Here is a 56725-nt window from a genome sequence, read left to right on the forward strand (position 1 = left end):
TTTCATGTCGGGATCATCGGACAATGCTTTGAAGATACGCTCAAATACTCCCGCGGCACCCCAATCCCGGAAACGGCGGTAGACCGAGTTCCATTTCCCGAACTCCTCCGGAAGATCGCGCCATTGCGCCCCAGTCCGAGCGATCCAGAAAACCGCCTCGAGAAAAAGGCGTGCATCACCGCCCGTTCGGCCGGGATCGGTCTTCTTGCCCAAGCAATGCGGCTCAATCTTCGCCCACTGGCAATCCGTGACGATGTAGCGTTCAACTGGCATCCAAACCTCCCGTTTGGAAAGCTTGAATCAGAAATCAGCTGACAGGGGAATCCTGATACTCAACAGACCCTAGACCGGCTTGATGACAGCCCGGTGTCATGCGGCGTCCCATCTGGGGAACGCGACGGCAGAACGCGACGACGGGTCGCAATGGCCGCCCCGTGATGTATTTGAACTTTTCGAATCACGCCCTATAATACTGCGCACCGAAATCGGGGCCGCTGGCCCCATTCCCTGCAACAGGGTCGCAACCGACCCGCGGAGGTGATCGGCGTTCGGCGCCGATTGGTTTCGCCCCCCGCGCCGCGTCCCCGTGGTGCGATGAAATTCCGGAGAGAACGATTTATGGGCAGATTTCTTGCTTCGACCACGCTTGCCTTTTTCGCGGCGGGCGTCCCCGCATTCGCGGCCGAGGACACATGCGGCACGATCACCATAGCCGAGATGAACTGGGCCTCGGCGGGGCTGGCGGCTTGGGTCGACAAGATCATCCTGGAAGAAGGTTACGGCTGCGAGGTCGGGCTGGTCGCGGGCGACACCATGCCCACTTTCACCTCGATGAACGAAAAGGGAGAGCCGGACCTGGCGCCCGAGCTTTGGGTGAACGCGGTCAAGGAGCCGCTGGACCAGGCGGTGGCCGAGGGGCGGATCGTCATCGCCTCGCAGATCCTGTCCGATGGCGGGGTCGAGGGCATCTGGGTCCCGACCTGGCTGGCAGAGGAACATGATATCCGCACGCTCAAGGACGCGCTTGCGCATCCCGAGCTGTTCCCCGGCGCCGAGGACGAAAGCAAGGGCGCCTGGTTCAGTTGCCCGTCCGGCTGGGCCTGCCAGGCGATCAACCGCAACCAGTTCCTGGGTTCGGGCGCTGATGAAAAGGGGTTCGAACTGGTCGATTCGGGCTCGGCCGCGGCGCTGGACGGCTCGATCGCGCGGGCGGCGAACCGCAACGAAGGCTGGCTGGGCTATTACTGGGCGCCCACCGCCATCCTGGGCCAGCATGACATGACCCGCCTGGACCTGGAGGCCGAGTTCGACCGCGAGCGCTGGGATACCTGCATCGTCCAGCCCGACTGCGCCGATCCGCAGGTGACGGAATGGCCGGCCTCGGACGTCTATACCGCCGTGACCAGCGAGTTCGCGCAAAAGGCCGGCGTGGCGATGGACTATGTCAAGACCCGGTCCTGGAGCAATGACACCGTGAACGGCATGCTGGCCTGGATGGTCGAGAACCAGGCCAATAACGAAGATGCCGCCTATGAATTCCTGGAGCGGCACGAGGAAATCTGGGCCGACTGGGTTCCTGCGGATGTGGCCGAAAAGGTCAAGGCGGCGCTCTGACCTGCGCCTTCGCGCCTGACGGGCAAGATCGCGGGCCGCGGTCTTGCCCATTTCCATTTCCAAAGGACAAAACACATGGACATGTTCCGTTTCCCGGAAATGAGCCGAGGGAACCTGCGCGCCATGCGCCAGACGATCGACGGCGCCTTCCGGGATTTCACCCGCGCCTGGGGAGACACGCTGGAAGCGATATTCGAGCCGCTGCAAGACCTGCTAACGCTGATCGAGAACCTGCTGCTCCGCTCGCCCTGGGCGCTGGTGCTGGTGGTGCTGGCCGCCGGGATCTGGCTACTTAGCCGAAGCTGGAGGATCGCGCTGGGATCGGTGCTGGCGCTTCTGCTGGTCGGTTATTTCGGCATGTGGGAGGACACGATGCGCACCATCGCCATGGTCTTGGTCTGCACCCTGATCGCCGTGGTGATGGGCATCCCCGTGGGCATCGTCATGGCGCAGTCGAACCGCGCAAGCGGGCTGGTGACGCCGATCCTGGACATGATGCAGACCATGCCGAGCTTTGTCTATCTGATCCCGGTGGTGATGATCTTTGGCCTGGGCAAGGTGCCGGGGCTGATCGCCGTGGTGATCTATGCCATTCCGCCGGTGATCCGGCTGACCAATCTGGGCATCCGGCAGGTGGCGCCCGACGTGCTGGAGGCGGCCGAGGCCTTTGGCTCGTCCGGCTGGCAAAAGCTGCGCGACGTGCAACTGCCGCTGGCATTGCCGACGATCATGGCCGGGATCAACCAGACCATCATGATGAGCCTTGCCATGGTCGTCGTCGCCTCGATGATCGGGGTGCGGGGCCTGGGCCAGCCGGTGCTTCAGGCGATCAACCAGCAATATTTCACCATGGGGGTGATGAACGGCCTGGCCATCGTCGCGATCGCCATCATCATGGACCGCACCACGCAGGCCTATGGCAAGCGGCTGCAAAAGCACACGGAGGCCGGCAGATGAACAAGGCGGGCACGCATGACATCGAAATCCGCGATCTCTACAAGATCTTCGGCCCCGACGCCCATCGCCATATAGATGCGGTCAAGGGCGGGCTGACCAAGGCCGAACTGAACGACCGCCACAACCATGTGCTGGGCTTGCAGGACATCAACCTGACCATCCCGCATGGCCGCATCACCGTCATCATGGGGCTGTCGGGGTCGGGCAAGTCGACGCTGATCCGCCATATCAACGGGCTGATCCGGCCCACGGCGGGGCAGGTGCTTTACGACGGGCTGGACGTGGTGACAATGACCCCGGCGCAGCTACGCGGCTTTCGCCGGCAAAAGACTGCGATGGTGTTCCAGAAATTCGCGCTGCTGCCGCATCGCACGGTGCTGCGCAACGTAGCCTACGGGCTGGACATCCGCGGCATCGCCGCGGCCGAAGAGCGCGCCCGCCACTGGATCGGCCGCGTCGGGCTGGAGGGCTACGAGGACTATTATCCCCGCCAGCTTTCCGGCGGCATGCAGCAGCGCGTGGGCCTGGCGCGGGCGCTGGCCAATGATGCCGAGATCCTGCTGATGGACGAGGCGTTTTCGGCGCTGGACCCTCTGATCCGCATGGACATGCAGTCGATCCTGCTGGAATTGCAGCAGGAATTGCGCAAGACCATCGTCTTCATCACCCATGACCTGGACGAGGCGCTGCGGCTGGGCGACAAGATCGCCGTCTTGCGCGACGGCGCGATGGAGCAGGTGGGCAACGGCCAGGATATCGTCCTGCGGCCCGCCAACGCCTATATCGCCGAATTCGTGCGCGAGGTGAACCGCGGCCGCATCATCGAGGCGCGCACCATCGCCGCGCCCGCCACCGGCGAGCGGTTGCCCGAGTTTACCGTTAAGGCGCGCTCCAAGCTTGACCTTGTGGCGCGCCGCATGACCAAGGCCGGGGTGTCCCACGCGCAGGTGCGCGACGGCGAAGTGCTGGTCGGCATCATCGACCTGCCGTCGATCCTGGAGGCGATGGTCAACCCCGCCGACGCCGCAAGCGACGACTGAACCGCGCAAGGGGGCTTTCGGCAAGGTCCGAAGGCCCCTTTCGTCCCTGGCAGGCGGCGGGGCGGCGGCGGTCCTTCATGCGTCCTAGCGGGGCGCGGCATAGACCGCGGCCCAGAACCGGGTGCGGCCGTCCGCGCCGGTGGCATAGCCGATGCCGAACTGCCGGACCTGGGGGATCAGGATATTGGCCAGATGGCCACCGGAACTGTTCCATTCCCGCAGCACCTGCCCGGCGTCATAGGGACCGGCGGCGATGTTTTCGGCAGTGATGCGCGGCGCATATCCCAGCGCCTTGATCCTTTGCGCCGGGCCGCTGCTGCGGCTGCCGGCATGGGTCATGCGCCCGCGCTGCGCCATGTCGCAGGCATGCGCGGCCGCCGCGCGCGACAGCAGCGCATTGGCGCTGACCGGGGAAAGCCCGGCCTGCGCCCGCGCCCGGTTCGTCGCGGCCACGCCCAGGGCGATGACCTGGGCGCTTGGCGCCTCGCAATCGACGCGGCCGGGCGGCGCGGCCTGCACGTCGTCGGGCCCGCCCTGCGGCGTCGGTGCCGCGCAGGCGGCCAGCATCATGCAGGCGGCCAGGGCGGCCCGCGGCCCGTTCCAAACTTCATGCGACATCGTCCATCTCCTGATCTGGTGGATTGCGCCGACGGCGGAACTGAAAACGCGGAACTGAAAACCCCAGGGCGTCGCGTCCCGGAACCGGGTGCGTCGGCCGCGCGGCGCGTCTGGTTGCGGCCGATGCGGGGCTGCGATTTCCCTGCACGTCATGCGTGCGCAACCCCTGCCGGCGCGCATTGTTCCGAAACGCCGCCCGCCGCGCCCAGGAACAAAGCCGCGGCCTGGCGGTTCACCGCTGCCCCTGCAAGGCCATGAAACCATGAAGGACGCGCCGATGACCACGCAGATCAAGCTTGATGATGCCTGCCTTGCCCCGGTCGAGGATGGCGGGGACGGCACCAACGGCCTGGCCGAAGATCTGGCCTGCCTGCGCCTGTCCATCGTGAACTGCCTGTTCTACGGCAGGCCCGGCAGCGATGGCTGGGTGCTGATCGACACCGGCCTGGCCAGTTCGGCCGGGACCATACGCGACCGGGCCAGCCGCCGCTATGGCGACGCGCGGCCGGCGGCGATCATCCTGACGCATGGGCATTTCGACCATGTCGGCTCGGCCGCGGCGCTGGCCGAGGAATGGGACGTGCCGATCTATGCCCATATGCTGGAGCGGCCCTATCTGGACGGCACCGCCGCCTATCCGCCGGCCGACCCCTGGGTCGGCGGCGGTCTGATGACGATATTGTCGCCGCTTTATCCCACCGGGCCGGTCGATCTGGGCGCCCGGCTTAGGCCGCTGCCCCAGGATGGCTCGGTTCCCGCGATGCCAGAATGGCGCTGGCTGCACACGCCGGGCCATGCGCCGGGCCATGTCTCGCTGTGGCGCGAGCGCGACGGCGTGCTGGCGGCCGGCGACGCGGTCATCGCGACCGGCCAGGAATCCGCCTATGAGGTGATGGTCCAGCAGCCCGAGATGCACGGCCCGCCGCGCTATTTCACCCCCGACTGGGCGGCGGCGCACCGCTCGGTGCAGCTTTTGGCCGCGCTGGGGCCGCAGCTTCTTGTCACCGGCCACGGCCCGGCGCTGGCGGGGCAGGGGATGGGCCGGGCGCTGTTCCGGCTGGCGCGCGATTTCGAAGACATCGCCGTGCCGCGGGGCGGCCGCTATGTCCGCGACCCGGCCACGGCCGAAAACGGCAGCGCCTATCGGCAGCCATAGCAAGGGAAGGATCCGCGATGAAGCGCGCAGCGACGGGGGGTTGGCGATGACGACCGTCATGGTCACCGGGGCGACGGGGCTGATCGGGCAAAGCGTCTGCGCCCGGCTGGCGGCCCAGGGGCATCGCGTGATCGGCGTCAGCCGCAGCGCCCGCCGCACCGGCTTTGGCGCGGTATCGGACTGGCTGCGCGTCGATTTCGCCCAGGCCACCGACCCCCAGGTCTGGCTGCCGCATCTGCGCGGGATCGACGCGGTGGTCAATTGCGTCGGCGTCTTGCAGGACAACCCGCGCGAAGATACCGGCACCGCGCACGCGACCGGGGCCGAGGCGCTGTTTCGCGCCTGCGCCATGGCCGGGGTCGGCCGGGTCGTGCATTTCTCGGCCATCGGGGTCGAACGGCATCAGGCATCGGCCTTTTCGGCCAGCAAGCTTGCCGGCGACCGGGCGCTGGCGGGGCTGGACCTGGATTGGGTCATCCTGCGCCCCTCGGTGGTGCTGGGCGGTCCGGCCTATGGCGCCAGCGCGCTGATCCGCGGCCTTGCCGCGCTGCCGGTGGTGCCGATCATGCCCGGCACCGGCCCCTTGCAGGTCGTGGCGTTGGAGGATGTGGCCGACACCGTCGCCTTTTTCCTGCGCCCCGACGCGCCTGCCAGGATGGCGCTGGACCTGGCGGGGCCGGAACGGCTGTCTTTCGACAAGGTGGTCGCGCTTCACCGCGCCTGGCTTGGCTGGAAACCGGCGCGCCGCCTGGCCTTGCCGGGCTGGGTCGCGGCGCTGCTTTATCGGCTGGGCGACATGGTTGCCCGGCTGGGCTGGCGGCCGCCGCTGCGCAGCACCGCCCGGCGCGAGATCGCCCATGGCGCCATCGGCGATCCGGCACCCTGGCGCCAGGCGACCGGGATCGCGCCGCGCAGCCTGGCCCAGGCGCTTGCCCAAAGGCCCGCCTCGGTCCAGGAACGCTGGTTTGCGCGGCTGTATTTCCTCAAGCCCGTGCTGTTCGTGGTGCTGGTGCTGTTCTGGACGCTGACCGCCATCATCTCGCTGACCACCGGGTTCCAGAACGGGCTGGACCTGATGCACCGCGCCGAGACGGGGGCGCTGGCCGGGCCGGGCGTCGTGGCCGGGGCGCTTGCCGATCTGGCCATCGGGCTTGCCATCGCCTGGCGCGGGACGACGCGGCGTGGCCTGTGGGCGGCCATCGGGCTTTCATGCTTCTACATCGTCGCCGGCACGCTGCTGCTGCCGGAATTGTGGAACGAGCCGCTTGGCCCCTTGCTGAAGATCTGGCCGATCCTGGTCGCGCATTTCATGGCGCTTGCCATCCTGGACGAACGCTGATGCTGTATTATGCGCTGAAATACCTGCATATCATCGGCGCCTCGGTGCTGCTGGGGACGGGGGCGGGCATCGCCTTCTTCATGCTCTTGGCGCATTTGTCGGGCCGGGTGGCGCTGATTGCGGGCGTGGCGCGGATCGTGGTGATCGCCGATTTCCTGTTCACCGCCACGGCGGTCGTGGCGCAGCCGCTGACCGGGCTGGCGCTGGTCTGGCATCTTGGCTACGCGCTGTCGGACCATTGGATCGTGCTGTCGCTGCTGCTTTACCTGCTGACCGGCGTCTTCTGGCTGCCGGTGGTCTGGATGCAGATGCAGATGCGCGACCTTGCCCTTGCCGCGCTGGAAAGCGGGCAGGGCCTGCCGCCGCGCTATTTCCGGCTGTTCTGGACCTGGTTCGTCTTTGGCTTTCCCGCCTTTGCGGCGGTTCTGGGCATCTTCTGGCTGATGATCGCCCGCCCGGCCCAGATCTGGTAGGACGGCGCGCTTTTTTGGCGGATGCGGGAACATTCGGGCCGGGCCTTGGTTGTCCGCACCCAGCCGTCGCCGGCGGCTGTGATCTATCCGTGACACAGGAGGACAGCATGGCAGATCGTTGGAGGGATGAAGACCGCAATCGCTGGAATCGGGACGATGCCGGTCGCGATTACGGGCGCGGCAGCTATGGCCAGGCGCGCTATGGCCGCGACGACGACCGCAGCAGCTATGGCAGCGGCGATTATGGCCGGACGGACCGCTATGGCGATTACGGGCGCGGTGCCTATGGCACCCCCTATGGGGATTATTCCGGCAGGTCGCGCGGCTATGACGACGATTACGCCGCGCGCGATTTCCGGCGCGACCAGGGCTATGGCCGGGGCGATTACGACCGCTCGGACCGGCGCGGCTGGCAAGGCGATCGCGACCGCGGCGAGCGCGACTGGATGGACCGCGCCGGGGACGAGGTGTCCTCGTGGTTCGGCGACGAGGATGCCGAGCGCCGCCGCCGCATGGACCAGGCCCGCGATGATGCCGACCGCAGCCGCCGCGACTATGACCGCCTGGATGACCGCATGGGCGGAACCTGGCGCAATCGGTCGCGCGGCGACTACTGGTAAGGCGTCCGAAACGCTGTCGGCCCTGCGCCGGACCCGCCCCCGCGGCGGGTCCGGCTTTTTAGTGGCGGCGGGATCGGGGGCGACAGGATCGGGGGCGGCCAGATTGGCCCTTTCCAGCGGCGCGGATTTCTGACAGGTCTTGGCCCATGCGGGTTCGGAACGGATATCGGGCAAAGGGGCCTGAACGCGGCGCGCTGTCGCGGTCCTGGTGGCGCTGGCTGGCGGTGCTGCCCTTCCTGCTGTTCTCGGCGATCCTGCCGGGCACCATGGTCGCCCGCGACGCCCAGGGCACCATCAGCGTGGTGCTGTGTTCGGGCGACGGGCCGGTCCAGATGGCGGTGGCCGCCGATGGCAGCCTGGTCCCGGCGGACGAGACGCCCCATGACGGCCCGCATGCCTGCGACTGGAGCCTGCACGGCCAGCCGCTGATGCCGGGCGCCGCGGCAGGCGGGCCGCTGCCCGCGCCCCAGGCGGCCGGGCTAGCGCTATGGCCCGAACCGGCGGCCGCGCCGCCCGGACTTGCGGCCCCCGCGCCCCTGGCCCGCGGCCCGCCCCGTTTCATCTGACGGAAAACTACCCCGAACAACGGCGGCCCGCCTTCGGCGCCGCGCTTTCCATTGGATGAGGATGACCATGCAAACCCGTGTTTTCGCAGCAATCTGCGCTTCGATCCTTGGCCTTGCGGCCGCCCCGGCACTGGCCGATTCCGGCACGAAACAGCCCCAGGCCCATAACCATGCCCATGGCGCGGCCATGTCGGTCCCCGCCACGGCCCAGGGCGCGGTGACGCTGGGGGACCTGACGCTTCGCGGCGCCTTCAGCCGCGCCACGCCGCCCGGCGCGCCGGTGGCCGGCGGCTTTCTGACCATCGATAATGCCGGGGCCGCCGACCGGCTGGTCACGGCCCGAACCGATGTCGCCGGCCGCACCGAGATCCACGAAATGGCGATGGAGGGCGAGGTGATGCGGATGCGCGCCTTGCCCGAGGGCCTGCCCATTCCCGCCGACGGCACGGTTGAACTCAAGCCCGGCGGCTATCACCTGATGTTCATGGAATTGAAACAGCCGCTGGTCGAGGGCGAGACGGTCGATGTCACGCTGACCTTCGAAAAGGCGGGCGAGGTCAGCTTGCCCTTGGCCATCGGGCCGCGCAATGCCGCGGCGGTGATGCATGAAGGAGGCGGCCATGAAGGGCACTGAGCGGAAATCCGGGCTGAAACCCCTGCGCTATGCGCTTTGGGCGCTGGTGGCGCTGGCGCTGGTCGGGCTGGGCTGGTTCCAGTTCATCGCACCCCGCGCCGGCACCGGCTCGATCGTGGATGCGGGCACGGCGGCGCTGGGGCGGGGCGATTACCGGCTGGCGGCCACCGATGGCACGGAATTCACCCAGGCGACGCTGAAGGGCCAGCCTTCGGCGGTGTTCTTCGGCTTCACCCATTGCCCCGATGTCTGCCCGACCACGCTGGGCGACATCGCCGGCTGGCAGCAGGAACTGGGCGAGGAAGGCCGTGACCTGCGGGTGTTCTTCGTCACCGTCGACCCCGAGCGCGACACGGTCGAGGGGCTGCGCGAATATGTCTCGTGGGTGCCGGGCGTGGTGGGCGTTTCGGGCACGCCCGAAGAAATCGCCAAGGCGGTCAAGGCATTCCGCATCTATGCGCGCAAATCGCCGCTGGAGGGCGGGGACTACACCATGGACCATTCCTCGACCATGCTGCTGTTCGACGGCAACGGCGAATATGCCGGCCTGATCGGCTATCAGGAGGAAAGCGAGCGCGCGCTGGCCAGCCTGCGCCGCCTGCTGAACAGCTAAGCTGCGGCCAGGTTACGGCCAGGCTGCGGCCAGGCCCTTGCGGCGCCGGCCAAAGGGCGGCGTCGTCCATTCGGCGGCAGGCGGCCATTGTTCCCGCCCGCCTGCCCATGCTACCCCGCGCGCCAAGAATGGAGGCGTGCGTGATCCTTTGCGAATTCGGCCCCGCAGGCGGGCCGGTCCTGTTCCAGGACCCGCAGGAAGTGCTGGTCGTCAACCGGCCCGACCAGGTCGCCGCCGCCCTGGCCCGGCTAGAGGCGCGGCGCCGCCAGGGGGCCTGGATCGCGGGCTGGTTGTCCTATGAGCTGGGCTATGCGCTGGAGCCGGCGCTGGCCGGGGCCATGCCGGACGCAAGGCGCGCGCCGCTTTTGGCCTTTGGGGTCTATGACGCGCCCCGGCCCGCGCCGCCGCTGCCGGCGGGCGATGCGGCCCGGCTTGGCCCGGTTGCGCCGCTGATTTCCCGTTCCGACTATGCAGCCGCCTTTGCCCGGACGCGCCACTATATCGCCGCGGGCGACTGCTATCAGGTCAACCTGACCTTTCCCCTTGGCTCGCGCCTGGTCTCTGGCTCGGCGCTGGAGCTTTATGCCGCATTGGCCGCGCGCCAGCCGGTGGGCTTTGGCGCCTATGCCGATCTGGGGGCGGGGCCGGTCGTCGTCTCGCGCTCGCCCGAACTGTTCTTTCGCCTGGACGCGCAGGGCGGGATCGAGGCGCGGCCGATGAAGGGCACCGCGCCGCGCGACCCCGATCCCGCGCGTGACGCGGCCTTGGCGGCGGGGCTTGCGGCGTCGGAAAAGAACCGCGCCGAGAACCTGATGATCGTGGACCTGCTGCGCAACGACATCTCGCGCATCTCGCGCCTGGGTTCGGTGCGGGTGCCCGAACTTTTCGCCGTGGACAGCTTTGCTACCGTCCACCAGATGAGTTCGCGCGTCGTGGGCCAACTGGACCGCCCGGCGGAACTGGGCGCGCTGCTGCGGGCGCTGTTTCCCTGTGGCTCGATCACCGGCGCGCCCAAGATCCGCGCCATGCAGATCATCCGCGAGGTCGAGCCGTTCCCGCGCGGCGTCTATTGCGGCAGCATCGGCTGGATGGGGCCGGACGGCGCGGCCTGTTTCTCGGTCGCGATCCGCACCCTGTCGATCTGGCCGGATGGCGAAGTGACGTTGAATGTCGGCGGCGGCGTGGTGCAGGATTCCACCGCCGAGGGCGAATGGGAGGAGGCGCTGTGGAAAGCGCGCTACGTGCAGGATCTGACGACCCCGGATTGCGGCTGATCGAAACGGTGCTGTGGGACGGCGCCGGCTGCCCGCGGATCGAGGGGCATCTGGCGCGGCTTGCGGCCAGCGCGCGGGCGCTTGGCTGGCCCTGCGACGGGGCGGCGGCGCGGGCGGCGCTGACCGCACCCCAGGGCGTGCCGGCAAGGCTGCGGCTGACGCTGGACCGCGCCGGGCGGATCGCGGTGACGCGCGCCCCCCTGCCGCCCGCGCGCGGCGAATGGCGGCTGGCCCTGGCGGGCGCAAGCCTGGCTTCGGACGATCCCTGGCTGCGGCTGAAGACCACGCGGCGGCAACAATACGACGACGCCCGCGCCGCCATGCCCCAAGGGGTCGACGAGCTGCTTTTCCTTAACGAGCGCGGCCAGGTCTGCGAAGGCACCATCACCACGCTGTTCTTCGATCTGGGCCGGGGGATGCGGACCCCGCCCCTGTCCTGCGGCCTTTTGCCGGGGGTGCTGCGCGCCGCGATGCTGGCCCAGGGGCTTTGCCGCGAAGAAACCCTGCCGGCCGCGGAACTGCCGCGCGCGCGACTGTGGGTGGGCAATGCCCTTAGGGGGCTGATCCCGGCCGTCTGGACCGGCTAAGCCGCGGGGCGCCGGGGCATCGCGGACCGGGACACCATGCCGCCGGCGATTTGTAGCATTTGCGTTGCCCGAACGTCATCCATGGGTTAGGAAGCCCGACTTACAGGCTACGGCGGCCGCTGGCATCGGGGGCGGGGCGCATTATATCGGGGCCATGGCGACGCGGGCAGAGTGGGGGGACCGAATGCTCGATCTGACGACCATCCGCAGCGAGCTTGGCTCGCATTACGATCTGGAACCGTCGCTCGACCTGGCCGAGCGCATGGCCGACATCCATGCCCGCATGGGCCGCGTGATGCCCTGGCCCGACTGGGCGATCCATGCCCCCTATGTTGCCGCGATCAACCAGCTGAAAAAGGAACGCGGCGCCGTGGTGCTGGCGCATAACTACATGACGCCGCAGATCTATCACGGCATTTCGGACGTGGTGGGCGACAGCCTGGCGCTGGCCATTGCCGCGACCCAGGTCGAGGCGCAGGTGATCGTGCAATGCGGCGTGCATTTCATGGCCGAGACGTCAAAGATCCTGAACCCGCAGAAAACCGTGCTGATGCCCGACATGGCGGCCGGCTGCTCGCTGGCCGAAAGCATCACCGCCGAAGGGATCGCGGAAATGCGCGCGCGCTACCCCGGCGCGCCGGTGGTCAGCTATGTCAACACCACCGCCGAGGTAAAGGCCGCGTCCGACATCTGCTGCACCTCGGCCAATGCGGCGCAGATCGTCGCGGCGATGCCGGGCGACACGGTGATCATGACCCCCGACAAGTGGCTGGCGCAGAACGTGGCCAAGCAGGTGCCGCAAAAGCGCGTGGTCTGGTGGGACGGGGCCTGCATCGTGCATGAACAGTTCACGCCCCAGGACCTGCGCGATTTCCGCGCCTGGAATCCGGGGCTGAAGATCATCGCCCATCCCGAATGCCCGCCCGACGTGGTGGCCGAGGCCGATTACGCCGGCTCGACCGCCAATATCCAGGGCTGGGTCGAGACTGAGCGGCCGAAGCAGGTGATGCTGGTCACCGAATGCTCGATGGCCTCGAACATCTCGGACGCGAACCCGGATGTCGAGTTCCTGGGTCCCTGCAACATGTGCCCCTATATGCAGAAGATCACCCTGGAAAAGGTGCTGTGGTCGCTGCACAGCATGACCGGCGTGGTCGAGGTCGATCCCAAGGTCGCGGACCGTGCCCGCCTGGCGGTGCAGCGCATGATCGACCTGTCGCAGCGCCTGGCGGCCTGACGGATGCGCGAGCTTTCGACCGACCGCGTCGTCATCGTCGGCGCGGGGCTGGGCGGGCTTTACGCGGCGTTGAAACTGGCGCCGCGCCCGGTGCTGATGATCTCGCCCGAGGTTCTGGGCCGTGGGGCCAGTTCCGCCTGGGCGCAGGGCGGCGTGGCGGCGGCCATGGACCCCGCCGACAGCGCCCAGGCCCATGCCCGCGACACGCTTCGCGCCGGGGCGGGCACCGTCGATCCCGCCATCGCGGCGCTGGTCACGCAAGAGGCGCGAGCGCATATCCTGGACCTGACCCGGCTGGGCACCCCCTTCGACCGCAAGCCGGACGGCGGCTATGTGCTGTCGCGCGAGGCGGCGCACGGCTTTGCCCGCGTCGTGCGGGTGCGCGGCGACCAGGCCGGGGCCGAGATCATGCGCGCGCTGGTCGCCTGCCTGCGCGAGGCGCCTTCGGTGCAGGTGCTGGAGGGGGTGGTCGCCACCGGCCTGCGCGCCCAGGACGGCGCGGTTGCGGGGGTCGAGGTGGCGCTTGCCGGTCCGCAGGGTTCGGCCCCGGTCCTGATCCGCGCGCCTGCGGTGCTGCTGGCGGGCGGCGGCTCGGGCGGGCTTTATGCGCTGACCACCAACCCGCCGCGCATCCGCGGCCAGGCCATCGGCATGGCGGCGCGGGCGGGGGCCCAGATCGCGGATGCGGAATTCGTGCAGTTCCACCCCACCGCCATAGATTGCGGCCAAGACCCCGCGCCGCTGGCGACCGAGGCGCTGCGCGGCGAAGGGGCGCATCTGCTGAACCGGCTGGGCGAACGCTTCATGGCGGCCCTGCATCCCGATGCCGAACTGGCGCCGCGCGACGTGGTGGCGCGCGCGATCTATGCCCAGACGCAGGCGGGCTTGCGGCCGGTGCTGGACACCCGCGCCTGCCTGGGCGACCGTATCCTGGCCGAGTTTCCGGCCGTCGCCGGTGCCTGTGCGCGGGCGGGGATCGACCCGACGCGCCAGCCGATCCCGGTCGCCGCCGCCGCGCATTACCACATGGGCGGGGTGGCGGTGGATGACGACGGGCGCGCCAGCCTCGACCGGCTTTGGGTCTGCGGCGAGGCAAGCTCGACCGGGCTGCACGGCGCGAACCGGCTGGCCTCGAACGGGCTTTTGGAGGCGCTGGTCTTTGCCCGCCGCTGCGCGCTGTCAATCGAGGCGCGGCTTGGTCCTGTGCAGGACGCGGCCCTGGTGACGCTACCCGACCTGCCGCCCGGCCCCACGCCCGACCCGGCGCTGGTCGCCCGCCTGCGCCGCGCCATGACCGAGGGCGCGGGCGTCCTGCGCGATGCCCAGGGCCTGACCCGCTGCCTGCGCGAGATCGCCGCCATCGAGGCGGCGCAGCCCGATTGCCCGGCGCTTTTGAACATGACCGCCACCGCCACGTTGATCGCCGCCGCGGCGCTGATGCGGCAGGAAAGCCGCGGCGCGCATTGCCGCACCGATTTCCCGCAGACCCTGCCCGAAGGGCGCCGCTCGCGCCTGCGGCTTTCGCAGGCGCTGGCCCTGCGCGCCTCGCTTGAACCGGAGACGACATGACCCAGATGCCCCCTCTGCCCGAGATGATCCTGGAACCGCTGGTCCGGGCCGCGCTGACCGAGGATCTGGGCACCTATGGCGACATCACCACCCGCACGGTGATCCCGGCCGGCACCCGCTACCGGGCGCGGATCGTGGCGCGCGAGGCGGGCGTGGCCTCGGGGATGCAACTGGCGGCCATCGCCTTTCGCCTGATCGACCCAAGCCTGGACTGGCGGCAGCGCCATGCCGATGGCAGCCGCTTCCAGCCCGGCGACACGCTGGCCGAGATCGAGGGCGAGGCGGCCTCGATCCTTTCGGCCGAGCGGGTGGCGCTGAACTTTGCCGGCCGGCTGGCGGGCATCGCCACCCAGACCGCGGATTTCGTGGCCCAGGCGGCGGGCACGCGCGCCCGCATCACCTGCACCCGCAAGACCACGCCCGGCCTGCGCCTGGTCGAGAAACAGGCGGTGCTGCATGGCGGCGGCTTCAACCACCGCTTCAGCCTGTCGGATGCGATCCTGATCAAGGACAACCACATCGCCGCGGCGGGCGGCATCCGTCCGGTGCTGCAAGCCGTCAAGGCGCGGGCCTCGCACATGATGCGGGTCGAGATCGAGGTGGACCGGCTGGACCAGTTCGCCCAGGTGCTGGACGAAGGCGGCGCCGACGTCGTGCTGCTGGACAATATGGAGACGGCCGCGCTGCACGAGGCGGTGGCCATGGCAAGCGGCCGGGTGGTGCTGGAGGCGTCGGGCAACATGCGCCTGGCGCGCGTGGCCGAGGTGGCGGCGACGGGGGTCGATTACATCTCGGTCGGGGCGCTGACCCATTCGGCGCGCACGCTGGACCTGGGCCTGGATTTCTGACCCGACCGGGGCCGGGCGCCCGGCCCGCCGCCGCGCTTGCTTTCGATGATGGATGGCGTAAGCCAGTAGACAGGCCCGCAGCGGGCCTGGCTGCGAGCGAAGGTGATCCATGGCCAGGGACGATCCGCCCAAGTCCGGCATCCGCGACGCGATCCTGTGGCACCTGACCTATACGCTGGGCAAGGATCCCGACCATGCGCAGCTTTTCGACTGGCGGCTGGCGCTGAGCCATGCGGTGCGCGACCGCATCGTGGACCGCTGGATGGAATCGGCCCGCGCCACCCGGCGCGCCGGCGCCAAGCGGGTCTATTACCTGTCGATGGAATTCCTGATCGGCCGGCTGCTTCAGGACAATATCGTCAACCTGCAACTGGCGGACGAGACGCAGGCGGCGGTGGAGGGCTTTGGCCTGGATTACCGCGCCCTGCTGCTGGACGAACCGGACGCGGCGCTGGGCAATGGCGGGCTGGGGCGGCTTGCGGCCTGTTTCATGGAATCGCTGGCCACGATCGGCTGCCCGGCCCATGGCTACGGCATCCGCTATGAACATGGGCTGTTTCGGCAAAGCTTTGCCGCGGGCCGGCAGGTCGAGGCGCCCGAAGACTGGCTGGTCCAGCCCTTCGTCTGGCAGTTCGAGCGGCCCGAGGCGCGTTTCACCCTGGGATTCGGCGGCCATGTCGCCACGCATCAGGGCAAGCCGGTCTGGGAGCCGGAAAGCTTCGTGCAATCCGAAGCCTTCGACGTCCCGGTCATCGGCTGGCCGGGGAACTGGGCCAATACGCTGCGGCTATGGGCGGGGCGCGCGGTCGATCCCTTCGACCTGAGCCGCTTCAACGCCGGCGATTTCACCGCCGCTGCCGAGGCCGAGGCGCTGGCGCGCACCATCTCGCGCGTGCTTTATCCGCAGGATTCGACGGAAAAGGGCAAGCGGCTGCGGCTGACGCAGGAATATTTTTTCTCGGCCGCCTCGATCCGCGACATCCTGCGCCGGTTCGAGGTCGAGCATGGCGATCTTCGGCTCTTGCCGCGCAAGGTGGCGATCCAGCTCAACGACACCCATCCCGCCATCGCCGGGCCGGAACTGCTGCGCATCCTGCATGACGAACGCGGCCTGCCCTTTGACGAGGCGCTGGACATCACCAGGGCCTGCGTGAACTATACCAACCACACGCTGCTGCCCGAGGCGCTGGAAAGCTGGGGCGAGGGGCTGTTTTCGGACCTGCTGCCGCGGCATTTGCAGATTATCGAACGTATCGACGCGGCCGACGCCGGCGCGCATCCCGACCGCCGGGGCGGGGCCAGGGACCAGGGCCGGGTCCGCATGGGCGAGTTGGCCTTCATGCTGTCGAACCGGGTGAACGGCGTCTCGGCGCTGCATACCGGGCTGATGAAGACCACGGTTTTCGCCGACCGGCACCGGCTGCATCCCGACCGCATCGTGAACCAGACCAATGGCGTCACGCCGCGGCGCTGGCTTTTGGGATGCAACCCGCGCCTGTCGCGGCTGATCTGCGAAACCATCGGCCGGGGCTGGATTGCCGATCTGGAACAATTGCAGCGGCTAGAGCCCCATGTCGCCGATGACGGCTGGCTGGGGCGTTTCGCCGCCGCCAAGGCCGCGAACAAGGCCGATCTGTGCGACTGGACCCTGCGCGAACATGGCGTGGCGCTGGCCCCGGATGCGCTTTTCGATGTGCAGATCAAGCGCATCCACGAATACAAGCGCCAGCACCTGAACATCCTGGAAGCCATCGCGCTGTGGCAGGCGATGCGCGACGATCCGGGCGGCGGCTGGCCGGCGCGGGTCAAGATCTTTGCCGGCAAGGCCGCGCCGGGCTATGTCCTGGCCAAGCAGATCATCCGGCTGATCAACGACGTGGCCGCTGTCGTCAACGCCGACCCGGCGACGAATGAAGGGCTGCAAATCCTTTATCTGCCGAATTACAACGTCACCCTGGCCGAACGGCTGATCCCGGCCGCCGACCTGTCGGAACAGATCTCGACCGCCGGGAAAGAGGCGTCGGGCACCGGCAACATGAAATTCGCCCTGAACGGCGCGCCGACCATCGGCACGCTGGACGGCGCCAATGTGGAAATCCGCGAACGGGTGGGGGCCGAGAACTTCTTCCTGTTCGGCCTGACCGCCGAAGAGGCCGAGGCGCGGCGCCTGGTTCCCGACCATGCCGGCCGGGCCATCGCCGCCGATCCGCGCCTGGCCCGCGCGATCGAGGCGATCCGTTCGGGCACCTTCTGCCCCGACGAGCCGGACCGTTACGGCGATATCGTCGCGAACCTGACCGGGGCGGATTATTTCCTGGTCTGTTCGGATTTCGCCGATTACTGGCGCGCGCAGCGCCAGGTCGACCGGGCCTATGCCGACCGGGACGGCTGGGCGCGGATGGCGGCGCGGAACCTGGCGCGCTCGGGCTGGTTTTCTTCGGATCGGGCCATTCGCGGCTACATGCAGGACATCTGGGGCGCGCAAAGCCTGCTGGGGCGGGAATAGGGCCATCGCAAAGGGGGCACCATGGCGCAGATCGACCCAAAGGACCTTGGCGATCCCGCGATGCTGACCGGCATCACCGGCGGGCGTTTCGACGATCCCTTTGCGGTGCTGGGCCCGCATCGGCGGGGCGGCCTCCGCCATGTCACCGCCTTTGATCCCGGCGCGGCCGAGATGGCGGCGATGCTGGGAAGCCAGGCGCATCCGCTGGACCCGGTTGCCGGCCATCCTGGCCTGTTTCACGGCAAGGTGCCGGGCGCGGAACCCTATCTTTTGCGCGGTCGCGCCCAGGGTCGGGAATGGCTGGTCGAAGATGCCTATCGCTTTGGCCCGGTCCTGGGCGAGATGGACGAATATCTTTTGGGCGAAGGCACCCATCGCCGGCTGTGGCAGGCCCTGGGAGCGCATGTGATGACGCATCAAGGCATGGCGGGCACGCATTTCGCGGTCTGGGCGCCCAATGCGCGCCGCGTCTCGCTGATCGGGGATTTCAATGCCTGGGACGGGCGGCGCCATGTCATGCGCAGGCGCGGCGCAACCGGGGTCTGGGAAATCTTCATGCCCGGCTTGGCCGAAGGCGCGGCCTATAAATACGAGATCCTGGGCGCCTATGGCGGGCTGGCGCAAAAGGCCGACCCGGTCGGTTTCGGCGCCCAGCACCCGCCGGCCACCGCCTCGGTGGTGCGCGACATCGCGGGCTATGGCTGGTCTGATGGCGACTGGATGGCCGCGCGCGCCCAGGCGCAGCGCCGGGATCGGCCGATCTCGATCTACGAGGTGCATCTGGGCAGTTGGCGGCGCAAAGAGGGCGGGCGGCCCATCTCTTACCGCGAGGCGGCGGGCGAACTGGTCGATTACGCCAGGGACATGGGCTTTACCCATATCGAATTGCTGCCGATCAGCGAATATCCCTTTGACGGGTCCTGGGGCTATCAGCCGGTGGGGCTGTTTGCGCCCACCATCCGCTTTGGCCCTCCGCACGAGTTCCGCGACCTGGTGAACGCCGCGCACAGGGCCGGGCTGGGGGTGATCCTGGACTGGGTGCCCGGCCATTTCCCCACCGACCCGCATGGGCTGATGCGGTTCGACGGCACCGCGCTTTATGAACATGCCGACCCGCGCGAGGGGTTTCACCAGGACTGGAACACCCTGATCTACAATTACGGCCGCGCCGAGGTCAGGAATTACCTGATCGCCAATGCCCTGTATTGGCTAGAGGAATACCACGTCGACGGGTTGCGGGTTGATGCGGTGGCCTCGATGCTTTATCGCGACTATTCCCGCGCCCAAGGCGAATGGATCCCCAACAAGGATGGCGGGCGCGAGAATTACGAAGCCATCATCATGCTGCAAGAGATGAACCGCCTGGCCTATGGCCAAGAGCCGGGGATCATGACCGTGGCCGAGGAATCGACCAGCTATCCCGGCGTCTCGCATCCGGTGGATCAGGGCGGCCTGGGCTTCGGCTTCAAGTGGAACATGGGCTGGATGAACGACACGCTGGACTATATCCGCCGCGATCCCATCCACCGCCGGCACCACCATCACCAGATGACCTTCGGCCTGCACTACGCCTTCAGCGAGAATTTCATCCTGCCAATCAGCCATGACGAGGTGGTGCATGGCAAGGGGTCGATGCTGGCCAAGATGCCGGGCGACGAGGCCGAGAAATTCGCCAACCTGCGCGCCTATTACGGCTTCATGTGGGGCCATCCTGGCAAGAAGCTGCTGTTCATGGGCCAGGAATTCGCCCAAGCCGCCGAATGGGACCATGACGGCGAAATCGACTGGGCCGCGATCGGCAACCCGCTGCATCATGGGGTGCAGCTTCTGGTGCGCGACCTGAACGCCCTTTATCGCGCGACGCCCGCGCTTTACGCCAGGGATTGCGAGCCCGCGGGCTTTCAGTGGATCGAGGCCGACGACGCCGCCCATTCCATCCTGGCCTGGCTGCGGCGCGGGGGGGCAGGCGATCCCGAGGCGGTGGTGGTGTGCAATTTCACCCCGGTCGAGCGCCGCGGCTGGCGGCTGGGCTTTCCGCAGCCGGGCCCCTGGCGCGAGGTGCTCAACACCGATGCCGGGGTCTATGGCGGGGGCGGTCGGGGCAATCTGGGCCGCATCACCGCCCGGCCGGGCGGCAGCCACGGACAGCCCGCCCATGCCGATCTGCTGCTGCCGCCGCTTTCCACGCTGATCTTTGTAAGGGACGACCCGACGACCGCATAGAAACAGCCCGGGCGCCGGGCAAGGAAAAAGGGGAGGGCTGACAGATGGCACCGCACGAGGAAAGGCTTTCCAGAAGGTCCATGGCCTTCATCCTGGCCGGCGGGCGCGGATCGCGCCTGCACGAACTGACCGACCGGCGGGTCAAGCCCGCGGTCTATTTCGGCGGCAAGTCCCGCATCATCGACTTTGCCCTGTCCAATGCGCTGAATTCGGGCATCCGCAAGATGGCCTTGGCCACGCAATACAAGGCGCATTCGCTGATCCGCCATGTCCAGCGCGGCTGGAACTTCTTTCGCGCCGAGCGCAACGAGTTCCTGGACATCCTGCCCGCATCCCAGCGCTATGACGAAGCGATGTGGTATCGCGGCACCGCCGATGCCGTGGCGCAAAACATCGACATCATCGACAGCTACGGCGTCGATTACGTGCTGATCCTGGCGGGGGACCATATCTACAAGATGGATTACGAACTGATGATCCGCCACCATGTCGCGGCGGGCGCGGATGTGACGATCGGCTGCCTGACCGTGCCGCGGTCCGAAGCCTCGGCCTTTGGGGTGATGGCGGTCGATGAAGGCGACGTCGTCACCGGCTTTCTGGAAAAGCCCGCCGATCCGCCCGGCACCCCGGACGATCCCGAACTGACGCTGGCCTCGATGGGGATCTATGTCTTTCGCTGGGACCTGCTGCGCGACCTGCTGATCCGCGACATGCAGGACGACAATTCCAGCCATGATTTCGGCAAGGACCTGATCCCGGACATCGTCAAGCACGGCAAAGCGCAGGCGCATCGCTTTCCCGATAGCTGCGTGCGCTCGGGTCCCGATGCGCCGGCCTATTGGCGCGACGTGGGCACGCTGGACGCGTTCTGGCGGGCCAATATCGACCTGACCAACTTTACCCCCGACCTGAACCTTTGGGACCGCGACTGGCCGATCTGGACCTATTCCGAACTGGTGCCGCCGGCCAAGTTCATCCATGACGAGCCGGACCGCCGCGGCAGCGCCGTCAGTTCGCTGATCTCGGGCGGCTGCATCATCTCGGGCAGCGAGATCCGCGAATCGCTGCTGTTCACCCAGGTCCACACCAATTCCTATTCCAGCCTCGACCGTGCGGTGGTGCTGCCCTATGTCACGGTGGCCCGGCACGCGCGGCTGACCAATGTGATCATTGACCGCGGCGTGCGAATCCCCGAAGGGCTGGTCGTGGGCGAAGACCCCGGCGAGGATGCGCGGTGGTTTCGCGTCTCGGGCGGGGGCATCACGTTGATCACGCAGGACATGCTGGACCGAAGGGAAGCGTCTTCATGAGGGTTCTGTCCGTCGCCTCGGAATGTGTGCCGCTGGTCAAGACCGGCGGGCTTGCCGACGTGGCGGGGGCGCTGCCGGCGGCGCTGGCCGGGCAGGGGGTAGAGATGCGGGTGCTGCTGCCCGGCTACCCGGCGGTGATGGCCGCGCAGGCCCAGGCCAGGGTGCTGCGCGAAATTCCCGACCTTTTCGGCGGCCCGGCCCGTATCCTGCGCGGCGCCCTGGGCCGGGGGGTGCTGCATGTCCTGGATGCGCCGCATCTGTTCGACCGGCCGGGCGGCATCTATCTGGGCCCCGACGGCCGGGACTGGCCCGACAATCCGCAGCGCTTCGCCGCGCTTTGCCGGGCGGCGGCGCTGATCGCGGCCGAGGGGGCCGGGGGCTGGCGGCCGCAGGTGCTGCATCTGCATGACTGGCAGGCGGGGCTGACCCCGGTCTATCTGCGCGAGGCGGGGGTGGCGGATGTGCGCACGCTGCTGACCATCCACAACATCGCCTTTCAGGGCCTGGCCCCCGCCCATATGCTGTCCACGCTGCGCCTGCCCGCCGGGCTTTTCAATCCGCAAGGCATTGAATACTGGGGCCGGATCTCGGCGCTCAAGGCCGGGATCGTGCTGGCCGACAAGGTCTCGACCGTCAGCCCGACCTATGCCGAGGAACTGATGACCCCCGAATACGGCATGGGGCTGGAAGGGGTGCTGGCCGACCGCGCCGCCGATTTCACCGGCATCCTGAACGGCATCGACCTGGATGCCTGGCGCCCGCCTTACGATGCGCCCGCGGGCAAGGCGCCGCACCGCGCGGCGCTGCGCGCCGAACTGGGCCTGCCCGAGGCCGAGGGGCCGCTTTGCGTCGTGGTCTCGCGCCTGACCGGGCAGAAGGGGCTGGATCTCTTGATCGAGGCGCTGCCGGCGCTGCTGCGATGCGGCGGCCAGCTTGCGGTGCTGGGCACCGGCGACCCGGATCTGGAGGCCGCCCTGTCCCGGGCCGCGGCCGGCCATCCCGGCGTCGCGCTGCGGTTGGGCTATGACGAGGCGCTGTCGCGGCGCATGATCGCGGGCGGCGACGCGATCCTTGTCCCCTCGCGCTTCGAGCCTTGCGGGCTGACCCAGCTTTACGGGCTGCGCTTTGGCACCTTGCCGCTGGTGGCGCTGACCGGGGGGCTGGCCGATACGGTCATCAACGCCTCGGCCGCCGGGCTGGCGGCGGGGGTGGCGACGGGGCTGCAATTCCACCCCGTCGATGCCGCCGCGCTGGCCCATGCGCTGACCCGGCTTTGCGCGCTGTGGCGCCAGCCGGCGGCCTGGCAGCGCATGATGGCCAACGCCATGGCCTATCCGGTGGGCTGGGACGCCTCGGCCCGCGCCTATGCGCAACTGTTCCGGCAGATGGCCGGCTGATGACCGGGCGCGCCATCTTCGAAGGGCGACCCGAGCCGCTGGGCGCCACATTCGACGGCGAAGGGGTGAATTTCGCGGTCTTTTCGGAACATGCGCGCCGGGTGACCTTGTGCCTGTTCTCGCCCGACGGGCGGACCGAGATGCAGCGCCTGGACCTGCCCGAACGCGACGGCGATGTCTGGCACGGCTACATCCCCGGCCTGCGCCCCGGCCAGCTTTACGGGCTGCGCGCCGACGGCCCCTATGCGCCGGCCGAGGGGCATCGCTTCAATTATCACAAGCTGCTGCTTGACCCCTATGCCAAGCGGCTGACCCGGCACCCGGTCTGGCACGACGCGCTGATGGGCTATGCCGTAGGCTCGCCCGATGCCGATCTAAGCTTCGACCGCCGCGACAGCGCCCGCTTCATGTCGCGCTGCGTGGTCGAGGACCCGTCATTCGCCTGGGGTCCCGACCAGCCGCCGCGCCGCCCCATCGCCGAGACGGTGATCTACGAGGCCCATGTCAAGGGCCTGACCCGGCTGCACCCCGACGTGGCCCATCGGGGCAGCTTTCTGGGCCTGGCCTCGGACCCGGTGCTGGATCATCTGCAATCGCTGGGCATCACGGCGCTGGAACTGCTGCCGGTGCAGGCGTTCCTGAACGACCGCTTCCTGCTGGAAAAGGGGCTGGTGAATTATTGGGGCTACCAGACGCTGGGCTTTTTCGCCCCCGACCCGCGCTATCTGGCCAAGGGCCAGATCGCCGAGTTCCAGCACATGGTCGCCCGCATGCATGCCGCCGGGATCGAGGTGATCCTGGACGTGGTCTATAACCACACCGGCGAAGGCAACGAGATGGGCCCGACGCTGTCCTTTCGCGGCCTGGACAATCGCAGCTATTACCGCTTGCAGGAAAACCCGCGCCATTATGTGAACGACACCGGCACCGGCAATACGCTGAACGTCAATCACCCGATGGTGCTGCGCATGGTCATGGATTCCCTGCGCTATTGGGTCGAGGTGATGCATGTCGACGGCTTTCGCTTCGATCTTGGCGCCAGCCTGGGCCGGCGGGCGCGCGGCGGCTTCGACCGCAGCGCCTCGTTCTTCGACGCCATCCGCCAGGATCCGGTGCTGACGCGGGTCAAGCTGATCGCCGAGCCTTGGGACATCGGCCCCGGCGGTTATCAGCTTGGCGCCTTTCCGCCGCCGTTCCTGGAATGGAACGACCAGTATCGCGACGGCATCCGCCGCTTCTGGCGCGGCGACGACCACCAGGTGCCCGAGCTTGCCGGCCGCATGGCCGGTTCCGCCCGGCAGTTCGACCATTCCGGTCGCCCCGCCACGGCTTCGGTCAATTTCCTGACCGCGCATGACGGTTTCACGCTGATGGACCTGGTCAGCCATGCCGAAAAGCACAACGATGCCAATGGCGAGGAAAACCGCGACGGCCATTCGCAGAATTTCTCGGACAATATGGGCGTCGAGGGGGCCAGCGACGACCCCGCCATCCTGGATGCCCGCGCGCGCCGGCGCCGCAACCTTCTGGCGACGCTGCTGTTGTCGCAGGGCACGCCGATGCTGCTGGGGGGCGACGAGCTGGGCAATTCGCAGGGCGGCAACAACAATGCCTATTGCCAGGACAACGAAATCGGCTGGGTGCAATGGCAGGGCGCCGATCCGGCCTTCCTGGATTTCACCCGCCGGCTTATCGCCTTTCGCCGCGCCCATCCTGTCTTGCGGCAGAAACGCTTCCTGCATTCGCGCCCGCGCCTGACCGACGGGCTGCCCGACCTGTTCTGGCTGCGCCCGGATGGCGGGCAGATGACCTCGGCCGACTGGGGCGATCCGGCTCTGCGGGTGATCTGCGCCGAGCTGCGCATGGCCGCCGGCACCCCCGGCTATGCGCAGCGCGAAGAGGCGATGTTTCTGGTCTTCAACAATGGCGACGCGCAGGACGTGGTGCTGCCCGACCCGCCGCAGGGCTGGCGGTGGCGGCTGCATCTGGACACCAGCCGCCCCGACCTGGCCCCTCAGGCAGTCGGGGCCAAGCGGCTGGCGGTGGACGGGCAATCCGTCCTGGCCTTTGACCTGGAACAGGGGGACCAGGATGACTGATGCCCGCCTGATCCTGGCCGAACGGCTGGGCGTGTCGCGCGGCTTTCGCGATCATGCCGGGCAATGGCGCGAAACCCCGGTCGAGACCGCGGTGGCGCTGCTGGCCGCCCTGGGCCGGCCCGCGCCCACGGCCGCGCAGGCGCAGGCGGCGCTTTTGGACGAAGACGCCGGGCGGCTGCCGCAAGACGTGATCTGCGCCCCCGGCAGCCGGCCCGATCCGGGCTTTGACGCCTGGCGGCTGACGCTTGAGGACGGCGCCCAGTCCGAAGGGCGCGGCCTGCTGCCGCCGCTGCCGCTGGGCATCCACCGGCTAGAGGCGGCGGGGCGGAATTACACGCTGCTTTGCGCCCCCCCGGACCTGCCCCCGCCGGCGCGGTGCTGGGGGCTGATCGCGCCGCTTTACGGCATTTCGGCCGCGGGCATCGGCAGCTATGACGACCTGGCCCTGCTGGCGCAGGGCATGGCCCGCCACGGCGCGGCGTTCCTGGGCATCAATCCGATCCATGCCGGTTTCCCGACCCTGCCGCAGCTTTTCAGCCCCTATACCCCCTCGCATCGCCGGCGGCTGAACGTGATCCACCTGCCCGGCGGCGCCGGCAGTACCGGCCCCCGCGTCGATTATGCGCGCGACATTCCCGCCCGCATGGCGGCGCTGCGGGCCGAATACGATGGCAGGCCCGGCGATCCGGCCTTTGACGCCTGGCAGGCGGATCAGGGGGAAAGCCTGGACCGCTTTGCCCTGCACCAGGCGCTGTCGGCGCGCCTGGGCGCGTTCTGGGGCGACTGGCCGGCCGGCTTTGGCGCGCCCGACACGCCCGCCGCCCTGGCCGCGCGGGCGGAACTGGCCGAAGAGATGCGCTTTCACGCCTGGCTGCAATGGCGCGCCGAGCGCGCCCTGGCGGCGGCAGGGCAGGCGGCGCGGGACGGCGGCATGAAGCACGGGCTTTACCTGGACCTGGCCGTCGGCACCCACCCCCACGGCGCCGAGACATGGGAGGACCGGGCCAGCTTTGCCATGGGTGCCTCGCTTGGCGCGCCGCCCGACGGCTTCGCGCCCCAAGGGCAGAACTGGGGGCTGGCGCCCTTTAACCCGCTGGCGCTGCGCGCTGCGGCTTACGCGCCGCTGGCCCAGACGCTGCGCCGCCAATTGCAATTCGCCGGCTGCCTGCGCATCGATCATATCCCCGGATTCGAGCGCGCCTTCTGGGTGCCCGATGGCGCGCCGGGGGCCTATGTGGCCATGCCGCGCGACGCCATGCTGGCGGTGATCCGCATCGAGGCCGCCCGCGCCGGGCGGGCCGTCATCATCGGCGAAGACCTGGGCCATATCTCCGATGGCCTGCGAGAGGCCCTGGCGGCATCGGGCATCCTGGGTTGCCGCGTGGCGATGTTCGAGCGTGAGAGCCACCACCCCCCGGTCTTTCGCCCCGCGGCCGCCTATGACCGGGCGGCCGTCGCTAGCTTTTCGACCCATGACCTGCCGACCTGGCGCGGCTGGCGGCAGGGGGCCGACATCGCCGCCCGCGCCCGCCTTGCCGGGCAGGACGCCGCCGCCGCGCGCCAGGAACGCGCGCAAGAGGTCGCGGCCCTTGACCGGCTTTTACCCGATAACAGCCTGGATGCCCTGCACGGCTTTCTGGCCCGCACGCCGTCGCTGCTGGTGGCGGTGCAGGCGGAACTGCTGCTTGACATGGCCGACCAGCCGAACCTGCCCGGCACGGTCGGCGAATATCCCAACTGGCAAGCGCGCCTGCCGATGGCGGCCGGGGATTTCCCGGCATTGCCCTTGGTCGCGGGGACTGCCAGCATCATGCGCGACAACGATCGCTAAGGAGAGGTCCATGACCGCACATACCGTGCCCACCAGTCCCATCGCCGGGCAAAAGCCCGGCACCTCGGGCCTGCGCAAGAAGACATCGGTCTTCATGCAGCCACATTATCTGGAAAACTTCGTCCAGGCGATCTGGAACGGCACCGGGGGTGCGGCGGGCAAGACCTATGTGCTGGGCGGCGACGGGCGCCATTTCGGCGACCGGGCGGCGCAGGTCATCTTGCGCATGGCGGCGGCCAGCGGCGCAAAAAAGGTGATCGTCGGCCAGAACGCGCTGCTTTCGACCCCCGCCGCCTCGCACCTGATCCGGCTGCGCGGGGCGGATGGCGGCATCATCATGTCCGCCAGCCACAATCCCGGCGGCCCGACCGAGGATTTCGGCGTCAAATACAACACCGCCAATGGCGGCCCCGCGCCCGAGCCCGTGACCGAGGCGATCTTTGCCGCGACCCAGGACCTGGCGGAATACCGCATCCTTGACGCGCAGGACGTGGACCTGTCCCGGCCGGGCACCACGACCCTGGGCGGCATGCAGGTCGAGGTGGTCGATCCCGTCGCCGACTACCAGGCGCTGATGGCGCGGATCTTCGATTTCGCCAAGATCCGCGCGCTGTTCGCGGACGGCTTTCGCATCCGCTTCGACGCCATGCATGCCGTGACCGGCCCCTATGCCCGCGCGATCCTGGAAGAGGCGTTGGGCGCGCCGGCGGGATCGGTGATGAATGCCGAACCCAAGCCCGATTTCGGCGGCGGCCATCCCGACCCGAACCCGATCTGGGCGCACGCGCTGATGGCGGCGATGTTCGGTCCCGATGCGCCCGATTTCGGCGCCGCCTCGGACGGGGACGGGGACCGCAACATGATCCTGGGGCGCGATTGCTATGTCACGCCTTCGGACAGCCTGGCGGTTCTGGCGGCCAATGCCGGGCTGGTCCCGGCCTATGCCGGCGGGCTGAAGGGCGTGGCGCGGTCCATGCCGACGTCGCGCGCGCTGGACCGGGTGGCGGAACGCCTGGGCATTGCCTGCTACGAGACGCCGACCGGCTGGAAGTTCTTCGGCAACCTGCTTGATGCCGGGCGCGCCACGCTGTGCGGCGAGGAAAGCGCCGGCACCGGCTCGGACCATGTGCGGGAAAAGGACGGGCTTTGGGCGGTGCTGTTCTGGCTGAACCTGCTGGCCGAGCGCCGGCAATCGGTGGCCCAGATCATGGCCGGCCATTGGGCGGAATACGGCCGCAATTATTATTCCCGCCACGATTACGAGGCGGTGGATGCCGCGGCCGCGGCCGGGCTGATGGCGGCGCTGCGCGGCCGGCTGGCCGAATTGCCGGGCCAAAGCGCCGCCGGGCTGCGGATCGAGGCGGCGGACGAATTCGCCTATGACGACCCGGTCGACGGCTCGCGCAGCGAAGGCCAGGGCCTGCGCATCCTGACCGAGGGCGGCGGGCGCATCGTGCTGCGCCTGTCGGGGACGGGGACCGAGGGGGCGACGCTGCGCGTCTATCTGGAGCGGGTCGAGACCGACCCGGCCCGGATGCAGGACGATCCGCAAGCGGCCTTGGCCCCGGTCATCGCCGCGGCCGAGGAAATCGCCGGCATCCGCGCCCGCATCGGCCGCGCCGTCCCGGACGTGATCACCTGATCGGGCCGCCCGGTCCTGCGCCCGCGGGGCCGGGCCTTAGCCCGCCGCCAACTCGTCCCAGCAGGCCATCGCCCGGCCGGCATACATCAGGCCGGGGCCACCGCTCATCTGGATCGCCATGGACAGCACGTCGCCCAGTTCCTCGCGCGTGGCGCCGGCCTTCATCAGCGCCTCGACATGGAACAGGATGCAGGGCTCGCAGCGCTGGACGATGGCCATGCCAAGCGCGATGAATTCCTTGGTCTTGCCGTCCAGGACGCCGCCGTCATGCACGGCCTTGGACAGCGCCCCAAAGCCCTTGGTGGCGTCTGGAATGGCGCGGTTCATCACCCGCAATTCGCCGCGCATCTCGTCGATCTTTGCCTTGTAGCTCATGTTCGCACTCCTTTGCTGCGGCATGGCTAGCCCGGCGGGCCGGGCCGTGGCTTGATCCAGATCAACGGGACCGCGAATTGCCTGGGCCTAGACGCGGCGGCCGCGCACCCAGGTTTCGCGCAGCACCGGCAGGTCATCGCATAGCGAAAAGCGCATCAGGTCGGCGCGCAGCCCCGGCGCGATCCGGCCGCGATCCGCAAGCCCGGCCGCTTGCGCGGGATTCGCGCCGACCGTCGCCATGGCGCGCGGCAGGTCGTCCCAGATCCGCGCCAGGATCAGCGCCCCGGCCAGAAGCGCCGCGGGCACGTAATCCGAGGACAGGATGTCCAGATGCCCGGCCCGCGCCAGCTCCGCGGCCGAGACATTGCCCGAATGGCTGCCGCCGCGGATCAGGTTCGGCGCGCCCATCATCACCATGATGCCGTGGTCGCGGCAGGCGGCCGCCGCCTCGGGCGTGGTCGGGAACTCGGCCAGCCGCACGCCATGGCCGGCCGAAAGCGCGACATGTTCGGCGGTGGTGTCGTCATGGCTGGCCAGCACCGCGCCCAGACGGTGCGCGATCTCGACCGCCGCCGCCTCGTGGCGGTCGCCGAAGCGGTCGCGCAATGCCCTGAGCCGGGCGACGTGGTCGGCGAATTCCGCGTCCGAAAGCTTGTATTTCCCCTGCACGTATTGGGCAAGCTTGCCGATGTCGCGGAACTGGCGCTGGCCGGGCGTGTGGTCCATCAGGCTGATGATGCCGACCCGGTCCTGGGGGCCGAACTCGTCCAGTTCGGCCAGCAGGGTCTGCGAGCAGATCTCGGCGCGCAGGTGCAGGAAATGGCTGATGCGCAGCACGTCGCGGGCGCGCAGGGCTGCCAGTTCATGCGCCAGTTCGCGGGCGTATTTGTCGTAATCGCCATCCGTCCCCTCGTTCGGGATCGAGCCCACGCGCATCGCGTCGAAGACCGTGGTGATGCCGCAGCCCGCCAGTTCGGCGTCATGGGCCAGGATGGCCCCGGCATGGGGCCAGTTCACGCCGGGACGGGGGCGCAGGTGGCGTTCCAGGTTGTCGGTATGCAATTCGACCATGCCGGGGGCCAGGTAATCGCCGCCCATGTCCAGTGCGCCGTCGGGCAGGCCGTCGCCCGGCTGGATCGCGGCGATCAGCCCGTCCTTTAGCACCAGCGCGCCCTGGGTCACGGTTTCGGGCAGGATCAGCCGGGCATTGGCAAGGATGGTGCGGGTCATGGCGGGCCTTGGGTTCGGGGCAAGCCCAAGGGGTGGCGGATCGCCGCCCGATGGTCAAGGCCGGTCGCGGCGGCGCGGTGGCCGGGGGGCTTTGCCCCCACGCCGGCCGGGCCGGCGCTCCCCCAGGATATTTGGCCACGAAAGAAGCCGGAACGCGATCCCTAGGGGCAAAGCCCCTGGACCCATTGCGGCACCACCTGGGTGGCGGGGCCGATGCGGTGCTGGCTGAAATCGCGGGCCGCGGCCGAGGCGGCCAGGTTCAGCTCGATGGTTTCGGCGCCGTTTCGCCGGGCATGCTGGGCGAGGCCCGCTGCCGGATAGACCTGGCCCGAAGTGCCGATGGCGGCAAAGAGTTCGGCGCTTTCCACCGCCTGCCAGATCCGTTCCATGTGATAAGGAATTTCGCCGAACCAGACGATGTCGGGCCGGGCCAGGGGCTGGCCGCAGGCCGGGCAGGGATCGGGCGGGCGCATCACCAGCGCCGCTGGCCAGCGATGCCCGCAGCCCGAGCAGAGCGCACCCAGCAGGCTGCCATGCATGTGGATCACCTCGGCCGAGCCGCCGCGTTCGTGCAGGTCGTCCACGTTCTGCGTGATCAGGGTCAGGTCGTGATGCCGGGCCAGCCGCGCCAGCGCCCGATGCGCGGCATTGGGCTGGGCGCGGGCGGCATCGGCGCGGCGCTGGTTGTAGAAGCGGTGCACCAGCGCCGGGTCGCGGTGGAACCCCTCGGGCGTGGCGACATCCTCGATGCGGTGCTCTTCCCACAGCCCATCGCTGGCGCGAAAGGTGCGGATGCCGCTTTCGGCCGAGATGCCGGCCCCGGTCAGCACGGTGATGCGCATGTCCCGGCCTAGCGCGCGCAATAAGCCTCGGCTGCGGCGGCGAAGCTTTTGTAGCGCGCCCAGAAGGCGTTGTCGGCGTCGCTTTTCGACATGCGCACCTCTTGCGCGGCATCGGCGTCGCGGAAGAAGCGCGCGGCCCGGCGCTGGTCGGCGCGTGACAGCGTCTGGTCGGCGACCTGCTGGATGCAGCGGCATGCCTGGCCGTTGCGGGCGCCGCGTTCCGAACGGACGCAGGCGGAATCGATGGGGCCGGCCATGGCAAGCGGCGTCGTCAGCACCACCGCGGCGGCGGCGATCATCAGTCGGTTGAACATTCCTGTCTCCTCGGATCCTGCCGCGGCTACGGGGCTGGGCGCCCTCTTTCGGCCGCGTTTCTTGCGCCTTGCAGGTTAACAGAACCGGGTTTGCGTCACAATTGCGCGGGTCGGCGGCCGGGCCGGGCAGGAATGGCGGCCGCGGCGAGCGCGACCGCAAGATGTGGTTCAGCCCGGCTGGGGCGTGTAGCCGGCTTCGCGAATCACCTCGGCCGCGCGGGCCGGGTCCAGCCCCTGGACCGTGACGCTGCGGCTGGCAAGATCGGTGCTGGCCCGGCCGCCGGCCTGGGCCACCGCCTTTTCGATGGCGGCGGTGCAATGGCCGCAGCTCATATCCTCGACGTGAAACTTCATCGCTGCATCCTTTCGCGGGTTCCGGCCGCGGCTTGCCCGGCCTTTTAGCCATGCCGATCTTTCGTCCGGCGTGAAACCCGCCTATGATCGCGCCAGGGCGCCGCGGGCGCAATTCCCCGACATGAGGCCGCGACGAATGGTCACCGAAAACTTCCGCGGCGCGATCCTCATGGTGCTGTCCATGGCGCTTTTTGCGCTGGAGGACATGTTCATCAAGCTGATGACCCTGGGCCTGCCCTATGGGCAGGTGCTTTCCATGGTCGGAGCGGCGGGCTTTCTGGCCTTCTGGGCCTCGATCCTGCTGCGCCGGCAGCGCTTCTGGACCCGCGCGCTGCTGCATCCGCTGGTGCTGCTTCGCAACCTGTGCGAGATCGTCGGCGCCATCGGCTTTACCGCGGCGCTGGCGCTGAGCGACCTGTCCTCGACCTCGGCGATCCTGCAAGCACTGCCGTTGTTCATCGTGCTGGGGGCGGCGCTATTTCTGGGCGAGCCGGTGGGCTGGAGGCGTTGCAGCGCCATCGCGGTGGGCTTTGCCGGGGTGCTGCTGATCGTGCGGCCGGGGCTGGCGGCGTTCCAGCCGGTTTCGCTGATGGCGCTGGCCGCGGTGGTGGCGCTGGCGGTGCGCGACCTGGCCACGCGCCGCATTCCGCCCGGCATCCGTTCGGACCAGATCGCCGGCTCGGCCTTTCTGGCGATCCTTCTGGGCGGGCTGGCCACCTGGGTTGCGACGGGCCAGCCTGCCGTCAGGCCGGGGGCGGTGCAGCTTGGCCAACTGGCCGGGGGCATGGTGGTGGGCGTCGGCGGCTATGTGCTGCTGGTCGCGGCGACCCGCGTCGGCGATGCCGTCGCCGTGGCGCCCTATCGCTATGCGCGCCTGGTCTTTGCGCTGATCGTGGCTTTCCTGGTCTTTGACGAGCGGCCGGACCTGCCCACGCTGGCGGGCGCGGCGCTGATCGTCGCCTCGGGCTGCTATGCCATGTGGCGCGAGGCGGTGCTGCGCCGTCGCCGGCTGCGCGAGGCCGGTTTCGCCACCGCCTCATGAACCCTCTTCCCGCGCGGCCCGCGCCCTTGTATAGCGCGGCTATGACCGACCTTGAGCTCATCCGCAATTTCTCGATCGTGGCCCATATCGACCACGGCAAATCAACCCTGGCCGACCGGCTGATCCAGATGACGGGCACGGTCGCCGAACGCGACATGAAGGCCCAGCTGCTGGACAGCATGGATATCGAGCGCGAGCGGGGCATCACCATCAAGGCCAATACCGTGCGCATCGACTATCCGGCGCGCGACGGGCGGACCTATGTGCTGAACCTGATCGACACGCCCGGCCACGTGGACTTCGCCTATGAGGTCAGCCGCTCGATGCGCGCGGTCGAAGGCTCGCTTCTGGTCGTGGACGCGACGCAGGGGGTCGAGGCGCAGACCCTGGCCAATGTCTATCAGGCCATCGACGCCGGGCACGAGATCGTGCCGGTGCTGAACAAGATCGACCTGCCCGCGGCGGAACCCGACCGCGTCAAGGAACAGATCGAGGACGTGATCGGCATCGACGCCCAGGACGCCATCCAGATCTCGGCCAAGACCGGGCTTGGCATCCCCGACGTGCTGGAGGCCATCGTCGCCCGCCTGCCGGCGCCCAAGGGCGACCGGGACGCGCCGTTAAAGGCGATGCTGGTCGACAGCTGGTATGACGCCTATCTGGGCGTCGTGGTGATGATCCGCGTCATGGACGGGATGATCCGCAAGGGCGACCGCATCCGCATGATGCAGACCAATGCCGTCTACGGCATCGACAAGCTCGCCGTGCTGCGTCCGCAGATGCAGGACATCGCCGAACTGGGGCCGGGTGAGATCGGGGTCTTCACCGCCTCGATCAAGCAGGTGCGCGACACCCGCGTCGGCGACACCATCACCCATGAGCGCAAGGGCTGCGCCGCGCCGCTGCCGGGCTTCAAGCCGGCGCAGCCGGTGGTGTTCTGCGGCCTGTTCCCGGTCGATGCCAATGATTTCGACACGCTGCGCGACGCCATCGAAAAGCTGGCGCTGAACGATGCGTCCTTCAGCTATGAGATGGAGACCTCGGCCGCGCTTGGCTTTGGCTTCCGCTGCGGGTTCCTGGGGCTTTTGCACCTGGAGGTGATCCGCGACCGGCTGGAACGCGAATACGACCTGGACCTGATCACCACCGCGCCCTCGGTGGTGTTCCGGCTTTTCATGCGCGACGGCGAGATGCGCGAATTGCACAACCCCGCCGACATGCCCGACCTGACCCATGTGGACCATATCGAGGAGCCGCGGATCAAGGCCACGATCATGGTCCCGGACGAATATCTGGGCGACGTGCTGAAACTGTGCCAGGACCGGCGCGGCATCCAGATGGACCTGACCTATGCCGGCAGCCGCGCCATGGTGGTCTATGACCTGCCGCTGGCCGAGGTGGTGTTCGATTTCTACGACCGGCTGAAATCCGTGACCAAGGGCTATGCCAGCTTCGACTACCAGATCAGCGAATACCGCGAGGACTTCCTGGTCAAGATGTCGATCCTGGTCAATGACGAGCCGGTGGACGCGCTGTCGATCATGGTCCATCGCGACCGCGCCGAAAGCCGCGGCCGGGCGATGGTCGAAAAGCTCAAGGACCTGATCCCGCGCCACATGTTCAAGATCCCGATCCAGGCGGCCATCGGCGGGCGCGTCATCGCGCGCGAGACCTTGGCGGCGCTGCGCAAGGACGTGACCGCGAAATGCTATGGCGGGGATGCCACGCGCAAGAAGAAGCTTTTGGAAAAGCAAAAGGCCGGCAAGAAGAAGATGCGCCAGTTCGGCAAGGTCGAGATCCCGCAGACCGCCTTTATCCAGGCGTTGAAGATGGATAGCTGAGGGCGCCCCGGTCGGTTCCCGGCAATTGCAGCCCGGCGCTGGTTGCCTGGGCGGGGCTTGGGGCGATGAAGGCTGGTCCCGGCCTGAAAGCGGGGCCCCGGCCGCGCCTATCCCAGCCCGTCCCGCGCCATGCGGGCGGCGATCCAGTCGCGAAAGGCCGAAAGCGGCTTCAGCCCGGCCTTGCGCGCCGGCCAGGCCAGCCAATAGGCGCCGCTGCCCGGCACGCCCTGCCGCAGCACCGGCGCCAGCCGGCCCTTGGCGATCTCGACGCGGGCCAGGTAGTCGGGCAGCAGCGCGATCCCCAGTCCCGAGATTGCCGCCTGGATCATCATCGAGAACTGGTCCATCATCATGCCCTCCAGCGGCGCTGGCGGCTCGGCTCCCTGTCCCCGGAACCAGGCCTGCCAGGCGTCGGGGCGGGTCGGCAATTGCAGCAGCAGCATTCCCGCCAGGTCGGCGGGCGCCGCCACCGGCCGCCGCGCCAGCAGATCGGGGGCGGCGCAGGCGGTCAGGCGTTCATCGAACAGTTTCAGGTGGTCGGCCCCCGGCCAGTCGTCGCGGCCGTAGAAGATCATCGCGTCGAACGGTTCCTCGTCAAAGCTGAAGCGGCGAAAGCGCGTGGTCAGGTTGATCGAGACGCCGGGATGCGCCGACAGGAAATCCGGCAGTCGCGGCGCCAGCCAGCGCGTGGCAAAGGTCGGCAGCACCGCCAGGTCCAGGCTGCCGCCGTCGGGATTGGCGATCAGCGACATGCCGGCGCGCTGGATCTGGTCCAGCGCCGCGGAAATGTCGCGAAAATACCGCTCGGCGGCTTCGGTCGGGGTCAGGCGCTTCTTGTGGCGGATGAACAGGTCCTGCGCCAAATGCGCCTCCAGGCTTTGCAGCAGCCGGCTGACCGTGCTTTGCGTCAGCCCCAGATCCTGCGCCGCGCCGGTGACCGAACCCGTGCGCATCACCGCGTCAAAGGCCAGCAGCAGGCTGAGGTTCGGAAGAAAGCGCCTTTGCCGCAAGAACATTCATCCCATGCATGAAGTAATGAGGATTATCCATTTTCCGCCCCGGTTTGAAAGCGGTAATGAATGATCCGACAGCATCAGCGCATGAGGCATGACGTGACGACCCAATCGCACAAGGGCGGCCCCTTTTCCTGGTCCGACCCGTTCCTGCTTGAGGATCAACTGACCGAGGAAGAGCGGATGATCCAGGGCAGCGCCGCGGCCTTCGCCGCCGACCGGCTGGCGCCGCGCGTCGAGGCCGCCTATCTGAACGAGGAAACCGATCCCGAGATATTCCGCGAGATGGGCGCAGCCGGCCTGCTGGGCGTCACGGTGGACGAAGCCTATGGCGGCGTCGGCGCCTCTTACGTCGCCTATGGGCTGGTCGCGCGCGAGATCGAGCGCATCGATTCGGGCTATCGTTCCATGGCTTCGGTGCAAAGCTCGCTGGTGATGTTCCCGATCGAGGCCTATGGCAGCGAGGCGCAGAAGCAGAAATACCTGCCGAAACTGGCCTCGGGCGCGTTCATCGGCTGCTTCGGCCTGACCGAGCCGGATGCGGGATCCGACCCCGGCGGCATGCGCACCATGGCCCGCAAGACCCAGGGCGGCTATGTGCTGAACGGCTCCAAGATGTGGATCTCGAACGCGCCTATCGCCGATGTCTTCGTGGTCTGGGCCAAGTCCGAGGCCCACGGCGGCAAGGTGCGCGGCTTCGTGCTGGACAAGGGCATGAAGGGTCTTTCGGCGCCCAAGATCGAGGGCAAGCTGTCCTTACGCGCCTCGATCACCGGCGAGATCGTCATGGAGAATGTCGAGGTCGGCGAGGATGCGCTGTTGCCCGGTACCGAGGGCATGGGCGGCCCCTTCGGCTGCCTGAACCGCGCGCGCTACGGCATTTCCTGGGGCGCCATGGGCGCGGCCGAGGATTGCTGGTTCCGTGCCCGCCAATACGGCCTCGACCGCCAGCAGTTCAACCGCCCGCTGGCCGCGACGCAGCTTTACCAGAAAAAGCTGGCCGACATGCAGACCGAGATCGCGCTGGGGCTGCAAGCCAGCCTGCGGGTCGGGCGGCTGTTCGACCAGGGCAAGTTCGCGCCCGAGATGATTTCGATCGTCAAGCGCAACAATTGCGGCAAGGCGCTGGAGATCGCGCGCCAGGCCCGCGACATGCATGGCGGCAACGGCATCCAGATCGGCTATCACGTCATGCGGCACGCCCAGAACCTGGAGACGGTGAACACCTATGAGGGCACGCATGACGTCCATGCGCTGATCCTGGGCCGGGCGCAGACCGGCATCCAGGCGTTCGGGTGATGGATCAGCCGGCGCTGAAGGGGCTGCGCGTCGTCGAACTGGCGCGCATCCTGGCCGGGCCGTGGATCGGCCAGACCCTGGCCGACCTGGGCGCCGAGGTCATCAAGGTCGAGGCGCCCGAGGGCGACGACACCCGCCGCTGGGGCCCGCCCTTCATCGACCGGCCCCGGCCCGACGGCACGACCGAACGGGTCGCGGCCTATTTCCACGCCGCCAATCGCGGCAAGCGCTCGGTGACTTGCGACTTCAACGACCCCGCCGACCTGGCGCGGCTGCGGGCGCTGATCGACCAGGCCGACGTGGTGGTCGAGAATTTCAAGCTGGGGGGCCTGCGCAAGTTCGGGCTGGACTACGCGACGCTTTCGGCGCGCAATCCGCGACTGGTCTATGCCTCGATCACCGGCTTCGGGCAGGACGGGCCGCGCGCGGCGCAGCCGGGCTATGATTTCCTGATCCAGGGCATGTCGGGCATCATGGACCTGACCGGCGATCCGCAGGGCGAGCCGCAGAAGGTCGGCGTCGCCTGGATCGACATCTTCACCGGGCTTTACGGGGTGATCGCCGTGCAGGCCGCGCTGGCCGAGCGGGCGCGGTCGGGCCTGGGCCAGCATCTGGACCTGTCGCTTCTGGATTGCGGGGTGGCGGTGCTGGCCAACCAGGCGACGAATTACCTGCTGGGCGGGCAGGTGCCGCACCGGCTGGGCAATGCGCATCCCAATATCGTGCCCTATCAGCTTTTCCCGGCCTTGGACGGGCATCTGATCGTCGCCTGCGGCAATGACCGGCAATTCGCGGCGCTGTGCCGGGTGCTGGACCTGCCCGGCCTGGCGGAAGACCCGGATTATGCCACCAACCCCGCCCGCGTGGCGAACCGCGCGCGGCTGGTGCCGCTTTTGGCCGATGCCACGCGCCGCTTTGCCCGCTCTGCGCTGATCGCCGCGCTGGAGGGGGCGGGCGTCCCCGCCGGCCCGGTCAACGACGTGGCCGAGGCTTTGGCCGAGCCGCAGGTCCAGGCCCGCGGCCTGCGCATCGCGCCCCAGGGCATCGCCGGGCTGCGCAGCCCGCTGCGCTTTTCGCGCAGCCCGCTGGTGACGGATCGCGCCGCCCCGGCGCTTGGCGACGGCGAATGGCGCTTTCCGGGTTGAATCCCGGCCCTGCCGCCATGGCCGGTTGCGCGCAGCCGGCCTTGCTGTCAGATTCCGCCGCAGGAAGAGGGTGAAGCGGGAAGGAAGTCGTGCCTTGGATGCGCCGGTTCGGATGCGCATAGACCTGCGGCCGCGCCGCTGGCTGCTGGTCTTGGCCTGCATGGCCGGCGTGGCGGCGGTCCTGTGGCTGGGCGCGCAGTTGGCGCATCAGCATTCCTTTCGCCAGGGGCAGGCCCGCGCCACGACCGCGCTGCGGCTGACGGCGAATGCGCTGACCGCCGACCTGGCGCGCTATGAGGTGGTGCCGCAGCTTGTCGCCGACCTGGACCTGATCCGAAAGCTGGCCGCCGATCCCGGCAATGCCGCGCTGCGCCGGCAGACCAATCTCTGGCTGGCCGAGCAGAACCAGGCCGTGCAGGCCTCGGACATCTACCTGATCCTGCCCGATGGCGAAACCATCGCCCATTCCGGCCATCTTGGTCCCGCCAGCTTCGTCGGGCAGAATTTCAGCTACCGGCCCTATGTCATCGACGCCATGGCGGGCGGGCAGGGGCGGTTTTACGGCATCGGCACCACCTCGGGGGTGCGGGGCTATTTCTTCTCGGCCCCGGTCGAGGACGAGGCCGGCCGCATCAGCGCCGTCGTGGCGGTCAAGATCGGCGTGGACCGGATCGAGGCCTCCTGGCGCGGCAACCAGTATCGCGTGCTGGTGACGGACCCCGAGGGCACCGCGTTTCTGTCATCCGAGCCAAGCTGGCTTTACCACGGCATCCGGCCGCTGACCCCCGAGCGGCTGGCGCGCACCGAATCCTCGCGCCGCTATGCCGGCACGCCGCTGGCCGAATTGCCGATCGAGCGGCTGGACCTGCACGGCGTGCCGGTGTTCCGCCTGCCGGCTGCGCTTGGCGCCGAGGACGCGCGCCGCCACGACTATATCGCCGTCTCCGAGGACATGCCCGGCGCGGGCTGGACCGTGCATGTGCTGCTGGACAGCGCCGAATTGCGCGCCGAGGCGCGGCTGGCGGTGCTAAGCCTGATGCTGCTGATCGCGGTCGCGGGCATCGGGCTGATGATGTGGCGCCAGCGCCGGGCGCGGATCGCCGACCGCCTGGCCGCCACCGCCGAACTGGAGCGCCGCGTGACCCGGCGCACCGCCGACCTGGCGCGGGTGAACGCCCAGCTTGAACAAGAGGTGGCCGAACGCCGCGCCACCGAGGCGGAATTGCGCGCAGCCCAGGCCAGCCTGGTCCAGGTCGGCAAGCTGGCGGCGCTGGGGCAGATGTCGGCCTCGCTCTCGCACGAGATCAACCAGCCGCTGGCGGCGGCGCGCAACTATGCCGACAGCGCCGCCATCCTGATCGAGCGCGGCGACCTGGTCCGCGCGCGCGAAAACATCGCCCAGATCCTGGCGCTGGTGGACCGCATCGCCGCCATCGGCAAGCACCTGCGCCATGCCGCGCGCAAGCCCGACGACCGGCTGGGCGCGGTGGCGCTGGCCGGGCTTCTGGACGAAACCCGCACCATCGTCGCCGCCCGGCTGGCCAGCAGCGGCGCGGTGCTGGACCTGGACGTGCCCGCCGACCTGCCGCCGCTGCGGGCCGGGCCGACGCGCCTGCAACAGGTGCTGGTGAACCTGATCACCAATGCCGCCGACGCGGCGGAGGGGGCGGCGGACCGCCGCATCACCCTGGCCGCGCGGGCCGAGGCGGGCCGCATCGCCATCCGGGTGCGCGACCGCGGCCCCGGCGTGCCCGCGGCCATCGCCGCGCGCATCTTCGACCCGTTCTATACCACCAAGGGCCTGGGGGCCGGCTTGGGTCTGGGCCTGTCGATCACCGCCAATATCGTGCGCGATTTCGGCGGCGAGATCGGCTGCCGCAACATGGACCCCGGCGCCGAATTCTGCGTGACCCTGCCCCAGGCCGGGGCGGCCGAGGTGGCGGCATGACCCCGCGCGTGCTTCTGGTCGAGGATGACGGGCAGATGCGCCGCTCGACCGCGCAGGCGCTGGAACTGGCGGGATTCGCGGTCGAGCCGCTGGCCGCCGGCGAAGAGGCGCTGGCGCTGGCCGGGCCGGGTTTCGCCGGCGTCGTGGTCAGCGACATCCGCATGCCGGGCATGGACGGCATGACGCTGATGGGCCGGCTGCACGAGGTCGATCCCGAAATCCCGGTGATCCTGGTGACGGGCCATGCCGAAGTGCCGCTGGCGGTCGAGGCGATCCGCGGCGGCGCCTATGACTTCATCGAAAAGCCCTTCGTCGTGCAGGAACTGGCCACCGTGATCCGCCGCGCCATCGACCATCGCGGCCTGGTGCTGGAAAACCGCCGCCTTCGTGCCGTCGCCGGCAAGCGCGACGATGTCGAGGCCCGGCTGCCCGGCCGCACCCAGGCCATGGTCGACCTGCGCTATCGGCTGCGCGCCATCGGCGCCTCGGACGCCGATGCGCTGGTGATCGGCCCGACCGGGGCGGGCAAAGAGGTGGTGGCGCGCACGCTGCACGACATCTCGGCCCGCGCCGGCCGGCCCTTTATCGCCATCAACTGCGCCGCCCTGCCCGAGGCGTTGATCGAATCCGAGCTGTTCGGCCACGAGGCCGGGGCCTTTCCCGGCGCGCTGCGCCCGCGCTACGGCAAGTTCGAACATGCGCGCGGCGGCACGGTGCTGCTGGATGAAATCGGCTCGATGCCGCTGGAATTGCAGGCCAAGCTGTTGCGGGTGTTGCAGGAACGCACGATCACCCGGCTGGGTTCGAACGACCCGGTGGCCCTTGACGTGCGCTTCATCGCCATCAGCAAGGTCGATCTGGAGGACATGGTCGCGCGGGGCCGCTTTCGCGAGGATCTGTTCTGGCGGCTGAACGTGGCCGTGCTGCATGTGCCGCCGCTTTCCGCCCGGCGCGAGGATATCCCGCTGCTGTTCTTGCAGCTTCTGCGCGAAGCCGCCGCGCGTCACAACCTGCCCGAGCGCGAACCGCCCGCCGCGTTCCTGTCCGGCCTGGCGGCCAGGGAATGGCCGGGCAATGTGCGCGAATTGCGCAATCTTGCCGAGCGTTTCGTCCTGGGGCTGGACGGGGCGGAGCTTGGCCCCGAACAGGGCGCCCGCCTGGCCGACCGCGTCGCCGCGTTCGAGCGCGGCCTGATCGCCGGGGCCATCGCCGCACATGGCGGCAGGCTGCGCCCGGTCTACGAGTCGCTGGGGATTTCGCGCAAGACGCTTTACGAGAAGATGCAGAAATACGGGCTCGACCGCCGCCTGATCCTGGAGGGGGCCGAGGAAGAACCCGGCTGATCGCCCGAAATGGGTGGATATCCACCCAGCCCTGGGCGGGCCATGTCACCTTTTCCACCCCTCTTGGGGTTATTGCGGCAATTTGCGCATGGGGGCCTGCGTTTTTGATTTGTATGCGCGCCGCCCGCCGCCGCAGGCTGATGGGCAGGCTGCGCCGCACAAGGCGGCGGCCACGCCGTTCTTTGGGGGAGGAAACATGGCTTATCAAAAGCTTCTGGGCGCGCTTTGCGCCACGACATTGCTGGTCGCGCCGGCATTCGCGCAGGATTTTCCGCAGCGCCAGATCACCATGGTGGTGCCGTTCTCGGCCGGGGGGCCGACCGATACGGTGGCGCGGCTGGTGGCCGAGCGGATGTCGGCTGACCTGGGCCAGCAGATCATCGTCGAGAATATCGGCGGCGCCGGCGGCACGCTGGGCGCGGGCAATGTCGCCAAGGCCGAACCCGACGGCTATACCGTGCTGTTGCACCATATCGGCATGGCGACCTCGGCCACGCTTTACCGCAACCTGGCCTATGACACGCTGAACGCCTTTGAATATGTCGGGCTGGTGACGGAAGTGCCGATGGTGGTGACGGCGCGCAAGGATTTCGAGCCGGCGGATTTCACCGCCTTCAAGGATTACGTCAAGGCCAATGCCGACACGCTGACCCTGGCCAATGCCGGCATCGGCGCGGCCAGCCACCTGTGCGGCATGCTGCTGATGCAGGCGCTGGAGGCGCCCCTGGTGACGGTTCCCTACAAGGGCACGGGCCCGGCGATGACCGACCTGCTGGGCGGGCAGACCGATATCATGTGCGACCAGACCACCAACACCACCCAGCAGATCAAGGGCGGCACCATCAAGGCCTATGCCGTGACCTCGCCCGAGCGGCTGGAGCTGTTCCCCGACCTGCCCACCGCCAAGGAAGGCGGCGTCGAGACGATGGAGTTCGGCATCTGGCACGGCATCTATGCACCCAAGGGCACGCCCGCCGACGCGACCGAGCGCCTGTCGCAGGCCCTTCAGGTCGCGCTGGCCGACGAGGGTGTGGCCAAGGCGATGGCCGATCTGGGCACGGCGCCCGAGCCTGCGGAAAACGCCACGCCCGCCGCGCTGCAAGCCAAGCTGGAATCCGAGATCGCGCGCTGGAAGCCGGTGATCGAGGCCGCGGGCATCTACGCCGACTGAACCGGCCGCCCCCCGCCGCGTCCAGGCGCGGCGGGGCCTGACCGATGCGGGAAGGGGAAAACGCATGTCCACCAAACCCAAGGACAAGACCGATATCGCCGCCGGCCTGCTTTTGATGGCGGCGGCGGGGTTTTTCGGCTGGCAGACCGTCGGGCTTGAAATCGGCACCTCGCTGCGCATGGGGCCGGGCTATTTCCCCATGGTGCTGTCGGGGGTGCTGTTCGTGCTGGGGCTGATCGTGTTCCTGCGCGCCTTTGGCCGCGAGGATGACGAGCCCTTCGGCAAGGTTGCCTGGCGGGGCATCCTGTTCATCCTGCCGGCGCCGATCTTCTTTGGCCTGACCGTGCGCGGCCTGGGCTTCGTGCCGGCGCTGTTCGTGACCACGCTGATCGCGTCGCAGGCGTCGATGCGGATGCGGCCGCTGCCGGCGCTGATCCTGGCGGTCGGGGTTACGGTGCTGTCCACGCTGATCTTCAGCTATGGGCTGGGGCTGCCGTTCCGCCGCTTCGGCCCCTGGGTCCAGTTCTAGACAACAAGAAGGGGGGGCGGCATGGAACTGCTCGGCAATCTTGCGCTTGGCTTCTCGGTCGCCTCGTCGCTGGCGAACCTGGCCTTTTGCCTGATCGGGGTGATCCTGGGGACGCTGATCGGCGTGCTGCCGGGGATCGGGGCCACGGCGACCATCGCCATGCTACTGCCCATCACCTTCCAGCTAGAGCCGGTCAGTTCGCTGATCATGCTGGCCGGGATCTATTACGGCGCGCAATATGGCGGCTCGACCACGGCGATCCTGATCAACATGCCCGGCGAAAGCTCTTCCGCGGTGACGGCGATCGACGGCTACCAGATGGCGCGCCAGGGTCGCGCCGGCACGGCGCTGGCCACGGCGGCGCTGGGATCGTTCTTTGCCGGCACCGTCGCCACCTTCCTGGTCGCGATCTTTGCCCCGCCGCTGACCACCGTGGCGCTGAAATTCGGCGCGGCCGAATATTTCAGCCTGATGGTCATGGGCCTGGTGATGTCGGTGGCGCTGGCGCATGGCTCGGTTCTCAAGGCGCTGGCGATGGTGGTGCTGGGGCTGCTTCTGGGCATGGTCGGCACCGACATCTATACCGGCACCCCGCGCTTCACCATGGGCATCACCCAATATGCCGACGGGCTGAACTTCGTCGCCGTCGCCGTGGGCGTCTTCGGCATCGCTGAGATCCTGCGCAACCTGGAGGACGAGCATGACCGCCAGGTCATGACCAAGAACATCAACCGCCTGTTCCCCACGCGCCAGGAATTCCGCCAGATGGTCGGCCCGGTGCTGCGCGGCACCGGCATCGGCTCGGTCCTGGGCATCCTGCCGGGGGGCGGCGCGATCCTGGCCAGTTTCGCCAGCTACACGATCGAGAAGAAGGTCTCGGACCGGCCCCAGGACTTTGGCAAGGGCGCGCTGGCCGGCGTCGCCGGGCCGGAAAGCGCCAACAATGCCGGGGCGCAGACCAGCTTCATCCCGCTATTGACGCTGGGCATCCCGGCCAATCCGGTCATGGCGCTGATGATCGGCGCGATGATCATCCAGGGCATCGTGCCGGGGCCGAACGTGGTCAGCGAACAGCCGGCGCTGTTCTGGGGCATCGTCGCCAGCATGTGGATCGGCAACCTGATGCTGGTGGTGCTGAACCTGCCGCTGATCGGGCTGTGGGTCAAATTGCTGAGCGTGCCCTATTACGTGCTCTTCCCGATCATCATGGCCATGTGCTCGATCGGGGTCTATTCGGTGGCCTCGAACGCCTATGACCTGTTCGCCGTCGCCTTTTTCGGGCTTCTGGGCTATGTCATGTCCAAGCTGCGCTGCGAGCCGGCGCCCTTGCTGCTGGGCTTTGTCCTTGGCCCGCTGCTGGAAGAGAACCTGCGCCGGGCCATGATCCTGTCGCGTGGCGATCCCATGACCTTCCTGACCCGCCCGATCAGCGCCACCCTGCTGGGACTGTCGCTGGTCGTGCTGGTGCTGGTCTTCCTGCCGCAGATCCGCAAGCGCCGGGACGAGGTCTTTACCGAAAGCGACGCATAAGTCATCCAGAAACGGGAGGAAACCATGACCCCATCCATCACCCGCCGGCTGCTGCTGGGCGCCGCCATGGCGCTTGGCCTGGCGGGGGCCGGCGCGGCCGATTATCCCGACCGGCCGATCACCCTGGTCATTCCCTTTGCCGCGGGCGGCTCGACCGACGTGGTCGGCCGTATCGTCGCCGACCGCATGAGCCAGGACCTGGGCCAGCAGGTGATCGTGCAGAATGTCGGCGGCGCCGGCGGCAGCCTGGGCGGCGCCCAGGTCGCCAAGGCCGAGCCGGACGGCTATACGATCCTGATGGCCACGGTCGCCACCCATGCGCTGAACCCGCTGATCCTGAAGCAGAAACCCTATGATCCGGTGGCGGATTTCGCGCCGGTCTCGCTTTTGGTGCTGGTGCCGAACGTGCTGGCGGTGAACCCGGAACTGCCGGTCAACACCGTGCAGGAGCTGATCGACCTGGCAAAGGCCGAGCCGCTGGCCTATGCCTCGTCCGGCAACGGCACGCCGCTGCACCTGTCGGGCGAGCTGTTCAAGGCCATGGCGGGCGTGGACATCACCCATATCCCCTATAAGGGCTCGGGCCCGGCGCTGACCGACGTTCTGGGCAACCAGGTGCCGATCATCTTCGACAACCTGCCTTCGGCCTCGGGGCATATCGCCTCGGGGAAACTGCGCGCGCTTGGCGTGACCACGGCGGAACGCGCCCCCAGCTTTCCCGACATCCCCGCCATTGCCGAAACCCTGCCGGGATACGAAACCTATAGCTGGAACGCGCTGTTCGCGCCCGCGGGCACCCCGCCCGAGGCGATCGAGGCGCTGAACAAGGCCGCGCTGGCCGCCATGGCCGACCCGGCGGTGGTCGAGCGGATGAACGAGTTTTCCGCCACCATCGTCGCCTCGACCCCCGAGGAACTGGCCGACCATGTCACCGCCGAGATGGCCAAATGGGAGCCGGTGGTCCGCGACGCCAATGTCAGCCTGGACTGACCGGATGCCGGGGGGCCGGGCGCCGTCCCGGCCTTTCGCTGCCGCCTAGGGGCCGGCGTCGGGCAGGGGGGGCGTGGCCCCGGCGCGGGTGCCGGCGCCGCCGCCGTTCAGCCGGCGCAGCGACAGGTCCAGCCGCGCCTCGGCCTCGCGGATCTCGCGGCTGGCCTGGCGCAGGTAGCGGATATGCTCGCCCGCCGCCTGCTGCGCCGCCGGGGCATCGCGGGCCAGGATCGCCTCGGCGATGGCGCGGTGCTGGCGGCGTAGCAATTCGCGGATGGCCGGCACCGCGAACAGTCGGCTGCGGTTCTGGATCACGTCCGAGCGCAAGACCCCCGCCATGGCCTGCATGATCTGAAGCAGGGTCAGGTTGTGGCTGGCCTCATAGATCAGCAGGTGCAGTTCGGCATCCGCCTCGGCCTCTTCCTGGGCGTCGGCGGCGGCATGGGCGCGATCCATGCGGTCCAGGCAGTCGCGGATCCGCGCCAGTTCCACCTCGGTCGCGCGCGCGGCCGCCATCGCCGCCGCCGCGCTTTCGACGATGCCGCGGAATTCCTGATAATCGTCGGCTGCCTCGGCGTGGCGGGCCAGCAAGGCGATCAGCGGATCGGTGATCGCGGCCTGGCCCAGGGGCGCCACCCGGCTGCCGCGCCCGCCGCCAGGGGCAAGCAAGCCACGTTCCTCCAGGATCCGCAGCCCGTCGCGCAGGGTCGATCGCGAGACGCTTAGCCGTTCGGCCAGTTCGCGTTCGGGCAAAAGCCGCTCACCAGGGCGCAGCGACCCTTCCAGGATCAGGGATTCCAGATGCTGGGCCACGGTCTGGGCCGCGCGTTCGGATTTCACGGAAGCATGGGTCATGGGTGGTCAGTCCGAATCTGCGGCGGTTGGCGGTGATTGTAAGCATGAAGCGGACGGAATGGTCCATAAAAATACCGATTGACGATTCTGGTCTGAAAATTATACCACAAAGGCGGGGCAGGTCAGATTCCTGCCCGCGATCCAGGGAGGAAAGCTTGTCCGGCATCGCCATGCCCGCGCCCGATGCGGCCATCCTGGCCCGCGCGCCCCAGATCGTCGCCGCCCTGCGCGCGGCCCTGCCCACCGATGCCGTGATCTGGGATCCCGAAGAGACGCGGGCCTATGAATGCGACGCGCTGACCGCCTATCGCTGCCCGCCTTTGGCCGTGGTGCTGCCGCGCACCACCGCCGAGGTCGCGGCGGCCATGCGCATCTGCCATGACCTGCGGGTGCCGGTCGTGCCGCGCGGCGCCGGAACCTCGCTGGCCGGGGGGGCGCTGCCCACGGCGGATTGCGTCATCATCGCCACCCTGCGCCTGCGCGACGTGCTGAAGATCGACACCCAGAACCGCTTCATCCGCGTGCAGACCGGCGTGACCAACCTGTCGGTCAGCGCCGAGTTGGAGGCGCATGGGTTTTTCTATGCGCCCGACCCCTCATCGCAGCTTGCCTGCACCATCGCCGGCAATATCGCGATGAACTCGGGCGGGGCGCATTGCCTGAAATACGGCGTCACCACCAACAACCTGATGGGCGCCACCGTGGTTCTGCCCACCGGCGAGGTGGTGGAACTGGGCGGGCCCGAGATGGGGCCTGCGGGCCTGGACCTGCTGGGCCTGCTGTGCGGGTCCGAAGGCCAGCTTGGCATCGTGACCGAGGCGACCTTGCGCATCCTGCCGCGCCCCGAGGGCGCGCGCCCGGTGCTGATCGGTTTCGACGACCCCGAGGTGGCGGGGGAATGCGTGGCCCGGATCATCCGCTCGGGCGTGCTGCCGGTCGCCATCGAATACATGGACGATGTCTGCCTGCGCGCGGTCGAGTCCTTTGCCCGTGCCGGCTATCCCGATTGCGCCGCGGTGCTGATCGTCGAGGTCGAGGGCTCGCCGGCCGAGATCGACCACCAGATCGCCCGCATCCGCGAGATCGCGGGTGCCCTGAACCCGGTGGAATTCCGCGAAAGCCGCAATGCCGACGAAGCGATGGCGATCTGGAAGGGCCGCAAGTCGGCCTTTGGCGCCATGGGCCGGCTGGGCGACTATATCTGCCTGGACGGCACCGTGCCGGTGGGCCAACTGCCCCATACGCTGAAGATGATCGGCGAACTTTCGCGCCAGCACGGGCTGGAGGTCGCGAATGTCTTTCACGCCGGCGACGGCAACATGCATCCGCTGATCCTCTTCGACGCCAATACGCCCGGCGACCTGGCGCGGGCCGAGGCTTTCGGTGCCGACATCCTGCGGCTTTGCGTCGAGGTCGGCGGCTGCCTGACCGGCGAGCACGGCGTGGGCATCGAAAAGCGCGACCTGATGGGCAGTCAATATGACGCCCCCGACCTGGATATCCAGATGGCGGTCAAGGACGTGTTCGACCCGCGCTGGCTGCTGAACCCGGCCAAGGTCTTTCCGCTGGAGGCAAGCCGACCTTGGCGCGAAGGGGGCGCGGGCCGATGATCCTGGACCATCCCAGCCGTGCGGCACTGAACCCCGCCAGCGAGGCCGAGCTTGCCGCCCTGATCGCCCAGCGTTTCGCCGCCCGCCAGCCCCTGCGCATCGCCGGCGGCGGCACGCGGGTCGAAACCGGCGCGGTGCCGGGCGATGTGCTGTCCACCGCCGCCATCGGCGGCGTCGTGACCTATGAGCCGGGCGAGATGACGCTGATCGCCCGCGCCGGAACGTCCCTGGACGACATCGAGGCCATGCTGGCCGCCGAGGGGCAGGCGCTGGCCTTCGAGCCCGCCGACATGCGCGGCTTGCTGGGCCGCAATGGCACGCCGACCATCGGCGGCGTGGTCGCGGCCAATGCCAGCGGCCCGCGCCGGCTGCTGGCCGGGGCCTGCCGCGACCATCTGCTGGGGGTGCGCTTCGTCGACGGCCAGGGCCGGGTGCTGAAGAACGGCGGCCGGGTGATGAAGAACGTCACCGGCCTCGACCTGGGCAAGCTGCTTTGTGGCGCGCATGGCACGCTGGGCGTGCTGACCGAGGTGGCGCTGAAGACCCTGCCGCACCTGCCCGACCGCTGCACGCTGGGCTTGCACGGCGTCACGGTCGAAGAGGCGGTGGCGATCTTCTCGGCCGCGCTGGCGACGCCTTTCGAGGTCTCGGGCGCCGCCTTCCGCGACGGCTCGGCCTGGCTGCGGGTCGAGGGGCTGGGGCCGCAGATGACCTATCGCCGTGACCGGCTGCTGACCTTGCTGAAACCGCGGGTCGCCGAATTGCTGGACGACGTTTCCACCCTGGCCCTATGGCGCGAGTTGCGCGACCTGGCGCATTTCGCCGGTTCCGACGCGCCGCTGTGGCGGGTGCTGGTCAAGCCCAGCGACGCCCCGGCCACGGTGCGGGCCTTGCAGGCGCTGGGGGGCGAGGCATCGCTCGACTGGGGCGGCGGGCTCGTCTGGTATTGCGGGCCGGGGACCGCGCAAGCGGTGCGGCAGGTGGCGCCCCATGCCACGCTGGTCCGGCGCGGTGGGCTTGCCGGCCCGGCCTTTCCGCCCCAGGCCCCGGCCGTCGCCCGGCTTTCGGCCGGGCTGCGGCGGGTGTTCGACCCGGCCGGCATCCTCAATCCCGGCCTGATGGATAGCTGACATGCAGACCAATTTCACGCCGCAGCAACTGGCCGACCCCGGCACCGCCCGCGCCAATGAAATCCTGCGCTCTTGCGTGCATTGCGGCTTTTGCACCGCGACCTGCCCGACCTACAAGGTGCTGGGGGATGAGCTGGACAGCCCCCGCGGCCGCATCTACCTGATCAAGGACATGCTGGAAAACGGCAAGGTCCCCGATGCCAAGACCGTCGGCCATATCGACCGCTGCCTGTCCTGCCTGTCCTGCATGACCACCTGTCCCTCGGGCGTGCATTACATGCATCTGGTGGACCATGCGCGCGAATATATCGAAAAGACCTATCGCCGCCCCATGGGTGAACGGGCGCTGCGCTGGCTGTTGGCGCGCATCCTGCCCTATCCGGGGCGGTTTCGGCTGGCGCTGATGGGCGCAAAGCTGGCGCGGCCGTTCCGCCGGCTGGTGCCGGATGCGCGGCTGCGGGCGATGCTGGACATGGCGCCCCGCGACATCCCGCCGCCCAGCCTGAACGACCGCCCGCAGGTCTTTGCTGCGCAGGGCCCGCGCCGCAAGCGGGTGGCGCTGCTGATCGGCTGCGCGCAAAGGGCGCTGAACACCGACATCAACGACGCGACCATCCGGCTTCTGCGCCGGCATGGCTGCGAGGTGGTGATCCCGCGCGGCCTGGGCTGCTGCGGCGCGCTGACCCATCACATGGGCAAGACCGACGAAAGCCACGCCATGGCCGCCGCCAATATCCGCGCGCTGATGGCCGAGGTCGCGGGCGAGGGGCTGGACGCGGTCGTCATCAACACCTCGGGCTGCGGCACCACGGTCAAGGATTACGGGCATATGTTCGAAAACGATCCGCTCGCGGCCGATGCCGCGCGGGTCGGGGCCTTGGCCAGGGACATCACCGAGGTGATGGCCGATCTGGGCCTGCGCGAGCCCGGCCATGCCCAGCCCCTGCGGGTGGGGTATCACGCCGCCTGTTCCTTGCAGCACGGCCAGCAGATCCGCAGCGCGCCCAAGGAATTGCTGGCCGCCGCCGGCTTTACCGTGCTGGAGCCCAGGGACGCGCATATCTGCTGCGGCTCGGCCGGCACCTATAACCTGATGCAGCCGGCGATTTCGGCCGAGCTCAAGCGCCGCAAGGTCGAGACGCTGGAGGCGCTGACCCCGCAGGTCATCAGCGCCGGCAATATCGGCTGCATGATGCAGATCGGCTCGGGCACCGGGGTGCCGGTGGTCCATACCGCCGAACTGCTGGATTGGGCCACCGGCGGGCCAAGGCCGCGGGCGCTGGCGGGCACGGCCTAGCGGGCGCGCCAAATACCCGGCCCGGACATGCGAACGGCGGCCCCAACCGGGCCGCCGTTCCCTTTCCTTAACCGCAAAGGGCGGGCGTCAGCTCATCTCGCGCAGCACGTATTGCACGATGCGCTCGGCCGCGTCCTCGGGGGTCAGGTCCACCGTGTTGACCGTCAGTTCGGCCTGCTGCGGCTGCTCATATGGGCTGTCGATGCCGGTGAAGTTCTTCAACTGGCCGGCCCGCGCCTTTTTATACAGGCCCTTGACGTCGCGGGCCTCGGCCACCTCCAGGGGCGTGTCCACGAAGACCTCGACGAACTCGCCCGGCGCCATCAGGTCGCGCACCATCTGCCGTTCCGAACGGAAGGGCGAGATGAAGGCGGTCAGCACGATCAGCCCGGCATCGGTCATCAGCCGCGCCACCTCGCCCACGCGGCGGATGTTTTCCACCCGGTCGGCATCGGTAAAGCCCAGGTCGCGGTTCAGCCCGTGGCGGATGTTGTCGCCGTCCAGCAGGAAGGTGTGCTTGCCAAGCGCGTGCAGCTTTTTCTCGACGATATTGGCGATGGTGGACTTGCCCGAACCCGACAGGCCGGTGAACCAGATCACCGCCGGCTTCTGGTTCTTCAGCGCCGCATGGGCATCGCGGTTCACGTCCAGCGCCTGCCAGTGGATGTTCTGCGACCGGCGCAGGGCGAAATGGATCATCCCCGCCGCCACCGTGGCATTGGTCATGCGGTCGATCAGGATAAAGCCGCCCAGGTCGGGGTTCTGGGCATAGGCTTCGAACGGGAGCGGCCGGTCGGTCGAGATATTGACCACGCCGATGGCATTCAGCCCCAGCGTCTTGCTGGCCAGATGCTCCAGCGTGTTGACGTTGACCTCATACTTCGGCTCGGTGACGGTGGCCGTCGCCATCTGGGTGCCGATCTTCAGCAGATAGGGGCGGCCCGGCAGCATTTCCTGTTCGGCCATCCAGACCAGCGTCGCTTCGAACTGGTCGGCGACCTCGCAGGGCTGGTCCGATTGCACGATCACGTCGCCGCGCGAACAGTCGATCTCGTCGGCGAAGGTCAGCGTCACCGACTGGCCGGCAACCGCCAGGTCCAGCGCGCCGTCATAGGTGACGATTTCCTTGACCGTCGTGGTCTTGCCCGAGGGCAGCACCCGGATCGCATCGCCCGGCCGCACCTGGCCCGCGCCGATCTGGCCGGCAAAGCCGCGGAAATCCAGGTTCGGCCGGTTCACCCATTGCACCGCCATGCGGAACGGATGCTCCAGCATCTGGGCGTCGCTGACCGGCGCTTCCTCCAGATGGCCCAGCAGCGTCGGGCCCTGATACCAGGGCATGCTGGGGCTGGGTTCGACGATATTGTCGCCCTTGAGCCCCGAGATCGGGATCGGCAAAAAGCTGTCCATGCCGATCTGCTTGGCGAAATGGCTGTAGTCGCTGACGATTTCATAGAACCGCTCGGCCGAGTAATCGACCAGGTCCATCTTGTTCACCGCCAGCACCACGTTCTTGATGCCCAGAAGGTTCACCAGATAGCTGTGCCGCCGGGTCTGGGTCAGCACGCCCTGGCGCGCGTCGATCAGGATCACCGCCAGGTCGGCGGTCGAGGCGCCGGTGACCATGTTGCGGGTATATTGTTCATGGCCGGGCGTGTCGGCGACGATGAACTTGCGCTTGTCGGTGGCGAAAAAGCGATAGGCCACGTCGATGGTGATGCCCTGTTCGCGTTCCGCGGCCAGCCCGTCCACCAGCAGGGCGAAGTCGATTTCGCCGCCCTGGGTGCCCACCACCTTGGAATCGCTTTCCAGGCTGGCAAGCTGGTCTTCGAAGATCATCTTGCTGTCGTAAAGCAGCCGGCCGATCAGCGTCGATTTGCCGTCATCGACCGAGCCGCAGGTGATGAAGCGCAGCATGGTCTTGTGCTGGTGCTTCAGCAGATAGGCGTCGATATCCTGCGCGATCAGCGCGTCGGTGACATAGACGGGGTCCTTCATCTCGTGGTTCATCTCAGAAATACCCCTCTTGCTTCTTCTTCTCCATCGAGGCGGACTGGTCGTGGTCGATGGCGCGGCCCTGGCGTTCGGACGTGGTGGTCAGCAGCATTTCCTGGATGACTTCCGGCAGGGTGCGGGCGTTCGATTCCACCGCGCCGGTCAACGGATAGCAGCCCAGCGTGCGGAAGCGCACCGATTTCATCATCGGCTGCTCGCCCTCGTGCAGGCGGAAGCGGTCGTCATCGACCATGATCAGCAACCCGTCGCGTTCCACGACCGGCCGCAGGTCCGAGAAATACAGCGGCACGATGTCGATGTTTTCCAGGTGGATATATTGCCAGATGTCCAGTTCGGTCCAGTTCGACAGCGGAAAGACCCGGATCGATTCGCCCTTGCCCTTGCGGGTGTTGTAAAGCTTCCACAGCTCGGGGCGCTGGTTCTTGGGGTCCCAGCGGTGATTGGCCGAGCGGAACGAGAACACGCGTTCCTTGGCGCGCGACTTTTCTTCGTCCCGGCGCGCGCCGCCGAAGGCCACGTCGAAATTGTACTTGGTCAGCGCCTGTTTCAGCCCGTCGGTCTTCCACATGTCGGTATGCAGGCTGCCATGGTCAAAGGGGTTGATGCCCTGTTCCATCGCCTCGGGGTTGTGGTGGACGATCAGGTCCATCCCGGCCTGCGCCGCGGCGCGGTCGCGCAGTTCGTACATGGCGCGGAATTTCCAGGTGGTGTCGACATGCAGCAGCGGAAAGGGCGGCGGCGCGGGGAAGAACGCCTTTTTCGCCAGATGCAGCATGCAGGCCGAATCCTTGCCCACCGAATACAGCATCACCGGGTTGTCGGCGGCGGCAACGACTTCGCGCATGATCTGGATGCTTTCGGCCTCTAGCCGCTGAAGATGGGTCAGCATGGCCGCCTGACCCCCGGTTTCGATGACGGATTGGCTGTTCATCTGGATGGCCCCTGTTCTAGGATGCGCCGTCCTTGCCAGATTTTCCCGCCAAGACCAAGACCGCCGGGTGCGAAACCGGCAATGTCATGCCGGAAAGCCCGCCGGGATGCTGCATTGCGGCAACGGGGCGGGCCGCAGGCGCCTTGTCGCGACGGGGCGGGACGCCCAGCCAAGCCCGCGCCAGGCAGGCGCCGCCGCAACCCGGACGCCCGGTCCCGCCGCGGGCGCAAGCCGCGCTTGACGAAACCGCCGCCAGGCGCTTGGGTGGCAGCCTGGACGGAAGGACGGGGGACCGGCGTGTCATCCTCAGCGCGGCAATGGGACGATCTTTTCATCATCGGCGGCGGGGTCAACGGGTGCGGCATCGCGCGGGACGCGGCCGGGCGCGGGCTTTCCGTCACCCTGGCCGAGATGGGCGACCTGGCCCAGGCGACCTCTTCGGCATCGACCAAGCTGTTCCATGGCGGGCTGCGCTATCTTGAGTTCTTCGAGTTCCGGCTGGTGCGCGAGGCCCTGGAAGAGCGCGAGATCCTGCTGGCCGCCATGCCGCATATTTCCTGGCCGATGCGTTTCGTGCTGCCCTGGTCGGCCGACATGCGGTTTCCGGGCGACACGCCCACCTCGCGCATCCTGTCCGTCGCCATGCCCTGGCTGCGCGGCCGCCGTCCGGCCTGGCTGATCCGGCTGGGGCTGTTTCTTTACGACCACCTGGGCGGGCGCAAGATCCTGGCCGGAACCAGGCGGCTGGACCTGTCGCGCGATCCGCTGGGGCAGCCGCTGAAGCCGGGCTTTCGCCGGGGCTGGGAATATTCCGATTGCTGGGTGCAGGACGCGCGGCTGGTGGTGCTGAATGCCCGCGACGCCCAGGCGCGCGGCGCGACCATCCTGACCCGCACCCGCGTCACCCATGCCAAGCGCGCCGGGGCCGGCTGGCGCATCACCACCCAGGGGCAGGACGGCACCCGCATCCATCATGCGCGGGCCCTGGTCAACGCCGCCGGGCCCTGGGTGGGCGAGGTGATCCGCGACGTGGCGCAGGTGCCGGCCACGGGGAATGTGCGCCTGGTGCGCGGCAGCCATATCGTCGTGCCGCGGCTTTACGACCACGACCGCTGCTATTTCTTCCAGGGCACGGATGGGCGGATCATCTTCGCCATCCCCTTCGAGCAGGATTTCACCCTGATCGGCACCACCGACATGGACCATCACGCCCCGCCCGACCAAGCGCGCTGTTCACAGGCCGAGCGTGATTACCTTTGCGCCTTTGCCAGCCAGTATTTCGCCGCGCCGGTGACGCCCGACCAGGTGGTCTGGACCTATTCCGGGGTGCGGCCGCTTTATGATGACGGCGCCAAATCGGCGACCGCGGCGACGCGGGACTATGTGCTTGGCCTGGACGATGCGGGCGCGCCGCTGCTGAACGTCTTTGGCGGCAAGATCACCACCTATCGCCGCCTGGCCGAGGCCGCGATGGCCAGGCTTGCGCCCTTCTTCCCGCAGGCGGGCGGCGACTGGACGGCCGGGGTGCCGCTGCCGGGCGGGGATTTCCCGGTGGACGGCGCCGCCGACCTGCTGGCCCGGCTGCGGGCCGCCCATCCCTTTCTGCCCGCGCGCCTGGCGCGCCGGCTGGTGCGCAGCTATGGGACCGACGCGTTCCTGCTGCTGGACGGGGCCGCCAGCATGGCCGATATGGGCCGCGATTTCGGCGCCGGCCTGACCGAGGCCGAGGTGTCCTGGCTGCTGCGCCAGGAATTTGCCCGCAGCGCCGAAGACATCCTGTGGCGCCGCAGCAAGCTGGGCCTGCATATGGACGACACGCAGCGCCGGGCGCTGGACAGCTATCTGCGCGCAAGGCTGGCGGCGCCCTAGCGGGCTTTCACCCGGCCGGCGCCAGGCTCAATGGCCCGGCGCGTCGGCGTCCAGCGGCCCGGTCTCGCGGTCGAAAGCCGCCTGCCACTGGGCCAGCAGCGCCGAGGCACCGTCGCGCCGTGCCGCCTGGCGCAGGGCGATGCGCAGCGCCGCGCGGCCATGGCGGTCGCCCGGCTCGGCCAGGGCCGAGGGCGGGTTGCCCGCCTTCAGCGCCGCCCAGGCCCTGTCCTTGAGCGTATTGCGCCCGGCATCGCCCCAATCGGCCAGCATGGCCTGGAAGCTGGCAAAGGCGGCCGCGTCGAAATCGCGGTCCTGGCCCAGGCTGTCCATGACCGGGCTGGCGGGGTGCAGGCCGGCCACCGGCACCAGGCCGGGCGGGATCGGCGTATTGGCGGAATGGGTGCGGCGCGTGCGCAAAAGCGGCGGCAGGATATGCGTATGCGGCCCGATGGGCGACACGCCGCCGGTATCCGGCCCGCCGATCTTTTGCCAGACCTCGATCCGGCCGATGCGGGTCAGCGCCACCCGATGCGGATGCGCGGGCAGGATCGCCGCCATCGCCCGGCTTTCCGGGTCGAGGACCGAGCGGCCGCATTCCGCCCGCAGCCGCGCGATCAGCGCCGGATCGTCGCTGCGGATGCAGAAATCCACCTGCGGCTGGTCCAGCCCCAGGTCGAACAGCACCGCCCCGCGATCCTGGTCGCGCAGCGCGCCCGCGTCGGGGCCAAGCTCGGTCAGCACCTGTCGCCGCGCAGTTCCCAGCCGCCCCTCGGGCAGGCACAGCGCGACGCCCTGCTGCCAGCGATGCGGCCGCGGGCTCAGCGCCTCCCATGCCACGGGGGTCAGGTCGGTCAGGTCGTCCAGCCGCACCCCGCCGCGTTCGGTGACGATGCCGCAGCCGTCCAGCGGCCGCGGCGGCGGATCGCCCGCGACATGGTGGAATTCGGCGATGGCGCCGAACGAGCCCATGGACCATCCGGCCCCGGTATCGGTCATCAGCGCGGCCAGGCGCGCGGTCAGCATGCCGGTCATCGGCTCTCTCCCTCAATGGTGTCGAGCGGCTGGAACAGGATGCCGCCGGGACCCTGCGCCAGATGCGCGGTGATGCCAAAGACACGGGCCAGGTTTTCGGCGGTCAGAACCGCATCCGGCGCGCCGTCGGCGACGATCCGGCCGCGGTCCAGCATGACCAGCCGCGTGCAATGCCGCGCCGCCAACCCCAGGTCGTGCAACGAGGCCAGCACCGCATGGCCCTGGTCGGACAGCCGCCGAAACAGCCGCATCACCTCGATCTGCGCGCCGGGGTCCAGCCCGGCAATGGGCTCGTCGGCGATCAGCAGCGGGGTTTCCTGCGCCAGGGCGCGGGCGATCAGGGTGCGCGCCTGTTCGCCCCCCGACAGTTCGGTGGCGCGGCGGTGGCGCAATGGCTCCAGGTGCAGGGCGGCGATGGCGCGCTCGATGGCGGCGCGGTCGGCGGCGCCCGCGGAATGCGGATGCGCGATGCGGCCAAGCGCCACCAGCGCCTCGACCGGCATCGGCCAGGCGATCTGGCGGCCCTGGGGCATATAGGCGGCGGCGCGGGCGCGTTCGCGCACCGAAAGCGCCGCCAGCGAGCTGTGGCCCCGCGCCGACAAAAGCCCCAGCGCCGCGCGCAAAAGCGTGGTCTTGCCGGCGCCGTTCGGACCCAGCAGGCCCACGAATTCGCCCGCGCCGATGCGCAGGTCGATGCCGTCCAGCACCGCCTGTCCGCCGCGGTCCAGCGAAAGGCTGCGAAGTTCCAGCATGGTCACAGCCCCTCGCGCCGGGTCTTCAGGATCAGGTGCAGGAAGAAAGGCGCCCCGACCAGCGCCGTCAGCACCCCCAGCTTCAGGTCGCGGCCGGGCGCGATCAGCCGCACG

General features: G+C 68.7%; 50 protein-coding genes (1 of these 50 cut by a window edge). 36 read left to right on the forward strand and 14 right to left on the reverse strand.

The window, feature by feature from the left end; all coding sequences use genetic code 11:
• A partial coding sequence (locus tag F3H32_RS00005; RefSeq protein ID WP_149763267.1) for a transposase occupies positions 1-273 on the reverse strand: 273 nt, incomplete at its 3' end.
• Between the two features lie 345 nt (positions 274-618).
• Here F3H32_RS00005 and F3H32_RS00010 point away from each other — a divergent pair.
• The 3 genes from F3H32_RS00010 (at position 619) to F3H32_RS00020 (ending at position 3611) form a co-directional block, all read left to right on the forward strand.
• Positions 619-1614 carry an ABC transporter substrate-binding protein gene (locus F3H32_RS00010; protein ID WP_149763269.1) on the forward strand — a complete coding sequence of 332 codons (996 nt, stop codon included), beginning with the start codon at positions 619-621 and terminating at the stop codon, positions 1612-1614.
• A 75-nt stretch (positions 1615-1689) separates the two neighbouring features.
• The gene (locus F3H32_RS00015; RefSeq protein ID WP_149763271.1) at positions 1690-2571 is read left to right on the forward strand and encodes an ABC transporter permease; all 882 of its coding nucleotides are present in this window, start codon (positions 1690-1692) and stop codon (positions 2569-2571) included.
• Entirely contained in the window at positions 2568-3611 is a 1044-nt protein-coding gene (locus F3H32_RS00020; RefSeq protein WP_149763273.1) for a quaternary amine ABC transporter ATP-binding protein, read from the forward strand. Before F3H32_RS00015 ends, F3H32_RS00020 begins: the two co-directional genes overlap by 4 nt.
• Before the next feature lie 84 nt (positions 3612-3695).
• Here the strand turns inward: F3H32_RS00020 and F3H32_RS00025 are convergent, their stop codons facing one another.
• Positions 3696-4229 (reverse strand): CAP domain-containing protein, encoded by a 534-nt coding sequence (locus F3H32_RS00025; protein ID WP_223191297.1) that lies wholly within the window; start codon positions 4227-4229, stop codon positions 3696-3698.
• Positions 4230-4506: 277 nt separating this feature from the next.
• On the opposite strand from F3H32_RS00025, the gene F3H32_RS00030 reads away from it, so the two are divergent.
• The 19 genes from F3H32_RS00030 (at position 4507) to F3H32_RS00120 (ending at position 28153) form a co-directional block, all read left to right on the forward strand.
• Positions 4507-5385 carry an MBL fold metallo-hydrolase gene (locus F3H32_RS00030; protein WP_149763275.1) on the forward strand — a complete coding sequence of 293 codons (879 nt, stop codon included), beginning with the start codon at positions 4507-4509 and terminating at the stop codon, positions 5383-5385.
• A 46-nt stretch (positions 5386-5431) separates the two neighbouring features.
• On the forward strand, positions 5432-6724 hold the full coding sequence (locus F3H32_RS00035) for an SDR family oxidoreductase (protein WP_149763277.1): 1293 nt from the start codon (positions 5432-5434) through the stop codon (positions 6722-6724).
• The gene (locus tag F3H32_RS00040) at positions 6724-7197 is read left to right on the forward strand and encodes a DUF2269 family protein (protein ID WP_149763279.1); all 474 of its coding nucleotides are present in this window, start codon (positions 6724-6726) and stop codon (positions 7195-7197) included. Before F3H32_RS00035 ends, F3H32_RS00040 begins: the two co-directional genes overlap by 1 nt.
• Before the next feature lie 107 nt (positions 7198-7304).
• The gene (locus tag F3H32_RS00045; RefSeq protein ID WP_149763281.1) at positions 7305-7817 is read left to right on the forward strand and encodes an SWFGD domain-containing protein; all 513 of its coding nucleotides are present in this window, start codon (positions 7305-7307) and stop codon (positions 7815-7817) included.
• Positions 7818-7963: 146 nt separating this feature from the next.
• Positions 7964-8383 carry a DUF2946 family protein gene (locus F3H32_RS00050; RefSeq protein ID WP_149763283.1) on the forward strand — a complete coding sequence of 140 codons (420 nt, stop codon included), beginning with the start codon at positions 7964-7966 and terminating at the stop codon, positions 8381-8383.
• 67 nt (positions 8384-8450) lie between these two features.
• Entirely contained in the window at positions 8451-9017 is a 567-nt protein-coding gene (locus tag F3H32_RS00055; protein ID WP_223191298.1) for a copper chaperone PCu(A)C, read from the forward strand.
• Positions 9004-9630, forward strand: a complete 627-nt coding sequence (locus F3H32_RS00060; RefSeq protein WP_115757278.1) for an SCO family protein — start codon at positions 9004-9006, stop codon at positions 9628-9630. The genes F3H32_RS00055 and F3H32_RS00060 overlap by 14 nt, the downstream gene beginning before the upstream one ends.
• A 140-nt stretch (positions 9631-9770) precedes the next feature.
• Complete coding sequence (locus F3H32_RS00065; RefSeq protein WP_223191299.1) at positions 9771-10904, forward strand: aminodeoxychorismate synthase component I; 1134 nt, start codon at positions 9771-9773, stop codon at positions 10902-10904.
• The gene (locus F3H32_RS00070) at positions 10856-11491 is read left to right on the forward strand and encodes an aminotransferase class IV family protein (protein ID WP_149763287.1); all 636 of its coding nucleotides are present in this window, start codon (positions 10856-10858) and stop codon (positions 11489-11491) included. Before F3H32_RS00065 ends, F3H32_RS00070 begins: the two co-directional genes overlap by 49 nt.
• 184 nt (positions 11492-11675) lie before the next feature.
• Positions 11676-12728: a quinolinate synthase NadA gene (gene nadA, locus F3H32_RS00075; RefSeq protein ID WP_149763289.1), complete on the forward strand. Its 1053-nt coding sequence runs from the start codon at positions 11676-11678 to the stop codon at positions 12726-12728.
• A 3-nt stretch (positions 12729-12731) separates the two neighbouring features.
• Positions 12732-14297, forward strand: a complete 1566-nt coding sequence (locus F3H32_RS00080) for an L-aspartate oxidase (protein ID WP_149763291.1) — start codon at positions 12732-12734, stop codon at positions 14295-14297.
• Positions 14294-15145, forward strand: a complete 852-nt coding sequence (gene nadC, locus F3H32_RS00085; RefSeq protein WP_149763293.1) for a carboxylating nicotinate-nucleotide diphosphorylase — start codon at positions 14294-14296, stop codon at positions 15143-15145. Before F3H32_RS00080 ends, nadC begins: the two co-directional genes overlap by 4 nt.
• 109 nt (positions 15146-15254) lie before the next feature.
• Positions 15255-17651, forward strand: a complete 2397-nt coding sequence (locus tag F3H32_RS00090; RefSeq protein WP_149763295.1) for a glycogen/starch/alpha-glucan phosphorylase — start codon at positions 15255-15257, stop codon at positions 17649-17651.
• A gap of 21 nt (positions 17652-17672) precedes the next feature.
• A complete protein-coding gene (gene glgB, locus F3H32_RS00095; protein WP_149763297.1) occupies positions 17673-19874 on the forward strand; it encodes a 1,4-alpha-glucan branching protein GlgB in 2202 nt (733 codons plus the stop codon).
• A gap of 44 nt (positions 19875-19918) precedes the next feature.
• A complete protein-coding gene (gene glgC, locus F3H32_RS00100; RefSeq protein ID WP_149763299.1) occupies positions 19919-21184 on the forward strand; it encodes a glucose-1-phosphate adenylyltransferase in 1266 nt (421 codons plus the stop codon).
• Entirely contained in the window at positions 21181-22581 is a 1401-nt protein-coding gene (gene glgA, locus F3H32_RS00105; protein ID WP_149763301.1) for a glycogen synthase GlgA, read from the forward strand. The genes glgC and glgA overlap by 4 nt, the downstream gene beginning before the upstream one ends.
• Entirely contained in the window at positions 22581-24680 is a 2100-nt protein-coding gene (gene glgX, locus F3H32_RS00110; protein WP_149763303.1) for a glycogen debranching protein GlgX, read from the forward strand. Before glgA ends, glgX begins: the two co-directional genes overlap by 1 nt.
• On the forward strand, positions 24673-26511 hold the full coding sequence (gene malQ, locus F3H32_RS00115) for a 4-alpha-glucanotransferase (RefSeq protein ID WP_149763305.1): 1839 nt from the start codon (positions 24673-24675) through the stop codon (positions 26509-26511). The genes glgX and malQ overlap by 8 nt, the downstream gene beginning before the upstream one ends.
• A 10-nt stretch (positions 26512-26521) precedes the next feature.
• Entirely contained in the window at positions 26522-28153 is a 1632-nt protein-coding gene (locus tag F3H32_RS00120; RefSeq protein WP_149763307.1) for an alpha-D-glucose phosphate-specific phosphoglucomutase, read from the forward strand.
• Between the two features lie 36 nt (positions 28154-28189).
• On the opposite strand, the gene F3H32_RS00125 is transcribed toward F3H32_RS00120, so the two are convergent.
• The 5 genes from F3H32_RS00125 to F3H32_RS00145 form a co-directional block, all read right to left on the reverse strand.
• Positions 28190-28528 carry a carboxymuconolactone decarboxylase family protein gene (locus tag F3H32_RS00125; RefSeq protein ID WP_115755940.1) on the reverse strand — a complete coding sequence of 113 codons (339 nt, stop codon included), beginning with the start codon at positions 28526-28528 and terminating at the stop codon, positions 28190-28192.
• Between the two features lie 87 nt (positions 28529-28615).
• Complete coding sequence (locus F3H32_RS00130; protein WP_149763309.1) at positions 28616-29758, reverse strand: alpha-D-ribose 1-methylphosphonate 5-triphosphate diphosphatase; 1143 nt, start codon at positions 29756-29758, stop codon at positions 28616-28618.
• Between the two features lie 161 nt (positions 29759-29919).
• A complete protein-coding gene (locus tag F3H32_RS00135) occupies positions 29920-30600 on the reverse strand; it encodes an NAD-dependent deacylase (RefSeq protein WP_149763311.1) in 681 nt (226 codons plus the stop codon).
• Positions 30601-30608: 8 nt separating this feature from the next.
• Positions 30609-30914, reverse strand: coding sequence for a hypothetical protein (locus F3H32_RS00140; RefSeq protein ID WP_149763313.1), 306 nt, complete (start codon positions 30912-30914; stop codon positions 30609-30611).
• Between the two features lie 168 nt (positions 30915-31082).
• Entirely contained in the window at positions 31083-31268 is a 186-nt protein-coding gene (locus F3H32_RS00145) for a heavy-metal-associated domain-containing protein (RefSeq protein WP_115755936.1), read from the reverse strand.
• A 121-nt stretch (positions 31269-31389) separates the two neighbouring features.
• Between F3H32_RS00145 and F3H32_RS00150 the strand changes: the two genes are divergently transcribed.
• Together F3H32_RS00150 and lepA are read left to right on the forward strand one after the other, a co-directional pair.
• Positions 31390-32310, forward strand: a complete 921-nt coding sequence (locus tag F3H32_RS00150) for a DMT family transporter (RefSeq protein WP_223191300.1) — start codon at positions 31390-31392, stop codon at positions 32308-32310.
• A 41-nt stretch (positions 32311-32351) separates the two neighbouring features.
• A complete protein-coding gene (lepA, locus tag F3H32_RS00155; protein WP_188128545.1) occupies positions 32352-34151 on the forward strand; it encodes a translation elongation factor 4 in 1800 nt (599 codons plus the stop codon).
• 107 nt (positions 34152-34258) lie between these two features.
• Here lepA and F3H32_RS00160 read toward each other — a convergent pair whose 3' ends face one another.
• Positions 34259-35167 (reverse strand): LysR family transcriptional regulator, encoded by a 909-nt coding sequence (locus F3H32_RS00160; RefSeq protein WP_149763316.1) that lies wholly within the window; start codon positions 35165-35167, stop codon positions 34259-34261.
• An 84-nt stretch (positions 35168-35251) separates the two neighbouring features.
• Between F3H32_RS00160 and F3H32_RS00165 the strand changes: the two genes are divergently transcribed.
• The 8 genes from F3H32_RS00165 (at position 35252) to F3H32_RS00200 (ending at position 45119) form a co-directional block, all read left to right on the forward strand.
• Positions 35252-36463 (forward strand): acyl-CoA dehydrogenase, encoded by a 1212-nt coding sequence (locus F3H32_RS00165; protein WP_149763732.1) that lies wholly within the window; start codon positions 35252-35254, stop codon positions 36461-36463.
• On the forward strand, positions 36463-37608 hold the full coding sequence (locus tag F3H32_RS00170; RefSeq protein ID WP_149763318.1) for a CaiB/BaiF CoA transferase family protein: 1146 nt from the start codon (positions 36463-36465) through the stop codon (positions 37606-37608). Before F3H32_RS00165 ends, F3H32_RS00170 begins: the two co-directional genes overlap by 1 nt.
• A gap of 94 nt (positions 37609-37702) precedes the next feature.
• A complete protein-coding gene (locus F3H32_RS00175) occupies positions 37703-39556 on the forward strand; it encodes a sensor histidine kinase (RefSeq protein ID WP_223191301.1) in 1854 nt (617 codons plus the stop codon).
• The gene (locus F3H32_RS00180) at positions 39553-40899 is read left to right on the forward strand and encodes a sigma-54-dependent transcriptional regulator (RefSeq protein WP_149763320.1); all 1347 of its coding nucleotides are present in this window, start codon (positions 39553-39555) and stop codon (positions 40897-40899) included. Before F3H32_RS00175 ends, F3H32_RS00180 begins: the two co-directional genes overlap by 4 nt.
• A gap of 196 nt (positions 40900-41095) precedes the next feature.
• On the forward strand, positions 41096-42070 hold the full coding sequence (locus tag F3H32_RS00185) for a tripartite tricarboxylate transporter substrate-binding protein (protein WP_149763322.1): 975 nt from the start codon (positions 41096-41098) through the stop codon (positions 42068-42070).
• A gap of 64 nt (positions 42071-42134) precedes the next feature.
• Positions 42135-42599 (forward strand): tripartite tricarboxylate transporter TctB family protein, encoded by a 465-nt coding sequence (locus tag F3H32_RS00190; RefSeq protein ID WP_149763324.1) that lies wholly within the window; start codon positions 42135-42137, stop codon positions 42597-42599.
• Positions 42600-42620: 21 nt separating this feature from the next.
• A complete protein-coding gene (locus F3H32_RS00195; protein WP_149763326.1) occupies positions 42621-44129 on the forward strand; it encodes a tripartite tricarboxylate transporter permease in 1509 nt (502 codons plus the stop codon).
• A gap of 24 nt (positions 44130-44153) precedes the next feature.
• A complete protein-coding gene (locus tag F3H32_RS00200) occupies positions 44154-45119 on the forward strand; it encodes a Bug family tripartite tricarboxylate transporter substrate binding protein (RefSeq protein ID WP_149763327.1) in 966 nt (321 codons plus the stop codon).
• A gap of 45 nt (positions 45120-45164) precedes the next feature.
• Here the strand turns inward: F3H32_RS00200 and F3H32_RS00205 are convergent, their stop codons facing one another.
• The gene (locus F3H32_RS00205) at positions 45165-45974 is read right to left on the reverse strand and encodes a FadR/GntR family transcriptional regulator (protein WP_149763329.1); all 810 of its coding nucleotides are present in this window, start codon (positions 45972-45974) and stop codon (positions 45165-45167) included.
• 164 nt (positions 45975-46138) lie between these two features.
• On the opposite strand from F3H32_RS00205, the gene F3H32_RS00210 reads away from it, so the two are divergent.
• The 3 genes from F3H32_RS00210 to glcF are packed head-to-tail and all read left to right on the forward strand — an operon-like array spanning position 46139 to position 50011.
• Positions 46139-47584 (forward strand): FAD-linked oxidase C-terminal domain-containing protein, encoded by a 1446-nt coding sequence (locus F3H32_RS00210; protein WP_223191312.1) that lies wholly within the window; start codon positions 46139-46141, stop codon positions 47582-47584.
• Positions 47581-48714: an FAD-binding protein gene (locus F3H32_RS00215; protein ID WP_149763333.1), complete on the forward strand. Its 1134-nt coding sequence runs from the start codon at positions 47581-47583 to the stop codon at positions 48712-48714. The genes F3H32_RS00210 and F3H32_RS00215 overlap by 4 nt, the downstream gene beginning before the upstream one ends.
• A 1-nt stretch (position 48715) precedes the next feature.
• Positions 48716-50011 (forward strand): glycolate oxidase subunit GlcF, encoded by a 1296-nt coding sequence (gene glcF / locus F3H32_RS00220; RefSeq protein ID WP_149763335.1) that lies wholly within the window; start codon positions 48716-48718, stop codon positions 50009-50011.
• An 87-nt stretch (positions 50012-50098) separates the two neighbouring features.
• Here the strand turns inward: glcF and cysN are convergent, their stop codons facing one another.
• Both cysN and cysD read right to left on the reverse strand, forming a co-directional pair.
• A complete protein-coding gene (gene cysN / locus F3H32_RS00225) occupies positions 50099-52021 on the reverse strand; it encodes a sulfate adenylyltransferase subunit CysN (protein ID WP_149763337.1) in 1923 nt (640 codons plus the stop codon).
• Between the two features lies 1 nt (position 52022).
• Positions 52023-52958: a sulfate adenylyltransferase subunit CysD gene (gene cysD, locus F3H32_RS00230; protein ID WP_149763339.1), complete on the reverse strand. Its 936-nt coding sequence runs from the start codon at positions 52956-52958 to the stop codon at positions 52023-52025.
• Between the two features lie 297 nt (positions 52959-53255).
• On the opposite strand from cysD, the gene glpD reads away from it, so the two are divergent.
• Positions 53256-54827 carry a glycerol-3-phosphate dehydrogenase gene (glpD, locus tag F3H32_RS00235; protein ID WP_149763735.1) on the forward strand — a complete coding sequence of 524 codons (1572 nt, stop codon included), beginning with the start codon at positions 53256-53258 and terminating at the stop codon, positions 54825-54827.
• A 27-nt stretch (positions 54828-54854) separates the two neighbouring features.
• Here the strand turns inward: glpD and F3H32_RS00240 are convergent, their stop codons facing one another.
• The 3 genes in view from F3H32_RS00240 to F3H32_RS00250 are tightly spaced (at most 2 nt apart) and all read right to left on the reverse strand, a layout consistent with a single transcriptional unit that may run on beyond the window.
• Complete coding sequence (locus F3H32_RS00240) at positions 54855-55859, reverse strand: DUF6925 family protein (RefSeq protein WP_223191302.1); 1005 nt, start codon at positions 55857-55859, stop codon at positions 54855-54857.
• A complete protein-coding gene (locus F3H32_RS00245; protein ID WP_149763341.1) occupies positions 55856-56611 on the reverse strand; it encodes an ABC transporter ATP-binding protein in 756 nt (251 codons plus the stop codon). The genes F3H32_RS00240 and F3H32_RS00245 overlap by 4 nt, the downstream gene beginning before the upstream one ends.
• Before the next feature lie 2 nt (positions 56612-56613).
• On the reverse strand, positions 56614-56725 hold the 3' portion of the coding sequence (locus F3H32_RS00250) for a FecCD family ABC transporter permease (protein WP_149763343.1). 881 nt of this gene lie beyond the right edge of the window; the window shows 112 of its 993 coding nt (coding positions 882-993); its start codon lies beyond the right edge, outside the window — the gene reads right to left on this strand; it ends in the stop codon at positions 56614-56616.

Origin of the sequence: Paracoccus thiocyanatus, assembly GCF_900156255.1 — a bacterium.
In the GTDB taxonomy this organism is placed as follows: Bacteria; Pseudomonadota; Alphaproteobacteria; order Rhodobacterales; family Rhodobacteraceae; genus Paracoccus; species Paracoccus thiocyanatus.

Bases quoted from the DNA above. Each gene is read 5' to 3' on its own strand.
- F3H32_RS00010 (WP_149763269.1), top strand. From the start codon at position 619: ATGGGCAGATTTCTTGCTTCGACCACGCTTGCCTTTTTCGCGGCGGGC.
- F3H32_RS00015 (WP_149763271.1), top strand. From the start codon at position 1,690: ATGGACATGTTCCGTTTCCCGGAAATGAGCCGAGGGAACCTGCGCGCC.
- F3H32_RS00020 (WP_149763273.1), top strand. From the start codon at position 2,568: ATGAACAAGGCGGGCACGCATGACATCGAAATCCGCGATCTCTACAAG.
- F3H32_RS00025 (WP_223191297.1), bottom strand. From the start codon at position 4,229: ATGTCGCATGAAGTTTGGAACGGGCCGCGGGCCGCCCTGGCCGCCTGC.
- F3H32_RS00030 (WP_149763275.1), top strand. From the start codon at position 4,507: ATGACCACGCAGATCAAGCTTGATGATGCCTGCCTTGCCCCGGTCGAG.
- F3H32_RS00035 (WP_149763277.1), top strand. From the start codon at position 5,432: ATGACGACCGTCATGGTCACCGGGGCGACGGGGCTGATCGGGCAAAGC.
- F3H32_RS00040 (WP_149763279.1), top strand. From the start codon at position 6,724: ATGCTGTATTATGCGCTGAAATACCTGCATATCATCGGCGCCTCGGTG.
- F3H32_RS00045 (WP_149763281.1), top strand. From the start codon at position 7,305: ATGGCAGATCGTTGGAGGGATGAAGACCGCAATCGCTGGAATCGGGAC.
- F3H32_RS00050 (WP_149763283.1), top strand. From the start codon at position 7,964: ATGCGGGTTCGGAACGGATATCGGGCAAAGGGGCCTGAACGCGGCGCG.
- F3H32_RS00055 (WP_223191298.1), top strand. From the start codon at position 8,451: ATGCAAACCCGTGTTTTCGCAGCAATCTGCGCTTCGATCCTTGGCCTT.
- F3H32_RS00060 (WP_115757278.1), top strand. From the start codon at position 9,004: ATGAAGGGCACTGAGCGGAAATCCGGGCTGAAACCCCTGCGCTATGCG.
- nadA (WP_149763289.1), top strand. From the start codon at position 11,676: ATGCTCGATCTGACGACCATCCGCAGCGAGCTTGGCTCGCATTACGAT.
- F3H32_RS00080 (WP_149763291.1), top strand. From the start codon at position 12,732: ATGCGCGAGCTTTCGACCGACCGCGTCGTCATCGTCGGCGCGGGGCTG.
- nadC (WP_149763293.1), top strand. From the start codon at position 14,294: ATGACCCAGATGCCCCCTCTGCCCGAGATGATCCTGGAACCGCTGGTC.
- F3H32_RS00090 (WP_149763295.1), top strand. From the start codon at position 15,255: ATGGCCAGGGACGATCCGCCCAAGTCCGGCATCCGCGACGCGATCCTG.
- glgB (WP_149763297.1), top strand. From the start codon at position 17,673: ATGGCGCAGATCGACCCAAAGGACCTTGGCGATCCCGCGATGCTGACC.
- glgC (WP_149763299.1), top strand. From the start codon at position 19,919: ATGGCACCGCACGAGGAAAGGCTTTCCAGAAGGTCCATGGCCTTCATC.
- glgA (WP_149763301.1), top strand. From the start codon at position 21,181: ATGAGGGTTCTGTCCGTCGCCTCGGAATGTGTGCCGCTGGTCAAGACC.
- glgX (WP_149763303.1), top strand. From the start codon at position 22,581: ATGACCGGGCGCGCCATCTTCGAAGGGCGACCCGAGCCGCTGGGCGCC.
- malQ (WP_149763305.1), top strand. From the start codon at position 24,673: ATGACTGATGCCCGCCTGATCCTGGCCGAACGGCTGGGCGTGTCGCGC.
- F3H32_RS00120 (WP_149763307.1), top strand. From the start codon at position 26,522: ATGACCGCACATACCGTGCCCACCAGTCCCATCGCCGGGCAAAAGCCC.
- F3H32_RS00125 (WP_115755940.1), bottom strand. From the start codon at position 28,528: ATGAGCTACAAGGCAAAGATCGACGAGATGCGCGGCGAATTGCGGGTG.
- F3H32_RS00130 (WP_149763309.1), bottom strand. From the start codon at position 29,758: ATGACCCGCACCATCCTTGCCAATGCCCGGCTGATCCTGCCCGAAACC.
- F3H32_RS00135 (WP_149763311.1), bottom strand. From the start codon at position 30,600: ATGCGCATCACCGTGCTGACCGGGGCCGGCATCTCGGCCGAAAGCGGC.
- F3H32_RS00140 (WP_149763313.1), bottom strand. From the start codon at position 30,914: ATGTTCAACCGACTGATGATCGCCGCCGCCGCGGTGGTGCTGACGACG.
- F3H32_RS00145 (WP_115755936.1), bottom strand. From the start codon at position 31,268: ATGAAGTTTCACGTCGAGGATATGAGCTGCGGCCATTGCACCGCCGCC.
- F3H32_RS00150 (WP_223191300.1), top strand. From the start codon at position 31,390: ATGAGGCCGCGACGAATGGTCACCGAAAACTTCCGCGGCGCGATCCTC.
- lepA (WP_188128545.1), top strand. From the start codon at position 32,352: ATGACCGACCTTGAGCTCATCCGCAATTTCTCGATCGTGGCCCATATC.
- F3H32_RS00160 (WP_149763316.1), bottom strand. From the start codon at position 35,167: ATGTTCTTGCGGCAAAGGCGCTTTCTTCCGAACCTCAGCCTGCTGCTG.
- F3H32_RS00165 (WP_149763732.1), top strand. From the start codon at position 35,252: ATGAGGCATGACGTGACGACCCAATCGCACAAGGGCGGCCCCTTTTCC.
- F3H32_RS00170 (WP_149763318.1), top strand. From the start codon at position 36,463: ATGGATCAGCCGGCGCTGAAGGGGCTGCGCGTCGTCGAACTGGCGCGC.
- F3H32_RS00180 (WP_149763320.1), top strand. From the start codon at position 39,553: ATGACCCCGCGCGTGCTTCTGGTCGAGGATGACGGGCAGATGCGCCGC.
- F3H32_RS00185 (WP_149763322.1), top strand. From the start codon at position 41,096: ATGGCTTATCAAAAGCTTCTGGGCGCGCTTTGCGCCACGACATTGCTG.
- F3H32_RS00190 (WP_149763324.1), top strand. From the start codon at position 42,135: ATGTCCACCAAACCCAAGGACAAGACCGATATCGCCGCCGGCCTGCTT.
- F3H32_RS00195 (WP_149763326.1), top strand. From the start codon at position 42,621: ATGGAACTGCTCGGCAATCTTGCGCTTGGCTTCTCGGTCGCCTCGTCG.
- F3H32_RS00200 (WP_149763327.1), top strand. From the start codon at position 44,154: ATGACCCCATCCATCACCCGCCGGCTGCTGCTGGGCGCCGCCATGGCG.
- F3H32_RS00205 (WP_149763329.1), bottom strand. From the start codon at position 45,974: ATGACCCATGCTTCCGTGAAATCCGAACGCGCGGCCCAGACCGTGGCC.
- F3H32_RS00215 (WP_149763333.1), top strand. From the start codon at position 47,581: ATGATCCTGGACCATCCCAGCCGTGCGGCACTGAACCCCGCCAGCGAG.
- glcF (WP_149763335.1), top strand. From the start codon at position 48,716: ATGCAGACCAATTTCACGCCGCAGCAACTGGCCGACCCCGGCACCGCC.
- cysN (WP_149763337.1), bottom strand. From the start codon at position 52,021: ATGAACCACGAGATGAAGGACCCCGTCTATGTCACCGACGCGCTGATC.
- cysD (WP_149763339.1), bottom strand. From the start codon at position 52,958: ATGAACAGCCAATCCGTCATCGAAACCGGGGGTCAGGCGGCCATGCTG.
- F3H32_RS00240 (WP_223191302.1), bottom strand. From the start codon at position 55,859: ATGACCGGCATGCTGACCGCGCGCCTGGCCGCGCTGATGACCGATACC.
- F3H32_RS00245 (WP_149763341.1), bottom strand. From the start codon at position 56,611: ATGCTGGAACTTCGCAGCCTTTCGCTGGACCGCGGCGGACAGGCGGTG.